Source organism: Halomonas sp. B23F22_20 (assembly GCF_043496985.1).
Taxonomy (GTDB): domain Bacteria; phylum Pseudomonadota; class Gammaproteobacteria; order Pseudomonadales; family Halomonadaceae; genus Halomonas.
This window is the reverse complement of record NZ_JBIEKH010000001.1, coordinates 113,595-170,271: the sequence shown is the minus strand read 5'-3', so window position 1 is coordinate 170,271 and position 56,677 is coordinate 113,595. Positions and strand designations below refer to the sequence as shown.

The following is a 56,677-nucleotide window of genomic DNA, read 5'->3' as shown; positions in this document are numbered from 1 at the left end:
GAAATCGCGGATCAGCCGATCGGTATAGGGTCGCGCCACGGTGGCGCTGGTGGCCAGCAGGCCGATATGACGACTCGCGCTGGTACCGGCGGCAGGCTTGATCGCCGGCACGGTGCCAACCACCGGCACCGCAAGCCGATCACGCAGGGCATCAAGCGCCAGCGTGCTGGCGGTATTGCAGGCCACCACCAGGCCGCTGCAGCCGCTGGCCGCTACCGCCGCCTGGCAGACGGCGAGGATACGCGTCACCAGCCAGTCATCCTCGCGCACGCCATAGGGCAGCATGGCGTTATCGCAGGCATACGCCAGAGCGACCTCGGGAAGTCGACGGCGTAGCGCCTCGACCACCGAAAGCCCCCCGACGCCAGAATCGAACACCAGCACCGGTCCCGCCATCAGCCGACCACCACACGACCGCCCCCCGGCCGGCAAGGCACGGGGGGCTCAGTGAATGGGGCACTCGCAGTTACCGACATCGCATGCTTCCCGTCGAACGATGCGGCGCATTCTACCTCAGGAGCCCACTGGACTTAACGACCAATCCGCCGTGGGAACCGAGTTCTCTCCCTACAGCCGACCGAATCCGGCTAGGCAACGTCAAAACCGCCGCCGCAGGAAGCAAGGGGCTCAGGTCACGGGCTCCGGAGCATCGCGAAGCTCGGCATAGAGTTCGGGGTACGCTTCCTGGAGGCGCTCCAGCTCGGCGGCGGCGTTATCGGGCAGAGCTTCGGCGAGCCGTTCCAGATCGCCCTCATCGAAGTATTCCCGAATCAGCGGAAACAGCAGCTCACGCTCATCGCGCAGATAAGCCCGGTGCGCGTCGAGGTATGCCCTGAGATCGTCGGCGAAGCGGTCCATGGGCAACACGGCATCCATGAGGATCATGTCGAGATCGCCGGACAACCGCTTGAGCTGGGCCTTCAAGGAACGATAGTCCTTGGCGAGACGCTCGGTCACCTCCTCGGACTCGGGCGCCAGCTCCCTGAGCCGCTCGGAGCAGACCTTCTCCAACGGCTGGGAAAACCCGTCCTGATAATCGAGGATGTAATCCACGACTTCCCGCACCAGCTGGAAATTCGGACGTTCTCCGCCCGCCAGGGTCTTCTGCTTTAGCTGCAGAACGTGCAACATGCGCGCCATGTTGGCATGATCCTGGCGCAATTGGTTCAGCATGGGCATTGCGGCAGCCTCCTCAATATCGGTCATGGGCGGAAGGCACCTGGAGTTAGACACGCCTTCGCCATCCGGGTTCCTGGCCGTCGTCATCGGCCGTAGGGGTTAGCCCACCTCTTTCGGGACCTTTGCCCGATGCCGGGGTCGAATGACCGGCATCGAGTATCCAACATAGCAGCCGTCAGCGAAGGAGTCAGAAATGGACCTGTTCCAGCAGGCCGCCAGCGAGGACCACGCCCCTCTGGCCTGGCGCATGCGCCCCCGTCGACTGGCCGACTACGTGGGCCAGCCGGCCCTGGTCGGCCCTGGCAAGCCCCTGCGGCGCATGGCCGAGGGCGGCACGGTGCGCTCGATGATCCTGTGGGGCCCTCCCGGCACCGGCAAGACCACCCTGGCAGAAATCCTTGCCGAGGAATCCGGCGCCCATCTGGAGCGCCTCTCGGCGGTGATGGCGGGGGTCAAGGACATTCGCGAGGCCGTGGACCGCGCCCGCGCCGCCCAGGGGCAAGATCGCGGCACCCTGCTGTTTCTCGATGAGATCCACCGCCTCAACAAGAGCCAGCAGGATGCCCTACTGCCCCACGTCGAATCCGGGCTGCTGACGCTGATCGGCGCTACCACCGAAAACCCGTCCTTCGAGGTCAACTCGGCTCTGCTGTCCCGGGCACGGGTGCACGTGCTCAAGTCGCTTACCGAAGCGGACCTGATCGAGGTGCTGCAGCGAGCCCTGAGCAATGCCGAGCGCGGCCTCGGCAGCCGTCGTATCGCCGTGGACGATGAGGTTCTGACGCTGCTGGCACGGGCCGCCGCCGGCGACGCCCGACGGGCCCTGGGCCTGCTGGAGACCGCCTGCGACTTCACCGTCCCGGAGGACGACGGAGAGCGCCTGCCCCGCGAGGCCCTGGAGGACGTGATCGGCCACCAGGCCAGCGCCTTCGACAAGCAGGGGGATCACTTCTACGATCTGCTCTCGGCGATTCACAAGTCGGTACGCTCCTCACGGCCGGACGCGGCCCTGCTCTACATCGCCCGCTTCCTCCAGGGCGGCGGCGACCCGCTGGACGTGATTCGCCGGCTGACCGCCATCGCCTCGGAGGATGTCGGCAACGCCGACCCCAAGGCGCTGCCGCTGGCCATGGCGGCCTGGGACGCCTACCTGCGGCTCGGCGACTATGAGGGCCAGCGTGCCATCGCCCACGCCGCCATTCACCTGGCGGTAGCGCCCAAGAGCAACGCCGTCGACCAGGCCTGGAATCGCGCCAAGGCCTTCGCCGCCGCCCAGCCGCGGCTCGAGGTGCCTACCTACCTGCGCAACGCCCCCACTAAACTGATGGAGTCGCTCGGCCACGGCGACGGCTATCGCTACGCCCACAGCGAGCCCAACGGCTACCCGGCGGGCAGCGCCCACGATTGCTGGCCGGAGGAGATGCCACACGAGCGCTTCTACCAGCCCAAGGCCTACGGCCAGGAAAAGCGCTACGGTCAGATCATGGAGTGGCGCGAGGAGCTGGATGCGGCCGCCGACCGGGAGTCGCGCTGAGTCATCGCGGATCACCCAGAAACGCCCTCGCCCTGGCGTCGTCGACGTAGGCCACGTTGAGGCGAATCCAGGGCGACTCGTTCGCCTCGGGCAGGAAGACATCCCCCGGAGACAGCCGTATGCCCCGGCGCCCCGCGCTGGCCACCAGCTCCCGGGACGACGCGACGTCCGGGTGACGCGCCCACAGGAACATGCCGCCTCGGGGTGTCGCGTACAGCTCCCAGCCACCCGCGTCGGCAAGCTCGAGGGCGGTGGTCATGCGACGCGACAGCCGCTGGCTCAGCCTGTCCGTCAGCCGGCGGTAGCTCCCGTTGCGCAACAGGGTCGCCACCACCTGCTCGGCGAGGGGAGAGGTGGCGATGTTACTCAGCATCTTGACGTCGACCAGCGGCTTGAGGAGTGCCGGCGGCGCGGCGATGAAGCCAACGCGCAGCGAACAGGACAGGGTCTTGGAAAAGCTGCCCACGTAGAGGACACGCCGGATGCCATCCAGAGCGGCCAGCCGCGGCGTGGGCGCCACCTGGAAGTCGGCATAGATATCGTCTTCGACGATCCACAGGTCATGCCGTTCGGCCAGCGCCAGCACCCGCTCGGCCACGCCCAGGGAAAGAAGCGTGCCCGTGGGGTTATGGAGGACGCTGTGGCAAAAGAACAGCTTGGGGGAGTGGCGCTCGAGCAGCGTCTCGAGATGCTCCGGATCCGGCCCTTCCTCGGTCCGACGCACGCCAACGACGTTGATGCGATGGAGATGCAGCAGCCCGAACAGGTTGTAGTAGCCCGGGGACTCGACCAGCACGGTGTCTCCCGGACGCAGCAGCCAACGCACGATGATGTCGAGTGCCTGGCTACCGCCGCCGGTCATCAGCAGTTGGTTGGCATCGACCTCGATGGCGAGGCGACGCAGGCGTTCCTGCAACAGGGCGCGCAACACCGGCGATCCCAACGGCGTACCATACTCGAACAGTTCCGCCGATGACCGCCTCGTTACCTGGCGCAGGGCATGCCCGAAGGCGTCGTCGTCGCGCCAGGCAGTGGGCAACCAGCCGCAGCCCAGGCGTAGGGAATCGCCTTCTTCCTGGAAGAGGTTCCACATTTCATCGGAGACGTCAGCCATACCCGAACGAGCATCACGCTCAGCTTCATCGATCGCCCCTTCGGCCACATAGAACCCCGAACCGGGACGCGAAACGATCCAGCCCATTGCCACGAGGCGCTCATAGGCCTCGATGACCATGTTGCGGCTGACGCCGTGCGTCGCGGCGAATCGGCGGATCGATGGCAACCGCTCGCCGGACGCCCCGTGCCGCGAAATCCATTCGCGCATGCCGTCGGTCAGCTGTTCGACCCGTGGACGCTCTGCGAGCGGATCGATCTGCACCTGCATGGACATCCTCCCTCGCCCGCACCGTTCCCGAGAAATTCGTCGCCAGTGTACCTTATGCGGCCACGGGCAGGATGGGAGCCTGGGCCTCCCCCCATCCGCTCGAGGACAACCATGCCAACGCTTTCGGGACTTCGCCTGGCCTTGGCCCTGTGCCTGATCACCACCGCTGTCAACCTCCAGGCTCCCTACTACGACGCCCTGGCCGCCCATGACGGTCTCGGCGTCACCGCCACCAGCATCGCCTTCGCCTGCTATGTACTGGGCATTCTGCCCGTGCTCATCCTGGGCAGCGGACTGCCCGACCGATATGGGCGGCGAGCAATGATCGCGACCGCCCTTGGGCTGTGTCTCGTCGCCACCCTGCTGACGTGGCTCGCCCCGGGCGTCGTCACGCTCGGCATTGCCCGCTTCTTGATGGGCATCGCCGCCGCCCTGACGTCGGCCACGGCGCCTGCCTACATGCTCGCGCTGTTCGACGGTCGTGATACCCGAGGCCCCACGGCCTGGGTGACGGCCAGCACCTCGCTCGGTTTCGGCCTGGGCGCCGCCCTGACCAGCCTGTGCCTGGTGCACGAGCCCAGCCTGGCTCCGCCGAGCCTGTGGTGGTATCTGTGCGCGGCCTCGCTGGCGCTGCTCGGACTGTGGCGCCTGGAAGATGCCACCTCCAGCCCGCCGGCGCCCATGCGTCTGCGCATGCCCACCTATCCGGTCGGCGGCGTGGCGTTCGGCGTCGCGATCCTGCTGGCCTGGGCCACGGTCGGTCTGGTCATCGCCATCCTGCCCGGCGTGCTGGCCCGGCACGGCCTCTCGGCCTGGTCCGGGTTCGCCACCCTCGGCATCTGCAGCGGCGGCGTGCTGTTCCAGCCCCTGGCCAGGCGCCTGGACCCGACGATCTCCGTTCGGCTCGGCCTGCTCATCCTGCCGCTGGCCTATGCGCTGATCGCCTGGGGAGCGCTCGATGGCCGGCTATCCGCCGTGCTGCTGGGCGCCGTGGGTGCCAGCAGCGCCTGCTACGGCTTCATCTACCTGGGTGGACTGAGCGGCGTCCTGGAGGCGGCCGGCGACCAGGCCGCCCGCGCCAGTGCGGGCTTCTTCCTGATGGCCTACCTCGGGTTCAGCGTGCCGGTCGTCGTCACCGGCGCGCTGATGGAGCGCATCAGCCAGCACCATGCCCTCATCGCCTTCGGCCTGGCGCTGTTCACCGCCAGCCTGGCGGTCGGGGGCTGGCTGTGGCAGCAGGACCGCCGCCCTGAACGCCTGGCATAAGCGCCACCGGCCCGACATCCGGCCATCGAACGCCATCGCCCCCGGAGAGTCTCCGGGGGCGATGGCAAGCCTCATGGCGATGTGCGCTCAAGGAGATTCGCGAATCACATCGGTTCCATCGGGCAACGCCACGCGGAAGCGCGAATCCTCGACCGGCGCGTTCTGCTCGACCCCATCGAACTCGATGGCGGTGCGCTGGCCGGTACTGTCGGTCATCTGCAGGAAGCCCAGCCGCTCACTGTAGAAGGTCAGCTTGAGTTCCTCGAACAGGGTGTCGGCACTCTTCGGGTGCAGGGTGAAGGTCTCGGCGGTGCCCTGCTGGCTGCTCGACACTTCGTAGCTGTCGGTCAGCTCCGAGGTGCTACCGGACAGCAGCAGGGCCGGCGTGTGCGTCACGCGATCGTCCAGGGGCTGGACGGTGGCCTGCTGGAGATCCGGGTCGTAGAGGGTCACCTCATCTCCATCGGAGACCACGATCTGTTCGTAGGGGGCGTCCACTTCCCAGCGAAAGCGACCAGGACGCGACAGCCACATCCGCCCGCTGGCCTCTTGCAGCCGCTGACCCGAGCCATCGAGGATCTGCTGGTCGAAATCGGCGACGTAGGTCTCTACCGGTGCCAGCATGCGCGTCAGCCGTTCGGCGCCTTCGTTGGCCAGCGCCGACAGGGGTGTCAGCGCCAGCAGGGCTAGCGCGGCGAGGGATTTCTTCATGGTCATCTCCTGTTTCCCTGGGGTCGATGGGCGTCCTGCCACATTAGGACTGTACTCGCCGCAGCGGGTTGCCGCCCCGCCACGGCTTGCATGGTGGTTGCACGATCGACGGCGTCAATCGCCCGCCGGCGGCGGCGCCAGCACCTCGCGGGCGCCGTTGGTGCCCATGGTCGAGACCACACCGGCCATCTCCATCGCCTCGACCAGGCGCGCCGCCCGGTTATAGCCGATCTTGAAGCGGCGCTGGACCGCCGAGATCGAGGCCCGACGACTCTCGGTGACGAAGACCACTGCCTCGTCGTAGAGAGCGTCCTGTTCGGCGTCATCGTCGCCGCCACCGCCACCCTCAGCCTCGAGCCCCGCCAGGGCATCGGCGGAGACGCCCCCGGAGAGAATCTCGTCGATGTACTCCGGTTCGCCGCGACGCTTCCAGTCCTCGACCACCCGATGCACTTCGTCGTCGTCGACGAAGGCGCCGTGTACGCGGGTCGGCATGCCGGAGCCCGCCGGCAGGTAAAGCATGTCGCCGTGACCCAGCAGGTTCTCGGCCCCGCCCTGGTCAAGGATGGTGCGCGAATCGACCCGAGACGACACCTGGAAGGCCATGCGGGTGGGGATGTTGGCCTTGATCAGGCCCGTTACCACGTCCACCGAGGGTCGCTGGGTCGCCAGAATCAGGTGGATGCCGGCAGCCCGGGCCTTCTGGGCCAGCCGTGCGATCAACTCCTCGACCTTCTTGCCGACGATCATGAACATGTCGGCGAACTCGTCGATCACCACCACGATGTAGGGCAGCTTCTCGAGCACCGGCGGCGCCTCGTGCATCTCCCAGGGCTGCGGCTCCCATAGCGGGTCGGCGACCTGGGCACCGGCGCGCTCGGCCTCGTCGAGCTTGGCGTTGAAACCGGCAATGTTGCGCACGCCCATGGCGGCCATCAGCTTGTAGCGACGTTCCATCTCGGCCACGCACCAGCGCAGCGCGTTAGCGGCTTCCTTCATGTCGGTGACCACCGGCGCCAGCAGGTGCGGAATGCCGTCGTAGACCGATAGCTCCAGCATCTTGGGGTCCACCATGATCATGCGGACCTCGTCGGGCTTGGCCTTGAGCAGCATGGAGATCAGCATGGCGTTGACCCCCACCGACTTGCCCGAGCCGGTAGTACCGGCCACCAGCAGGTGAGGCATCTTGCCGAGGTTAGCGACCACCGCGCCGCCGCCAATGTCCTGGCCCAGCGCCAGGGTCAAGGCCGAAGCCTCGTGCTGATAGCGGTCGGAGTCGATCACCTCACGCAGCCGGATCATCTCGCGATTGGGATTGGGAATCTCGATGCCCACCGTGGGCCGGCCCGGGATCACCTCCACCACTCGTACGCTCTTGACCATCAGCGAGCGCGCCAGATCCTTGGCCAGGTTGCTGATCTTGGACACCTTCACCCCGGCCGCCGGCTTGATCTCGAAGCGCGTGATCACCGGCCCCGGCCAGGTGTCGACCACCTCGGCCTTGACGCCATATTCGCGCAGCCGGACCTCCAGCAGCTCGGCCATTTCGGCGAGCTGCTCGTCGGTGTAGTTGGGCTGATGTGCCTGAGGCGGCGTCAGCAGGCGCAAGCTGGGCAGCTCGCCCTCGGGCTCGGCAAAGGGCTCCATGTCCGGGCGCTGATTCTGCAGATGCTCCACCGTCCACAGCGTCGGGCCATCACCTTCATCGGCGGCGCGGCGTGCCTGATCGGCGGTGGCCAGGCGTCCCGGCATTTCATCCGGGAGTTCGGCGGCGGATTTCCCCGCAGAGACACTCTCGCCGGCCTCGTACCTAGGCGGCATGCTCGCCGGCAAGTCCTCGTCGTCGTCCGGCAGCACGGGATCGGGAATCACTTCGGGCACTCGGCGCGCCACCGGCGCCTCATCCGGGGGTGTTTCTTCCTGCTCGGCTACGCGGCCAGACGAGGCATCGTCTGCCCCTGTGTCGTCTTCCATCTCCGCTGACGACGCCATGTGCCTCGAGGCCGACGCCTCAAGCGACTCGTCTTGGTCCGCTCGCTCCCTCGGCTCGGGCGAGATCGGGGCCGGCGCGCCACGCGACTCGTCCTGGCCCGCTCGCTCCCTCGGTTCGGGCGAGATCGGGGCCGGCGCGCCACGCGACTCGTCTTGGCCCGCTCGCTCCCTCGGTTCGGGCGAGATCGGGGCCGGCGCGCCACGCGACTCGTCTTGGTCCGCTCGCTCCCTCGGTTCGGGCGAGATCTGAGCCGGCGCGCCACGTGACTCGTCTTGGTCCGCTCGCTCCCTCGGTTCGGGCGAGATCTGAGCCGGCGCGCCACGTGACTCGTCTTGGCCCGCTCGCTCCCTCGGCTCGGGTGAGGTGGCGGCAGGCACAGCAGCTTCGGCCATGGACGGCACCGGCTCGGCGGGCTCGGTGGCACGCAGTGGCATGGCCGGCGCGTAGGACTCGGAGCTCGACGCCACCTCGGGCGTCAGCGACAGCCGCGGCTCCCGGGCGGTATAGGCAGCCTCCGGTCGCTTCGCCGAGGGCGTGCGTTCAGGCACCTCCCAAGGGATCTCGGTGTCACCGTCGTTGCCGAAACCGGGTTCGCGCCGTGCTTCTTCTCCGGCCAGTTGCGGCGCCGGTTCGCGACGCCCCGGCAGCCAGCGACGCCACCATGGTGCGTGTGAGGTCGCCGTTCCGGGCTCGGGCTCAGGTTCGGGCTCACGAACGGACGCGGGGCTCCTTTCCTCCGCGGTTTCCTCCTGCGAAGAGGAACGTCCCAGGGCGAAGCGTTCTCCGATCCAGCGCCCTGCCCCCGTGGCCCGATGGCCCAACTCGTCGGTGATGGTCAGCCACGACCAGCCGGTGAACAGCGGCACGCCGCAGAGCATGGCGGCCAACGCCAGCAGCGACGTGCCGCCGGCGCCGACCAGGGGCAACAAGGCACCGACCAGGCCCTCACCGAGGATACCGCCCGCCGCATAGGGCAGCACGCTGTCGGGATCGTAGAAATGCAGGGCCCCAAGAGTCGTGGTGCCGAGCAGCAACAGCATCAGGCCGCCGCACCGTACCGCGAGCGCGGTGGCATCCCACTCCAGGTGCACCTGTCGAGCGCGGATCAAGCACCAGGCCGCAAAGCCCAGCATGCCAGGCCACCAGAGCGCACTGACGCCGAACAGCGAATACAGCACGTCGGCCAGCCAGGCCCCGATACGCCCCATCCAGTTAGCCACCTCGGTCTCGGGGCCGCTACGCGACCAGCCGGGATCGCCGGGACGAAAACTGTACAGGGCCAACAGCAGAAACACGCAGGCCGCCAGCAGCAGGATCACCGCGCCCTCGCGCACCGATCCCTGCAAGCGCAGGCCGAAGCGCCTGGCCGTCTCCTTGGCAGTCGCCGCGCGTCCGCGCGTCGACGTGGTCGTCTTCTTGGCACTCAAGCGGCCAACCCCCTTGCGCCACATGGCGTCTTCCAGAATCCACGGGCGTCAATCATACCGAGCCAGGCCCGCCCGTCACAGGGGCAAACGCTGACTTGAGCCCCACCAGCGGGACCGTCAAACTGGGGCCTCCCCGTCGCGAGGACATCCACACCATGCTGCCCTGGCTCCCCGAGCACCCCGTTCACTTCCCTCCGGTGGGCACCGCCCTTGACGACCCAGGCGGCCTGCTCGCCGCCGGCGGCAACCTCAGCCCAGCCTGGCTGCTCACCGCCTATCGCCACGGCATCTTCCCCTGGTACAGCGAGGGCCAGCCCATTCTGTGGTGGAGCCCCGACCCGCGAATGGTACTGTTTCCCAGCGAGATCCGGGTACGCCGCAGCCTGGCCAAACGACTGCGCAACGGCGGGTTCACGATCACCGGCGACCACGCCTTCGACGCCGTCATCGCGGCCTGCGCCTCGCCACGCCGCGGCCAGCCAGGCACCTGGATCACCGACGAGATGGCGACCTCTTACGGCCGGCTGCACGACTTGGGAGCGGCCCACTCAGTGGAAGTCTGGCAGGCAGGCGAGCTGGTCGGCGGCCTCTACGGCGTCGCCCTGGGGCCGGTGTTCTTCGGCGAGTCGATGTTCTCGCGGGTCCCCGATGCTTCCAAGGTAGCGCTGGTGGCACTCGCTCGCGCCATGGCCGCCGAGGGCGGGAAGCTGATCGACTGCCAGATGCATACCGCCCACCTGTCGAGCCTCGGCGCCCGCGACATCGCTCGGGTCGAATTCATCGGCTATCTTGAACAGTGGCTGGACGAAATGCCGGACGCTCAGGGTGATGTACCCGGCGCCATTCCGCCGCCGGCATGGTCGTTCGAACGCCTCGACACCGCGAGACAGATGCCCCCCGGAGCCAGAGGAGGCGGTCGCCTTGAGCAGTAACACCCCTCGCCAGCCGATTCGCGATCTACGGTTCTTCCTGACCGTGCCACACGCCTGCAGCTACCTCGAGGATCGCGAGGCCACCACCCTGTTCCTGGATCCTCAGGAATCGCCCGGCGTCGGCGTCTACGATGCCTTGGCGCTGCTCGGCTTCCGTCGTAGCGGGCGCCATCTCTATCGCCCGCACTGCGAGGGCTGCAGTGCCTGCATCTCGGTACGCATCCCGGTCGACGCCTTTACGCCCAACCGCACCCAGCGCAAGCTCTACCGCCGCAACACCGATCTCGAGATGCATGTGCGCCCGGCGCTGTTCGACCCTGAGCATTACGCGCTGTATGCCCACTATATCCGTACTCGGCATGCCGACGGCGACATGTACCCGCCGAGCCATGAGCAATACCGAACCTTCCTGACTCTGGACCAGAACTACGCCCACCTGCTCGAACTGCGCCTCGACGGGCGGCTGTTAGCCGTCTCGGCCTTCGACCAGCTCGAGCATGGTCTGTCGGCCATCTATACCTTCTTCGACCCGGGCGATGAGTTCACCCGTCGCTCGCTCGGCACCTACGCGGTACTGGCGCTGGTGGAACGCGCCCGCTCATTGGGGTTACCCCATGTCTATCTCGGTTACTGGATCCGGGAATGCCGCAAGATGGCCTACAAGCAGGCGTTCGAGCCCCTCGAACTGCTCGAGGGAAGGCACTGGCGACGCCTGATCCCTTGCTGAAAAGGCATCGCTTTTTTGCCTTGACGCCCGGCATGCGGCACAATATCGCGCTATCCTGATCGGCACGAGCGGCTCAGCCGCATCTCGTGCCGCTGTTTGTTATCACCAGCGAGGAACCGCCTATATGGCACGCGAAGACCATATCGAAATGGAAGGCGTCGTCGTCGACACGCTGCCCAACACCATGTTCCGTGTCGAACTCGAGAACGGCCATGTGGTGACTGCCCATATCTCGGGCAAGATGCGCAAGAACTACATCCGCATCCTGACCGGCGACAAGGTCAAGGTCGAGCTGACGCCCTACGACCTGTCCAAAGGCCGCATCGTCTACCGTTCCCGCTAAGGGAACGCTGCTTTACTGCTGCGCTCGACACCTTGACCGCCGGCGGTGCTCGCCACAGGCGCTGAGCATCACTTCGACTCAGGCCTCTGCGCCCCGGCGGCGCCCCGCCCTGCTTCGTGCTTCGCCCGCGAATGAGTCCGCCGCTCTCACAGGAAGGCGTCGGGCCAGGCCCGATGCGCCCCCGCCGCTGGACAGCCCTGCCCTCTCTTCTCGACGGCCCCGAACGAGCAACGCCCCATCCGAAGACAGGGCGTTGCAGGGGCTGACGGAAGCTGACGACGCACCGCGTCAGGGCGCGTCGGCCAGCTCAGACTCCGAAGCCAGGTGCAGTTCGTCCCCTTCGACGCTGACATGCACTATCCCACCATGCTCGGCGAGCTCGCCGAACAGGATCAGCTCGGCCAGCGGCTTCTTGAGCTTCTCCTGGATCAGCCTGGCCATGGGCCTCGCCCCCATATCGGGATCGTAGCCCTTCTCGGCCAGCCAGTCCCGGGCCGCCTCGTCCACATCGAGCTGGACGCGCTTCTCGTCGAGCTGCGCCTGGAGCTCGACCAGGAACTTGTCGACCACATTGCGAACCACCTCGGTGGGCAACGAGTGAAACTGGATGATGCCATCGAGCCGGTTGCGAAACTCCGGGGTGAAGGTCTTGCGGATGGCCTCCATGGCATCGGTGGAGTGATCCTGAGTCTGGAAGCCGATGGAACGCCGCGTGGCCAGCTCGACCCCGGCGTTGGAGGTCATGATCAAGATCACGTGACGGAAGTCCGCCTCCCGACCGTTGTTGTCGGTCAGCCGGCCGTGGTCCATCACCTGCAGCAGCAGGTTGAAGACCTCGGGGTGAGCCTTCTCGATCTCGTCGAGCAGCAGCACGCAGTGCGGCTGCTTGGTGATGGCCTCGGTCAGCAGCCCGCCCTGGTCATAGCCGACATAGCCCGGAGGTGCACCGATCAGCCGAGATACGGTGTGTCGCTCCATGTATTCGGACATGTCGAAGCGCACCAGGTCGATGCCCATGATATGGGCAAGCTGGCGGGCCACTTCGGTCTTGCCGACCCCGGTGGGGCCGGCGAACAGGAAGCTGCCCACCGGCTTGTCCGGCGACTTGAGCCCGGCCCGTGACAGCTTGATGGCCGCCGCCAGGCTGTCGATCGCCTCGTCTTGGCCAAACACCAGCATCTTGAGGTCGCGATCAATGTTGGCCAGCAGCTTGCGATCGGAGCTGGAGACGCTCTTCGGCGGAATCCGTGCGATGGACGCCACCACCGCCTCGACCTGGTCAACGTCGATGGTGTCGACACGCACCTCGGGCGGCAGCAGCCGCTGGTGGGCACCGGCCTCGTCGATCACGTCGATGGCCTTGTCCGGCAGGTGGCGGTCATTGATATAGCGATCCGCCAGCCGCGAGGCGCTCTCCAGCGCGGCATCGGTGTACTTCAGGTGGTGATGCTCCTCGAAGCGCGAACGCAGCCCCTTGAGGATACGGATGGTGTCCTCCACCGAGGGCGCCATGACGTCAACCTTCTGGAAACGGCGGGCCAGGGCACGATCCTTCTCGAAGATGCCGCGGAACTCCTGAAAGGTGGTGGAGCCGATGCAGCGCAGCTCACCGGAGGACAGCAGCGGCTTGAGCAGGTTGGAGGCATCCATCACACCGCCGGACGCCGCCCCGGCACCAATCACGGTGTGAATCTCATCGATGAACAGGATGGAATTGGGCTGCTTGCGCAGCTCGGCCAGCAGACTCTTGAGGCGCTTCTCGAAGTCGCCGCGGTACTTGGTGCCCGCCAGTAGCGCGCCCATGTCGAGCGAATAGACCACGGCGTCGCCGATCACCTCGGGGACGTCTTCCTCAACGATACGCTTGGCCAAACCCTCGGCGATGGCGGTCTTGCCGACCCCGGCTTCGCCGACCAGCAGCGGATTGTTCTTGCGCCGCCTGGCCAGGATCTGCACCACCCGCTCGAGCTCGTGATCGCGCCCGATCAACGGGTCGATCTTGCCCATCCGGGCCTGTTCGTTGAGGTTGGTGGCATAGCCGGTCAAGGGATTGCCGCTCGGCTCGCTTCCCGCCTCTTCGGCTTCCTCGGCGTCGGGCGACGGCGAACTCTGGCTCTGGCCGTGGCCGGAGACCTTGGAGATGCCGTGAGCGATGTAGTTGACGGCGTCCACCCGCGCCACATTCTGCTGCTTGAGGAAGTAAACGGCCTGGCTCTCCTGCTCGGAGAAGATAGCCACCAGCACGTTGGCACCGGTCACCTCACTCTTGCCAGAGGACTGCACGTGAAACACGGCCCGCTGCAGGACACGCTGAAAGCCCAGCGTCGGCTGGGTCTCACGGTCGGCCTGATCCTCGGGAATCAGCGGCGTAGTGGAATTGATGAAATCCTGCAGGTCGGACCGCAACTTGTCGAGGTTGGCCCCGCAGGCACGCAGCACGTCCGCCGCCGAGGCATTGTCGAGCAGCGCCAGCAGCAGGTGCTCCACGGTCATGAACTCGTGGCGCTTCGAGCGCGCCACGGTAAATGCCGTGTTCAGGGTCAGTTCAAGTTCTTTGCTCAGCATGGCAGTCCCCTTCTCGCCGCTTAGGGCTTGCGTCGGATCTTTCTGGGTCCGGCATCATCAACATCGGGTACAAACATCGGCGTTGCAAGTCGGCACACCAACGATGATGGTTCCTCCCTTCGACCATCAAGAGAGTCAATCCGTTGCCTCGATGTCGCACAGCAATGGATGCTGGCACTCTCGAGCGTACTCGTTGACCTGGTGGCTCTTGGTTTCCGCGATATCGCGGGTGAACACACCACAGGTTGCCTTGCCTTGGGTGTGCACCGCCAGCATGACCTGCACCGCGGTTTCATTGTCCATGTTGAAGTACGTCTGAAGAATCTCCACGACAAACTCCATGGGGGTGAAGTCGTCGTTATGCAATACCACCTTGTACATCGGCGGCTGCGCCAGCTCCGGTTCCGACGATTGTACCGCCAGATCACCGTCGTCGCCCTCCTCGTGCTGTGGAGGGCGCGTCATCCCCGCTTGAGGCAGGGCGAAATGAACCGCCATGCTCTCTTCCTCTGTCTTGAACATAAGCTTCACTATCGCTATCGACAAGCCGAGCGCGCGGGGCGTCTCAACCGTATTTGGACGCCCTGCGCGCTCGCGGGTTCATCGTAGGCTTCCACCCTGCTATAGCCCGGAGTGTCCTTCAATGCAACGGCCCCCGCCCTTGAGCAGGCGGGGGCCGGGACACCGCGGTGCCTGTGACGCAGGTTGCGCAGCTTAGCGCTTGGCCACAAGTTCCAGGGCAGCATTGAGGGTCCGGCTGGGCCGCATGACCGCATCAGCCAGCTCACCGTTGGCATGATAGTAGCCGCCGATGTCCACCGACTGCCCCTGCACACCATTGAGTTCCTCGACGATCGCCGCTTCCTTGGCGTTCAGCTCCTCGGCAAGCTTGCCGAACAGCACCTTGAGCTCGGCATCCTCGTCCTGGGCGGCCAGCGCCTCTGCCCAGTACATGGCCAGATAGAAGTGGCTGCCACGGTTGTCCAGCTCGCCCACCTTACGCGACGGCGACTTGTTGCTGTCGAGGAATTTGCCGTTGGCATCGTCCAGCGCCTTGGCCAGCACTTGGGCACGGGCATTACCGAAGGTCTTGCCCAGGTGCTCCAGGGACGCGGCCAGGGCCAGGAACTCGCCCAGGGAGTCCCAGCGCAGGTGATTCTCCTCGAGCAGCTGCTGGACGTGCTTGGGCGCGCTGCCGCCGGCGCCGGTCTCGAACAGGCCACCGCCGTTCATCAGCGGCACGATGGACAGCATCTTGGCACTGGTGCCCAGCTCCATGATCGGGAACAGGTCGGTCAGGTAGTCGCGCAGCACGTTGCCGGTCACCGAGATGGTGTCTTCGCCCTGGCGGATACGCGCCAGCGAGAACTCCATCGCCTCGACCGGGGCCATGATGCGAATATCCAGACCGTCGGTGTCGTGATCCTTGAGGTAGGCCTCGACCTTATTGATCAGTTGAGCATCGTGGGCACGCTCGGCATCGAGCCAGAACACCGCCGGGGCGCCGCTCTCGCGGGCGCGGGACACGGCCAGCTTGACCCAGTCGCGGATCGGCGCATCCTTGGTCTGGCACATGCGCCAGATGTCGCCCTCTTCCACCGCGTGTTCGAACAGCACCTCGCCGGCCTCGTCGGTCACACGCACGGTGCCGTCGGCGGGGATCTGGAAGGTCTTGTCGTGGGAGCCATACTCCTCAGCCTTTTGAGCCATCAGGCCGACGTTGGGTACGCTGCCCATGGTGGTCGGATCGAAGGCGCCGTTCTTCTTGCAGTCCTCGATGGTGGCCTGATAGATGCCGGCGTAGCAGCGATCCGGGATTACCGCCTTGGTGTCGTGCAGGGCGTCGTCGGCACCCCACATCTTGCCGGAGTCGCGGATCATCGCCGGCATGGAGGCGTCGATGATCACGTCGCTCGGCACGTGCAGGTTGGTGATGCCCTTATAGGAATCGACCATGGCCAGGCTCGGGCGCTCGGCGTAGAGCGCCTCGATGTCGGCCTCGATCTCGGCCTGCTTGTCGGCCGGCAGTTTGGCGATGGTGGCGTACAGATCGCCGATGCCATTGGTGGCGTCGAAGCCGACCCCTTCCAGCGCCTCGGCGTGCTTCTCGAGCACGTCGCGGTAGAACTCGTCGACCACCATGCCGAACATGATCGGGTCAGAGACCTTCATCATGGTCGCCTTGAGGTGCAGGGAAAACAGCACGCCCTGGGCCTTGGCGTCGGCGATCTGCTCGGCGACGAAAGCGGACAGCGCCTTGCGGCTCATCATGGAACCGTCGATCACCTCGCCGGCCAGCACCGGGGTGCGCTCCTTGAGCACGCGGACGCTGCCGTCCTGGCCGACCAGCTCGATCTTGACCGCACCATCGACGCCGATCACGGCGGACTTCTCGCTGCCGTAGAAGTCTCCCTCGCTCATGTGGGCGACGTGGGAGCGAGAATCGGCCTGCCATGTGCCCATGCGGTGCGGATACTTGCGGGCATAGTTCTTGACCGAGCGCGGCGCGCGGCGGTCGCTGTTGCCCTCGCGCAGTACCGGATTCACGGCGCTGCCCTTGACGCGGTCGTAGCGCGCCTTGATGTCGCGCTCGGCGTCGTCGCTCGGCTCGTCCGGGTAATCGGGCAGCGAATAACCCTGACCCTGCAGTTCCTTGATGGCGGCCTTGAGCTGCGGCACGGAAGCGCTGATGTTGGGCAGCTTGATGATGTTGGCTTCCGGGGTCTTGGCCAGCTCACCCAGTTCGGCCAGGTGATCGCCCAGCTGCTGCGCCTCGGAAAGGACATCGGGAAATTGCGAGATGATACGCCCGGCCAGGGAGATATCACGGGTCTCGACGGTGATGCCGGCAGAATCGGTGTAGGCGTCGATGATCGGCAGCAGGGAATGGGTCGCCAGGGCCGGCGCTTCGTCGGTCAGCGTATAGATAATCTTCGGCGTTTTTGACATGTTGGCGTAGATCTCTCTGGTCACTGCGGTGCATGAAACGGGATCGGTAGCGCTCGCTCACGATGTCTGACAGACAGGGACCATGGTGAGAACAGCCCAGCACAGCAGTCGCAACGAGGCATCGGCCATCCCTCGGGGCTGGTCACGCCAGATCCAAAAATGACGAGGGCGCTCCGGCGAGCGAGGCGCATTATACCAGCCCGCCGCCGTCAACGCATGAATCCGGATCCGGGACGAACCCTGCCATCCCGCCGCGCCTGGCGGTAAGATACCCCCCATGAGCCGCCTATACCTCTTCCACAAGCCCTACCGCGTCCTCTCGCAGTTCACCGACAAGGAAAACGCCGAGGGCACGCCCCGCGCTACCCTAGCCGACTATCTCGACGTGCCCGGTATCTATCCGGCAGGCCGACTCGATCATGACTCCGAGGGCCTGCTGCTGCTTTCCGACGACGGCGAGCTGATCCACCGCATCAGCCACCCGCGTCACAAGCAGCCCAAGACCTACCGCGTGCAGGTTGAAGGCGAGCCCGACGATGCCGCCCTCAGGGCCCTGCGCGCGGGCATCACGCTCAAGGATGGCCCGACCCGGCCGGCCAAGGTGCGCCGCCTCGAGGCGAGCGGCCTGCCCGAGCGCGCCCCACCGCTGAATCCGAAGCGTCATCCCGACACCTGCTGGCTGGAGCTCACCATCTCCGAGGGCCGCAACCGCCAGGTGCGTCGCATGACGGCCCATGTCGGCCATCCCACCCTGCGCCTGGTGCGGGTCGCCATCGGCCCCTGGACGCTCGATGGCCTCGCGCCCGGCGAGTGGCGTCACGAGACCCTGCACGCACCCACACCGCCCACGGATCGCCGGAGCCCCGGCCACCGGGACGCCGGCCGCAGAAACAGCAAGAGCCGCAACGGGAGGACGCGCCGATGAGCCGCTGGCAACCCTTCGTCACCGTGGCCACGGTGGTCGAACGCGCCGGCCGCTTCCTGATGGTCGAGGAAGACCGCGGCGGGCCGCACAGCGTATTCAACCAGCCGGCCGGCCACCTGGAGCCCGGCGAGCGAATTCGCGACGCGGCCCTGCGCGAGCTCCGCGAGGAGACCGCCTGGCAGGTCGGCATCAGCGACTACCTGGGGCTCTATGTCTTCGAGGCGCCGGACGGCAAGACCTTCCACAGCCACGGTTTCTACGGCATGGCGCTGGCTCATCTGGGCCACGACCTGGACCCGGCGATACTGGCCACCCACTGGCTGACCCTGGAAGAACTGGAGGCACTGGAGCGCGAGGGCCGACTGCACAGTCCGCTGGTGATGCGACGCGTGCGAGACGCCCTGGCCGGGCGCTTCTACCCGATGGACGCGATTCACGAGCGATAGCCGCGCTTCGCGCGAAGCTGGAAGACAGCATGCCCCTGCCATCATTGGGGCAAGGGATTTTCTTCCCGCTTCAAGCTTATGACTTCAAGCTCCGGACGGAGCGCCGCTCTTCGAGCTTCCCGCTCGAGTGATGTATAATCCCGCCCCATTTGCGACCCACCCAATCCGAGAGCGTCATGACAGCCACCCAAGGCAAGGTGATCGTCGGCATGTCCGGCGGCGTCGATTCCTCCGTCTCCGCCCTGCTGCTGCTCGAGCAGGGCTTCGATGTCGAGGGCCTGTTCATGAAGAACTGGGACGAGGACGACGGCACCGAATACTGCACTGCCAAGGAGGACCTGGCGGATGCCGAGGCCGTGTGCGCCAAGCTGGGCATCAAGCTGCACACCGCCAACTTTGCCGCCGAGTACTGGGACAACGTCTTCGAGCATTTCCTGGCCGAATACCAGGCCGGCCGCACGCCGAACCCGGACATCCTCTGCAACCGCGAAATCAAGTTCAAGGTGTTCCTGGAGTATGCCGAGATGCTCGGCGCCGAGCGCATCGCCACCGGCCACTACGTCCGAGAGGGACTCCGCGACGGACGCCCGCGGCTGCTCAAGGGACTCGACGCCAACAAGGACCAGAGCTACTTCCTTCACGCCGTGCCCGAGGCCGCCATCGCCCGCACCCTGTTCCCGGTCGGCGAGCTGGAGAAGCCCGAGGTGCGCGCCCTGGCCGAGCGCCATGACCTGGTGACCGCGCGCAAGAAGGACTCCACCGGCATCTGCTTCATCGGCGAGCGCCGCTTCCGTGACTTCCTGCAGCAATACCTGCCCGCCCAGCCCGGCACCATCGAAACGCCCGACGGCGACGTCATCGGCGAGCACATGGGGCTGATGTACTACACCCTCGGCCAGCGCCAGGGGCTCGGCATCGGCGGGCTCGCCGACTATTCGGACGCCCCCTGGTTCGTGGCCGCCAAGGATCTCGAGCGCAACGTGCTGGTCGCCGTGCAGGGCAAGCATCATCCGCTGCTCTATACCGACAGCCTGATCACCGAGCCGATGGACTGGGTCGCCGGCGAACCGCCGGCCGCCGAGGGGCGCCTCACCGCCAAGACCCGCTATCGCCAGACCGACGTGCCCTGCCGCTTCGAGACGGCCGAGGACGGCGGCGTGAGGGTACGCTTCGACGATCCGCAACGCGCCGTGACGCCGGGCCAGTCGCTGGTGCTCTACGACGGCGAAATCTGTCTGGGCGGTGGCGTCATCAAGGCCACCTGGAATGCCGAGGAGAGCGCGCGATGAACGACACCACGCCCATCCACCGTGCGCCGGAGTCGCCCATCGCCCGCCAGGCCCTGGCGCTGGCCGGCGTCTTCCAGGCCGCCAGCCTGGTCGACGACCTGGCCAAGACCGGCCATGTCGACCAGCGCGCCTGGGACACCCTGATCCACGCCACCCTGGACACCGCCCCGGCCAGCTTCGAGGCGATCTACGGCGGCCACCCCAACAACCTGCGCCGCGGCATCGAAGCCCTCGAGGGCATGCTGGGGCGCCGCCAGGCCAACCCGGTGGTGATGCGCTACGGCTTCTCGATGCTGATGCTGATGAGCAAGCTGAGAAGCGACGACGGCATGATGGACACCCTGGGTACTCGCCTGGCCCGCGTCCAGGGCCAGGCCGAGCACTTCGGCGAAACCCACGAGAACGTCATCGCTAGCCTCGGCGAGGCCTACCAAGACACCATTTCCACCTTCAAGAGCCGCATCGTCGTCCAGGGCGATCCCTCGCTGCTGCAGAGCCGCATGATGCCCGAGCGCGTGCGCGCCTGCCTGCTGACCGGCATTCGCTTCGCGCTGCTGTGGCACCAGCAGGGCGGCCGCCGCTGGAAGCTGATGTTCCAGCGCGGCGCCCTCAAGAAGGCCCTAGACGAGCTGAACTGATTTTCCCCACTGATTTCTCCACCACGCCTACCCGGAACGCGACCATGCAGCCCAAGTCACTCCCCCTGACCGCCCTCACCGCTCTCTCTCCCGTCGACGGCCGCTACGGCAGCAAGGCCGAGGCCCTGCGCGAGCACTTCAGCGAGTTCGGCCTGATCCGCGCCCGGGTCGTGGTCGAGGCCCGTTGGCTGCAGCGCCTGGCCGAGCAGCCGCAGATCACCGAGGTACCGCCGCTCTCCGCCGAGGCCACCGCGGCGCTGGACGCCCTGGTCCGCGACTTCTCCGTCGAAGACGCCGAGCGCATCAAGGAGATCGAGCGCACCACCAACCACGACGTCAAGGCGGTCGAGTACTTCATCAAGGAGCGCATCGCCGAAACGCCCGAGCTGCATGCCATCACCGAGTTCGTGCACTTCGCCTGCACCAGCGAGGACATCAACAACCTGTCCCACGCGCTGATGCTGCGCGGCGGCCTGGACGCTCTGCTGCCGGTGATGCACCAAGTGGCCGACGAGGTAGCCCGCCTGGCCGAAGAGCACGCTGCCCAGCCGATGCTGTCGCGCACCCACGGCCAGACCGCCAGCCCCACTACCCTGGGCAAGGAGATGGCCAACGTCGCCTACCGGCTGCGTCGCCAGCTCAAGCAGATCGAGGGCATGGAGCTGCTCGGCAAGATCAACGGCGCCGTAGGCAACTACAACGCCCACCTGGCGACCTATCCGGAAGTCGACTGGGAGGCCAACGCCCGCACCTTCGTCGAGGGCCTGGGCCTGACCTTCAACCCGTACACCACCCAGATCGAGCCGCACGACTACATCGCCGAGCTGTTCGACGCCATCTGCCGTTTCAACACCGTGCTGATCGACTTCGACCGCGACGTCTGGGGCTACATCTCGCTGGGCTACTTCAAGCAGAAGACGGTCGCCGGCGAGATCGGCTCCTCGACCATGCCGCACAAGGTCAACCCGATCGACTTCGAGAACTCCGAGGGCAACCTGGGCCTGGCCAACGCCGTGCTGGGCCACCTGGCCGAGAAGCTGCCGATCTCTCGCTGGCAGCGCGACCTGACCGACTCCACCGTGCTGCGCAACCTGGGTGTCGGCATGGCCTACGCGCTGGTGGCCTACCAGGCCTCGCTGAAGGGCATCGGCAAGCTCGAGGCCAACCCGGCTCGCCTGGCCGAGGATCTGGACAACAGCTGGGAAGTGCTGGCCGAGCCGATCCAGACCGTGATGCGCCGCTACGGCATCGAGAAGCCGTACGAGAAGCTCAAGGAACTGACCCGCGGCAAGCGCATCGATCAGGCCGGCTTCGCCGCCTTCATCGACACGCTGGAATTGCCCGAGACCGTCAAGGCCGAACTCAAGCAGCTGACCCCGGCCAACTACATCGGCAACGCCGAGGCCCAGGCGCGCAAGCTGTAAGTGCCGAGTGCCGAGTGCCGAGTCAGGAGACAACCCCCGCTAGCGCGGGGGTTTATCTTATGGCTTACAGCTTATAGCTTACGGCTCTCTCCCCATGGTTCTTGAAACCACAACGCCCAGGTAGCCCCATGTCATCCGATTCCCCGCTGCAACTGCTCGGCGGCCGCACCGCCGCCGACTTCCTGCACGACCACTGGCAGCGCCGCCCGCTGCTGATCCGCGGCGCCATCCCCGACTTCCAGAGCCCCCTCGAGCCCGACGAGCTCGCCGGGCTGGCCTGCGAGGACAACATCGAGGCCCGCCTGGTCGAGGAGAACGGCCCCGACGGCCCCTGGCAGGTCAGCCACGGCCCCTTCGACGAGGCCACCTTCGCGCGCCTGCCCGAACGCGACTGGACCCTGCTCGTCCAGGCCGTGGACCACTACGTGCCCGAGGTCGCCGAACTGCTCGAGGCCTTCGACTTCCTGCCCAGCTGGCGCCTCGACGACATCATGGTCAGCTACGCGCCGCCCGGCGGCAGCGTCGGCCCCCACGTCGACCAGTACGACGTCTTCCTGCTCCAGGCCAGCGGCCAGCGCCGCTGGCAGCTCGGCGGCAAGGCCTCCGACGACGCCCCGATCGTCCCGGGCATCGACCTGCGCATCCTCGAGACCTTCGAGGTCGAGGCCGACGCCGACTGGGTGCTGGAACCGGGCGACATGCTCTACCTGCCGCCGGGCTGGGCCCACCACGGCGTCAGCCAATCCAGCGACTGCATGACTTTCTCGGTGGGCTTCCGCGCCCCCTCCGCCGACGAGGCCGTGACCTCCTACGCCGACTACATCGGCGAGCAGCTGCCGCCCTCGCTGCGCTACGCCGACGCCGGCATGGCGCCGCCCGCCGATCCAGCCGAGCTCGACGACGCCTCGCTTGCGCGCATGCGCGCACTGATCCTCGAGACCCTCGACGATCCAGCCCAGCTGGCCCAGTGGTTCGGCCGCGTGATGACCCAACCCAAATACGTCGACCAGCTGGTGGCCAGCGAGACGCCTACCGACCCCGACGAGCTTGTCGCCGCACTACAGGGCGGCGAGACGCTGGAGCGCAGCCCCGGCTCGCGCTTCGCCTGGCGGGCGCGGGACGACGAGCACGCCACGCTGTTCGTCGACGGCGATGGCCTCGCGTGCTCGATCGCCCTGGCCCGCGCCCTGGCGGGCAGCGAGCCAGTGGACGCCGAGCTACTGACCTTCGACGACGCCCCGCGCGTACTGACCCACCTGCTCGACGCCGGCAGCCTTTGCTGGTGGCAAGATGAAGAGGAGTGACCCCATGAGCCGCGACATCGAGATTCGCGAAGGCGACTGGGCCAGCCTTGGAGAGGCGGCCGGCGAGATCCGCCGCGTGGTCTTCATCGAGGAACAGGCCGTACCCCGAGACGAGGAATGGGACGGCCGCGACCCGGAGTGCGTGCACTTCCTCGCCCGCGTCGATGGCCGCACCGTGGGCACCGCCCGGCTGCTGCCCGACGGTCATATCGGTCGCGTCGCCGTGCTGGCGGAAGCCCGCGGCCTGGGTATCGGGCTGGCGTTGATGCAGGCCGCGATCGTTGCCGCCCGTCACCGCGGCTTTTCGAGCGTGGAACTCGCCGCCCAGACTCACGCCCTGGCCTTCTACGAACGCCTGGGCTTCGCGGCCCATGGCGAGACCTTCCAGGACGCCGGAATTCCGCACCGCAACATGGTTCTTGACCTCAACGCCTGACCCTCCTTCCGCCCCCCTGCCAGGAAATTCGACTACAGGAAAAGCGCTTTCCGGCCTACTCCTGTAGTCGGGCTACAACCCTCTCTGCCCCCAAGGATCAATTGTTGAGCCGCGCCATGACGGCCCATAGTGAATGCCAAGGCGAACAGGGAAGGCCTGAAAACGAACACTTGTTCATGTAGTCAACCCAGGCTTTCCGACCCGCTGAGGTTCGACCAAGGCCCTAGAGACAGGCTCGGGGAAGCGGACGAACCTGAACGAGACTTCGCAGTTGCAGCATCACACTTCGTCGAGGTGTGCCACGGCGGCAACGCCGCCCTGGCCCCCGGCTCGACTCCCCTGCAGAAGAGGACGGCTCCATGGCAACATACAACGACCAACTCAAGACCCTGGCCCAGCTCCGCGAGGCCCAGCGCGGCAAATGGGACAACATCGACCCGGCACATACCGCTCGGATGCGTCTCCAGAACCGCTTCCAGACCGGCCTGGACATCGCCCGTTACACCGCCCGAATCATGCGCGAGGACATGGCGGCCTACGACGCCGACACCTCGCAGTACACCCAGTCGCTGGGCTGCTGGCACGGCTTCATCGGTCAGCAGAAGATGATCTCCATCAAGAAGCACTTTGGCCATACCAAGGGCCGCTACCTCTACCTCTCGGGCTGGATGGTCGCCGCGCTGCGCTCCGAGTTCGGTCCGCTGCCCGACCAGTCGATGCACGAGAAGACCAGCGTACCGGCACTGATCGAGGAGCTTTACACCTTCCTGCGCCAGGCCGACAGCTGGGAGCTCAACCACCTGTTCCGCGACCTCGAGGCGGCCAAGCAAGCCGGTGACCAGGCCCGGGCCGACGAGCTGATCGCCAGGATCGACGCCCACGAGACCCACGTGGTGCCGATCATCGCCGATATCGACGCCGGCTTCGGCAACGCCGAGGCCACCTACCTGCTGGCCAGGAAGATGATCGAAGCCGGCGCCTGCTGCATCCAGCTCGAGAACCAGGTCTCCGACGAGAAGCAGTGCGGGCACCAGGATGGTAAGGTCACCGTGCCCCACGAGGACTTCATCGCCAAGATCAACGCCGTGCGCTATGCCTTCCTGGAGCTCGGCGTGGAAGATGGCGTCATCGTCGCCCGCACCGACTCCCTGGGAGCCGGGCTGACCCAGAAGATTGCCGTGACCAAGGAGCCTGGCGACCTGGGCGACCAGTACAACAGCTACCTGGACGGCGACGAGATCGCCTCGGCGGACGATATCGCCAACGGCGACGTGGTGATCAAGCAGAACGGCAAGCTGGTCAAGGTCAAGCGCCTGGCCTCCGGCCTCTACCAGTTCAAGCCGGGCACCGGCGAGGACCGGGTGGTGCTGGACTGCATCACCAGCCTGCAGAACGGTGCCGACCTGCTGTGGATCGAGACCGAGAAGCCCCACGTCGGCCAGATCAAGGGCATGGTGGATCGCATCCGCGAGGTCTGCCCGGACGCCAAGCTGGTCTACAACAACTCGCCGTCCTTCAACTGGACCCTGAACTTCCGCCAGCAGGTATTCGACGCCTGGGAGGCCGAGGGCCGTGATGTCTCCGCCTATGATCGCGCCCGGCTGATGAGCGCCGAGTACGACGACACCGAGCTGGGTCGACTGGCCGACGAATGGACCCAGAACTTCCAGCGCGACGGGGCGCGTGAGGCAGGCATCTTCCATCACCTGATCACCCTGCCCACCTACCACACCGCGGCCCTGTCCACCGACAGCCTGGCCAAGGGTTACTTCGGCGACGAGGGCATGCTGGCCTACGTGGCGGGCGTCCAGCGCCGCGAGATCCGCGAGGGCATCGCCACCGTCAAGCACCAGGACATGGCCGGCTCCAATATCGGCGACGACCACAAGGAGTTCTTCCACGGCGAGGCGGCCCTGAAAGCCGGTGGCAAGGACAACACCATGAACCAGTTCGGCTGAGCGACACTGTCGAGATCCCTGGGGAGGCCGTGCCTCCCCTTTTTTGTGCCGTCTTCGAGCTCCCACCAGGCGAATCCACGCCACTGCATCCTTTCAGCCGACTTACCCTCTCAGCCACCCTCCCTTTTCAACTACCCACACCGCCAGGGTGAGCGACACGCCGACTCTCGCTGCCGCCATGGGCCTACCGGGTCCCCTGCCATCCCCCTGCCGGCGTGCTATCGGCACCAGGATCAGTCGCCAGAATTCTGGCTGCGGCTCCATGAATGCAACGTACGCCCGAGCGACGTCCCACCCGGCGTCGGCCGCTTTGCGCCGCCCACGTGAAATCCCATGACAGCAATCCGTGTATTTCGGACGCGATGTAGTCGGGCTACAACCCGGCGTGCACCCAATGAGGCATGGTGATGCTTGCTGTCCTGCACCATAGTCAACTTACAGAGCAGGCAAGAGTGTCGTTACCCCGATTCGCGATCCTGCACTGGGCTACACACCAAGGCGCTTTTATAGAGGATCCTGGCGCCAGAGGCGATGGTCTGACCAAGCTTGTGACCACTTCGCAATTGCAGCATCGGGCACTTACCCGGCCCGGCATGAGTAGCAAGCACACAACAATGCCATCGCGGATGGCGGGCTCTGGCGAGCCGACATCCAAAACGGCGAATGGCCTTAATCAAGAGGTGTTACACATGAACTGCATCGAACTGAGCCAACAAGCCGACCTCATTGCCAGCACGTTCACCAAGCAGGATCTGGCCAAGCTCGTGCTGGCCCTGAAGGGAAATCGGGAGTCTCTGCAGCACGCCGTCAAGGTGATCGATACCATCGACGATCGTGTGGGCTACTCGCTCGACGACGCCTGGAACGAAGTGCTGGCCGGCGAGGCCCAGCCGCTGGACGAGGAAGAATAAACGCCCGTTCACTCATTCACCGACCAATCTCCTGCCCACCCCGCCGTCAGGCGCGGGTGGGCTTTTTGATGGGAATAGCGCGAAAACGGATGCGGCATCTCGACACCGCAGAGTGAGTGCACTACTACGCCGATTGCTGGTCATAGTCATATCCGCGGGATAGACTCGGAGGCGAATCCTTCCTCCGCTTTACCTTTTCCGACAGCACGTTATCGACCAACGTCGCCGTCACCAACACCCCTGGCAAGGAGGTCACACATGAAGCGTCTTCTCCCCGTACTGGTGCTGAGCACCCTGACCCTGGCCGGCTGCGCCAATACCTCGCCCTACTCGGGCAACGTATATTCCGGCAATCAGGCCAAGGCCGCCCAGAACGTCACCGTCGGCACCATCACTGCCATGCGCCGCGTGCAGATTCAGGCCGACAGCCGTGCCGGCGGCCTGCTGGGCAGCGGCGGTGGGGCGGTCATCGGCGGCCTGCTCGGCAACCAGGTCGGCGGCGGCTCAGGGCGCCAGTTGGCCACCGTGGCCGGTGCCATCGGCGGTGCCGTGGCCGGTAGCAAGATCGAGGAATCCACCAACCGCGTCGATGCCTGGGAACTCGAGATCCGCAAGGACACCGGCCAGACCGTGGTGGTAGTGCAGAAAGCCGACCAGGCTTTCCAGGTGGGTCAGCGGGTCCGCCTGATCGGCAGCGGCAGCCGCGTCAGCGTTGCTCCCTACTGAGCCGTGAACCGGCAGGCGCTGGAAACGCAAGAGGCCCGCGGCGATAACCGCGGGCCTCTTGCGTGAAGGGAGGCAGCCGCTATCAGTGGAAACGGGCCTTGTTCATCGCCCAGCACACCAGCTTGCCGCCGATCAGCGCAATCAGGCCGATGATGATCAGCGTCAGCAGCAGGTCGACGGGGCGCACGATGGCGGTGGCGATCAGCACGGCGATGGCCGGGCACCACACCCAGCGATCATCCTCGCTGCGCAGGACCGCCGGCAACATCTTGTCGAGCGCCCCACTGACGGAGGCCTCCCAGCGATTGAGGCAAAGATAGAGGATCACGGCGAAGGCGATCAGCCAGATGACGGTCACTGTCATGGTGGTCTCCAGCAGGGGACGGATGGAAGAGGAGAAAGGTGTCGCAGCAAGGGTATCCCTGCCTTCGGGGGCACGCAACCGTCATCGAGGGCGTGAATCGCACTCAGGATTGCCCTGGACAAGCTGAAAAATCTCTTCACGCCACTGACAGCTCCCGGGATGCCACGTTACCATGCGCTTTTACATGCACTCACCTATAGGTTCATCAATGCAGATCGCGCAGAATTCCGTTGTCGCCTTCCACTACACCCTGACCAACGATGCAGGTGAAGTGCTGGACAGCTCGGAAGGCCGTGAGCCGCTGACATATCTCCACGGCGCCGGCAACATCATTCCGGGCCTCGAGAAGGAAATGGAAGGTCGCACGACAGGCGACAAGCTCCAGGCCAAGGTCGCTCCGGAAGAGGGCTACGGCGAGGTGCAGCCGCAGCTGGTGCAGGAAGTGCCGCGCGATGCCTTCCAGGGCGTCGAGAACGTGGAAGCCGGCATGCAGTTCCAGGCCCAGACCCAGGGCGGCCCGCTGATGGTCACCGTGACCAAGGTCGAAGGCGACACCGTGACCGTCGACGGCAACCATCCGCTGGCCGGCCAGACCCTGAACTTCGACGTCGAAATCGCCGAAGTTCGCGAGGCCAGCGAAGAAGAGGTCGAGCACGGCCACGTCCATGGCGAAGGTGGCCACGAGCACTGAGTCTCGCACCGCCTCCCGTGACATCAAGGGCAGCCCAGGGCTGCCCTTTTTCATGTCTGGCGGCCGCTCAGTATGAGGCCGTGGGCAGTGACCTGAGAGTCAGGTAACCTCCCGCCAGACGGGTCGCGGTGGTCATCAGGCAGGCCGCCGCGAACACGCCGGCGAGCCAGGGGAAATGGCCCGGCCACAGGCAGAAGGCCACCAGCGCCAGCACAGTCTCGGTGCCCTCGGTCAGGCCGCTCAGGTAGTAGAAGGCCTTGCGCGGGAAACGCGGCCGGTCGAGGGCGTGCCGGGCGGCCATGATCGCAAAGGCCAAGAACGAGGTCCCGGTGCCGATGAAGGCGAACAGCAGCAGGCTCGCAGCCAGGGCATTGGCGGCCGGATCCGCCAGGGCAAACCCCAGCACCACGGCAGCATAGAAGACGAAGTCCAGACCAATGTCGAGGAAGCCGCCGGCATCGCTGGCTCGATCGGTCAATCGCGCTAGAGCTCCATCCAGGCCGTCGCCCAGACGGTTGAGCAGGATCGCCACCAAGGCCGCGCCATAGGCCTCCACAGCCAGCAGCGGCAGCGCCAACAGTCCAAGCGCGAAGGCCATGATCGTCACCTGATCGGGTTGCACGCCGACCTGCTCCAGGCAGCGTGCCAAGCCCCTCAGCGGCCGCTGGGTCAGCGGCATGGTCCAGCGATCAAGCATCAGGCCTCCTCTTCCCTGTCCGTTATTTCCTTATCCGTTATTGTCTTGTCCAGCATGCGGCGATCGCTCACCGATCCGTCCTCACCGCGGCGCCAGGCGAAGTAGCGAGTCAGCCAGCCCAGCACTCGCGCCGGCTTGTGAGCGTTCTTCCACACGCCGGCGGTGGCCTTCACCGCCTCGCTGCGGGTCGGATAGGGATGCACGGTACCGAGTAGCTTGTTCAGGCCGATGCCGTGGGTCATGGCCAAAGTGAACTCGGCGAGCATCTCGCCCGCCCCGGCTCCCACCAGGGTCGCACCCAGCAAGCGATCCTTGCCGGGCACGGTCAGCACCTTGACGAAACCATCCCGCTGGCCGTCGGCGATGGCCCGGTCCAGCTCGGAAAGTGCGTATCGGGTGACCTCGAAGGCGATACCCCGCGCCCGCGCCTCGCGCTCGTTGAGGCCGACCCTTGCCACTTCCGGATCGGTGAAGGTCACCGCGGGCAGGGCCCGATAGCCGACCCGGAAGCGCCTGACCTCGCCGAACAAGGCATTGACCGTGGCGTGCCAGGCCTGATGGGCACCGGCGTGGGTCAGTTGGAATGGCCCCGCCACGTCGCCGCAGGCCCAGACATTGGGCAAGACCGAACGCAGCGTCTCGTCTACCTCCAGGGTCCCGTCAGGGCGGGTCTCGACACCCAGCGCTTCCAGCCCCATGCCCTCGACGTTGGCGCGCCGGCCGACCGCCACCAGCAGCCGATCGAAGGGCAGTACCTCGGTGCCTTCCTCAGCCTCGATCTCCAGGCCGTGTCTGCCCTCCTCCAGCGCCACCGCTCGCAGCGCCTTCGCGTTCAGGCGCACCGTGACGCACTCCTCCACCAGTCGCGCCTCGACCTCGGCGGCCGCATCGTCGTCCTCGCGGGGCAGCAGCTGGGCGCCCATCTCCACCAGGGTCACGCGGCTACCCAGCCGCGCGAAGCTCTGCCCCAGCTCACAGCCGATGGGGCCGCCGCCCAGCACCAGCAGCCGGTCGGGCAATGCCTCGAGCTGCCACAGGTTGTCGGAAGTCAGCACCTCGACCGATTCGAGCCCCGGCAGCGGCGGCACCCAGGGCGAGGCGCCGCTGGCGATGATCACGTGCCGGGTCGTCAGCAACCGCTCGCCGTCATCCTCGCGCACGCACACGCGCCAGGGGTCCTCCAGGCGCGCTTCGCCTTCGATGACCTCGACGCCCAGCCCCTCGTAGCGCTCCCGACTGTCGTGGGGCTCGATCTCGCGGATCGCCCGATGCACGTGTGCCATGACGGCGGTGAAATCGACCCTCGGCGTGCCGGCCTCGACGCCGTAGCGCGGCGCACGGCGTATCTCGGCGACACTGCGCGCCGCACGGATCAGTGCCTTGGAGGGCACGCAGCCGGTATTCAGGCAGTCGCCGCCCAGCCGGTCGCGCTCCACCAACGCCACCCGCGCATTGACCGCGGCGGCGATATAGCTCGCCACCAGCCCCGCCGAACCGCCGCCGATCACCACGACATCGTGATCGAAGCGGTCCGGCCGCGCGAAGCGCCGGGCCAGCCGGCGGCGCTTGGCGACAGCCACCAGCGCTCGAGCCAGCCAGGGAAAGAGCCCGACCAGTACGAAGGAGCCGATCAGCCCCGGCGACAGGATGCCGGCCAGCGAATCGAGATCGCCGAGTTCGCGGCCGGCATTCACGTACACCGCCGTACCGGGCAGCATCCCCAGTTGGCTGACCCAGTAGAAGGTGCGCAGCGGCATGCGGGTCAGGCCCATCACCAGGTTGATCACAAAGAAGGGAAACAGCGGGATCAGCCGCAGGGTAAAGAGATAGAAGGCCCCCTCGCGCCGAATCCCGGCGTTGATGCGCTCGAGATGGCCGGCAAAGCGCCGCTCCAAAGACGCTTGCAACAGGGTACGGGCGATCAGCGCAGCCAGGGTGGCTCCAAGGCTGCTGGCGAACGAGATCAGTACCAGCCCCCAGCCGAAGCCAAACAGGGCGCCGCCGAGCAGCGTCAACAAGGCCGCACCTGGCAGCGACAGCGCCGCCATGGCCACATAGATCAGGAAGAAGCCGCCGGCCACCGTCAGTGGGTCATCGGCTAGCCAGGCCTGGAAGCGTGCCTGCTCGGCCTTGAGGTTATCGAGGGTCAGCACCTGATCGGCGCCGGAGAGAAAGAAGCCGGCGAAGACGAGGGCTATGAGGCACAGTAGCAGCAGGCGTCGCTTGGTCAAATCGGTCTCCCTGTTCCATGGTGAGGTATCGTCCCTGGGTCGATGTCCCACGAATATCCTTACAGCCGGCTCGCAAGACGCTGTAAGGACAAACATTCCGGTGCGACTACCCTACACCTTGCCCCTGAAGAGGTCTTCCATGATGACAGTCGAGACAACCGTTCGCCCCTACCCTGCCCTGCTCCTGCTGATCGCGGCCAGCTTCGCCACTCCCGCCTGGGGGGTAGATGGCGACGACGCCGACACCCGCAGCGCCGTCTTCGGCGGCGGCTGCTTCTGGTGCGTTGAGCAGGCCTACGACAAGGTCGAGGGCGTCGTGACGACGACCTCCGGCTATTCCGGCGGGCGGGTCGAGGCCCCCAGCTATGAGCAGGTCTCCGCCGGCGACACCGGCCATATCGAGGTAGTGAGGGTCGAGTACGATCCCGACGTGGTCGACTACCGCACCCTGCTGCACGTGTTCTGGCGCAATATCGACCCTTTCGCCGTGGAGCGCCAGTTCTGCGACCAAGGCCGCCCCTACCAGAGCGCGCTCTTCCCGATGGACGCCGAGCAGCGCGCCATGGCCGAGGCCAGCCGCGACGCCGTGGCCGAGCGATTCGACCGCGAGATCGGCACCGAGATCCTCGACTTCGAGGCCTTCTATCCCGCCGAAGACTACCACCAGGACTACTACGAGAAGAACCCGGTGCGCTACAACTTCTACAAGTCGGCCTGCGGTCGTGCCGATCGGCTGGAGGAGATCTGGGGCGATGAAGCCGAGGCACATGGCATGCCCTGAACCTCGGCATCGACGCCGGCCTGGCGGCGCTCGCCGAGGCGCAGCCGCCAAGCCAGCGTCAGGGTGACGATCAGCAACAGGCCACCCCCCAGCAGGGCGCCTGACCAGCCCGCCGCGCGCCAGAACGGCTCGAGCCACAGACCGCCGAGGCTGGCACCAAGATAGTAGAACACCAGATACAGCGCCGAGGCGCTGCCCCTCGCGCGGCGCGCCTGGCGCCCCACCCACCCCGAGGCCATGGAGTGGGCCAGAAAGAAGCCGAAGGCGGCCAGGGTGAGGCCCGCCAGGATGACCGGCAGCGTAGTCACGAGCGTCAGCGACATGCCGACCGCCAGCAGCAGCGTCCCCAGCGCCATGCAGGTCGGCGGCGAGACGCGCCGCGCCAGGCGCCCGGACAGCGAGGAACCCAGCGTGCCGCCCAGGTAGGTCAAGAACAGCAGTCCCAGCCAGCGTGCATCCAGCGAGAAGGGCTCCGCCGCCAGCCGAAAGGTCAAATAGCTGTACAGGTTGATGAACACCAGGAAGTTGAGCCCACCCAGCAGGTAAGCGCTACGCAGCGCCGGCTGACGAAGGTGACCGAAGAGATCCGAGAGCGCCTCGCCGAGCCGAAAGCGGCGTGGCGTGAAGCCCCTTGCCGACGGCAGCAGCCACCAGAAAAGCCCCACGCCGACCAGCGTAAAGCCTCCGACCAACAGGAAGCTCGCCGAGATCCCACCTGCCTCGGCGGCCCAGCCGCCGATCACCCGGCCGGCAATCCCTCCCAGCGTGTTGGCGGCGATGTAGACCCCGACGGCCGACAGCATCGCCGAGCGCTCGAACTCGTCACCCATCCAGGCAATGGCCACCGCCGGCAGGCCACCCAACACGAAGCCCTGCAGCACACGCACCGCCAGCAACACCTCGAAATTGGGCGCCCAGGCCAGGGCCAGCGACAGTCCGCCGGCCGCGAGCAGGGTCACACGCATGATCCCGCCACGGCCAATGGCATCCGACAGCGGGCCGAAGACAAGAAGCGCCGCCGCCAGCGACAGCGTGGCAAGCGACATGACCAGGTTCGCCGCTAGCGTCGAAATGCCATGGGCCTGATGCAACTCAGGCAGCAGCGGCTGCACCACGTAGAGGTTGAGGAACACGAGGAAGGACCCCAGGCACAGCGCCAGGGTGGCGCGCCACCAGGCGCGGCTGTAGGCATCGATCATGGTCATCTCCGGTTTGGCGGACCATGATCAGGGGTTCATAATCATCAGCCAAACAGAAGATAATGATAGTAACCATCGGATGATCTTATGGCCCTTCCTTTCGACCTGCGTAGCCTCAGCGTCTTCCTGGCCGTGGTAGATCACGGCGGCTTCAGCGCCGCCGCTCGCTCACTGCATCTGGCCCAGTCGGCGGTCAGCCAGACCATTGCCAACCTGGAGCATCGCCTGGATCTCGCGCTTTTCCACCGCCACGAACGGCGCATCACCCTGACCACCGAGGGCGAGGCGCTGGTCGGCCACGCGCGCGATCTACTGGCCCGCGCCGACGCCGCTCACCTGGCAATGCGCGAACTCAACGAGCTGGTCAAGGGCGAGCTGCGCATCGGCATTCCCTCGATGCTCGGCTCCTACTATTTCCCGCCGCTGCTGATGGGCTTCAAAGCGCGCCATCCGGGGATCCGACTGACCGTGGTGGAAGCCGGCGCCCGGCGCCTGCAACGCCTGATCGCCGACGGCGAGCTCGATCTGGGGGTAGTGATCGACGACGGCGCCAGCCGCCACTTGACGCGCCAACCGCTGGCCCGCGAGGAAATGGTGGTTTGCGTGCCCCGCGACCACCCCCTCGCCGACCGTTCGGGCATCACGCCCGAGGCCTTCTTCGCCGAACCTCTGGTGGTCTTCCAGGACGGTTACTTCCATCGCGAGTTTATCGACGCCCTGGCTCGCGAGACCAGCGCCGATGCCCAGGTGGCCTTCGAGTCGAACCTGATTCCACTGACCAAGGCCATCGTCCGCCAGGGTTTCGGAATCACCACCTTCCTGCGCCGAGTCGTCGAGGAACCCGAGCTTGCGGCAGTATCCTTCGACCCGCCGGCCTGGCTGTCACTGTCGCTGGCGTGGAAGGAAGGTGCCTACCTGTCACGGGCCGAACGCGCCTTCGTCGACTTCGCCCTGGCCCACCGCTGACACACGGCCGGCCGAGACACCTCAGCCTTCACCGCGATCGAACGGACGATCCTCGATGCGCTGCACCATATGCACGGCATCCAGAGGACGACGGGCCTGCCAGTAGTGGCGGCGCCAGTAGAGGTTGTCCAGGGAGGATAGCTTGACGCCGCGAGACGTCGAGGCATGCAGGAAGCGCCCCTGACCCACATAGATGCCCACGTGACGGTAATAGCCCGGCGGTCGGAAAAACACCAGGTCACCGGGACGCAGGCCATCGCGGCTCACCGCCTCGCCTTCGCGGACCTGCTGGGAAGTCGTGCGCGGCAAGGAAAGCCCGAAGGCCTCGGAGAAGACCCGCTGGACCAGGGCCGAGCAATCGATGCCGCGGCGCGTGGTACCGCCCAGCCGGTAGGGGGTGCCTAGCCAGCGTTGATGCTCGGCGAGCAGGGCCTGCCTCACCTGGGCCGGTGGCGGCTGGCGCAGGCCGCGCATCGCCAGGACGGGGTTGTCGACCGGTGACATCCGCGGCCCGCCGGGCAGCCCTGGCAGATCACGGGCAAAGTAGTCGTCCACGGGGGCCTGATGCCCACCCGAGGCGGCACAGCCGCCCAACAGCAGCAGCGCCAGCCCACCGAACGCAAGACGACTCCACTTCGACATCCCTGTCTCCTCTCTTCTCTTTCTCGTGGCGATGACCCGCGCCGACCGCCATCATAACCAGCGACGCGGCTCAGTGCAGCTGTCGGCCGTCTCCGGGAAGGGTATCCACATGCATCGGTGCCCAGTGCCGCGCCCGCGCCCCGGGAAAATCCAGGCTTGCCCATGGGCCAGCCAGAGGCGGCGCCGCGGACAGCCAGCTCACCAGGGCCTGGCGGAATCCGCTCAGGAAAGCCTCGCGCTCCGGCGTCTCGCCCATGAAGAAGGAGAAGCCGGCATAGAGCCCACGAGCGTACTCTTCCCAGCCGCCATAATGGCGAGCGGCCAGGGCATGCGCGCGCTCGAGGCTCTTGAGGAAGTCACCCTCGCCCAACCACCCTAACTGGCGTCCGGCGATCGCCAGGTCCACCGCCTGAGCCAGATCCCAAGCCGTCAGGTCGAGGTCGTTGCAGCCATCCTCGTCGTCGCGCACGCGCTGCAGGCGCAGCAAGTGGTTGCGCTCTTCCTCGCCACAGTCGTCGGATTCCAGGGTGGCGATCTCCGAGGTCAGGCGCGCAGGATTGAGGGTGTAGGGCGCGTAGTTGATCTGGTACTCCTGACGATCCCCGGCCTCCAGTAGATAGTCCACGAAATCGGCAAGCTCACCGGCACCGTGCAGCCCATAATGGCCATCGACCCACTCGCGGATCGAGCCGCACTCCCGCTCGCTCTCGGGCTGGGGCAAACTCCAGGCCGCGCTGTTGAGCGGCCCCACCAGCGCCATGGCGGTGAAGTGGGACAGGCTCGGCCGTGGTCCGGGTTCCTGCCACTCGCCGCCGCGCCAGTCCAGCCAGTGGAAGAGGCTTCCCGGATCGTCCAGGTGCCAGCGGATCTCGGCGACCAGCGACGGCTGGTCGGGCTCGGGCAGCAGCGTTTCCCACTGCGCCCAAGCCAACAGCAGACGGCGCGGACTGGCGTAGAAACGGCACAGCGAGTCGTGCAGGGCCGTCGCCAGCTCGGCCAGTCGATGCGCATCGAAGAGCTCGCTGTCCATGGCCATCTGCAGATGGAAGGCATACTTCTCGGCCATGTGGATGGTCGCAGCATGGCGGCTGGCCTGGCCCAGGGCATCGCGGCCGGCCACATCGGCACGTGTTGGATGGCCGAACGGGGTCTGGGCCGGTGGCAAGGCCCCGTGGGCGGCATCCGCCGCCAGCTGATTGAGGTGATGCGCCTGCGCCGGCAGCCAGTAGCGAGCCAAGGCCTCGGCCCCTTCGTCGGCGTGCAGATCGAGGGTCTCGGCCAGGTAAGTCCGGGCGTCCTGGCGACGCGCCTCCGGCAGCGCCGGCGCCAGGCCCTGGCGCAGCGACAGCTCGGGCTCGCGCACCGCGGCCAGGGCCAGTACCCAGTGGCGGGGATCACGCCGCCAGTCGCGCATGGCCTGGCGCGAGGTCTCCAGCAGCTCGTCGTCGAGCAGCCCCTGGAGCGGCGTGCGCCAGGGACTGACCGGCGACAACAGCAGCAACGACCAATCGACATCGAAGGCCGGGCGCAGATCGCGAGCCTCGAACAGACTGCGACCGCGCTGATAAGCGCGGGCCAGCGCCACCCAATCGCTGTAGCGATGCAGTATCAGATCGGCGCCGTGAAACGCAAAGTGCTGCGCCTCCGTTTCGCTCAGCCAGCCCATGCAGGCGCCTGCCCAGGCCAGGTCGATCAGCCGCAGCCAGTCCCAGGCGGCCCACTCCAGGGGTTCGCCGCCTTCCACGAAGTCGCACAGCACCCGGCCGGCAGGCTGATCGCGGGGTGGCAGCGCCTCCCACCAGGCACGGCGCTCCTCGGCCGCCGCCGCCAGCAGCCGGCTGGCATCCAGATCCCAGGCCTGGCGATCTCCCTGGGCGCCCAGCCACAGCAATACCCGGATCAGTTCATCGCGACCCTGGACCTGCCAGGCCTCGGCCAGCCATTCCTCCAGCCCCTGCCAGTCGAGCGGCGCGGGGGCGACTTCCAGAATCGGGCTGAACGCCGCGCGCAGCCGCCAGACCCGCTCGATAGCGCCCTCCGGCCACAGCGCGGTCTGCCGCCGGTGCCCGGCCAGCCACTCGCGAAGCATGTCCCAGGTGACCCCTTCGCCCTGATGTTCGAGAGCGGCCAAAGCCTCGCAGGCCTCACTGAAGCCATCGTCACCCCGCACCCAACCCTCGGCGCTGCGCGCCCGGCACAGCGCGCTCAACCAACGGTCCAGGGTGTCGTGATGCGCCCCGATCTCCTCGGCGAACCGCTGGGCCCATCCTCGGGCCCGGGCCGTATCGAGCCATCCCGCAGCCCCGCCCAAGGCGGCAAGCTCCAGGGCCGCCAGCAGCCGCGCCGGATCGGCCTCTCCGCCGGCCCCGAGGGCTTCCAGCAGGCGCCAGCCCAGCTCTCCGCGGTCGACGACACCTAGACTCTCCAGGCGAGCGGTCGCCACCTCGGGCTCCAGCGTCAGGGGATCGGGAGCGAAGGCCCAATCACACAGCACCAGCTGCTGGGCCCACCAGGCATTAAGGGGATCGACCAAGGCTCACCTCGCCATGCATGCAACGGTTCGTCGCGACGTCGAGCGTCGCAGGGAATTTCGGCGACATAGTGTAACGGAAAGCACCGTCCACGCCGATGCTCCGAATCAACCCGAGACGAAAGTCTCCACCGGGGCTTGGCGGAGTGTTTTAAATAATGCACACTCGTCAATCATGATGATCACTTGAGCGAGAGACCCCATGACCGCCGAGACCGACCTGCTGATCGACAAGGCCTATGTGGCCGGCGAGTGGCGCGACGCCGAGCGTCGCTTCCCCGTGACCGACCCTGCCACCGGCGAGACCCTCGCCGAGGTGCCCGACCTGAGTGCCGATGATGCCCGTGAAGCCGTGGCCGCCGCCGAGGCGGCCTGGCCGGCCTGGCGTCGCCAGACCGCCAAGCAGCGCGCCGCCCTGCTGCGCGGCTGGTACGAGCGCATCATGGCCCATCAGGAGGCCCTGGCCCGGCTGATGACACGTGAGCAGGGCAAGCCGCTGGCCGAGTCTCGCGGTGAAGTGGGCTATGGTGCCAGCTTCGTCGAGTACTACGCCGAGGAAGCCAAGCGCGTGGCCGGCGAGACCCTGCCAAGCCACGGCGCCGACAAGCGCATCCTGGTCTTTCGCGAACCGATCGGCGTGGTCGCCGCCATCACCCCCTGGAACTTCCCGCTGGCCATGATCACCCGCAAGTGCGCCCCGGCGCTGGCCGCCGGCTGCCCGGTGGTGATCAAGCCGGCCGAGACCACGCCGCTGACCGCCCTGGCCCTGGCAAAACTGGCCGAAGACGCCGGCTTCCCGGCAGGCGTGATCAACGTGGTGACCGCGTCCCGCCCGGCCGAGATCGGCGAGGTGCTGACCACCGACCCGCGCGTGCGCAAGGTGTCCTTCACCGGCTCCACGCCGGTGGGCAAGCGGCTGCTGGCCCAGTGCGCCGGCACCGTCAAGAAAGCCTCCATGGAGCTCGGCGGCAACGCGCCCTTCATCGTCTTCGATGATGCCGACCTGGACGCGGCCGTGGAAGGGGCGATTGCCTCGAAATTCCGCAACTCCGGCCAGACCTGCGTATGCACCAACCGCCTGCTGGTCCAGGACGGCGTCTATGAGGCCTTCCTCGACAAGCTCGCCGCTCGAGTGGCCGAGCTCAAGGTCGGCAACGGTCTGGAGGACGGCGTCGTCCAGGGTCCGCTGATCAATCCGGCCGCGGTGGACAAGGTCAGCGCCCATATCGGCGACGCCCTCGAGCGCGGCGGCCGACTGGTATGCGGCGGCGAGCCCCACGCCCTGGGCGGCACCTTCTTCCAGCCGACCGTGATCGCCGACGTCACCGACGAGATGCGCGTCGCCACCGAGGAGACCTTCGGGCCGCTGGCGCCGGTGTTCCGCTTCACCGACGACGAGCAGGCAATCGCCATGGCCAATGCCACCGAATTCGGCCTGGCCGCCTACTTCTATGCCCGCGACTACCAGCGCATCTGGCGCGTCATGGAAGGCCTCGAATACGGCATGGTGGCCGTCAACGAGGGGCTGCTCTCCACCGAGCTGGCACCGTTCGGCGGCGTCAAGGAATCCGGCCTGGGACGCGAGGGCTCGCGTCACGGTCTGGACGAATACACTGAACTAAAATACGTCTGTGTCGGCGGGCTCTAAGCCCGGCATCGCTTTCCCACCAGGAGAGGACCCCATGAACAACGCGCAACTCAATGAACTCAAGCAGCGCTACGTCGCCAACGGCGCCGCGAGCCCGGCCACCCAGTTTGCCGACCGCGCCGAGAACGCCCTGATCTGGGACGCCGACGGCAACCGCATCATCGACTTCGCCGGCGGTATCGGCGTGCTCAACATCGGCCACCGCCATCCCAAGGTGGTGCAAGCGGTGAAGGACCAGCTCGACCGCGTCATGCACACCTGCCAGACCGTGATGCCTTATGAAGGCTACGTGAAGGTCGCCGAGAAGCTCAGCCAAGTCACCCCGGTGCGCGGCCACGGCAAGGTGATGCTGGCGAACTCCGGCGCAGAGGCGCTGGAGAACGCCGTCAAAGTGGCCCGCGCCGCCACCGGCCGCGACAACGTGATCTGCTTCACCGGCGGCTACCACGGCCGCACCTTCATGACCATGGCCATGAACGGCAAGGTCGCCCCCTACGCCACCGACTTCGGCAGCATGCCGGGCAACGTCTTCCGCGCCCCCTACCCGGTGCCCTACCACGGGGTCAGCGAGGAAGAGGCGCTGCGTGGCCTGAAGCTGACGCTGAAGACCGACGCCAACCCGAAGAACACCGCGGCCATCGTACTCGAGCCGGTACTCGGCGAAGGCGGGTTCTATGCCGCCTCGCCCAGCTTCCTCAAGGCGGTCCGCGAGCTGTGCGACGAGCACGGCATGCTGATGATCGTCGATGAGGTGCAGTCGGGCTTCGGGCGCACCGGTAAGCTGTTCGCCATCGAGCACAGCGGCGTGGAGCCGGACATCATCACCATGGCCAAGAGCATGGCCGACGGCATGCCGATCTCCGCCGTGGTCGGCACCGACAAGGTGATGGACGCCTCCGGCGGCAACTCGCTGGGCGGCACCTACACCGGCAGCCCGGTCTCCTGTGCGGCCGTACTGGCGGTGCTGGAGGTGTTCGAGGAAGAGAAGATCCTCGACAAGAGCCAGGCCCTCGGCGACAAGTTGGGCAAGCGCTTCGACCAGTGGGAGCAGGCCTTCGACTGCGTGGCGAATGGCCGTCACCTGGGCGCCATGGCCGCCTTCGACGTGGTCTCCGACAAGGCCAACCACACCCCGGACGCCGACCTGGCCGGCGCGCTGTGCAAGAAGGCCCGCGAGAAGGGGCTGATCCTGCTGTCCTGCGGCCTGTGGGGCAACACTATTCGCTTCCTGATGCCGGTCACCATCGAGGACGAGGTGCTCGAGGAAGGCCTGGGCATCATCGAGGAGTGCCTGAAGGAGCTGGTCGGTAGCCAGGCCGCCGCCACCGCCTGATTCCACTCTCTCCGGCGCCCCGAACGCACGCCGCCCGGCCAATGGCCGGGCGGCGTGTTTTTTTATGCGTCATGGCAAGGGCAAAGGGTGAAGATCAATACTGCTCATGCCGTATCCCTGGCGCTACAAGTTTCAGGTGCTACTACATCACACAATGGATCGTGCTGGTGAATGAAGATGCCGATTCGGCCGATATGGACCATATCCTGAAAGAATTAACGATGACGACGTCGCAAGCATCAGCCACATCCAGCTTGGGCCGATTGCTTCCGACAAGTACAGTTAGGGATTCACAATCTGCACATAAGAAAGTTAATGACATGATGAACCTCCTGCATTGGCGGCTGCTCGTGGCCGTCGCCGACGCCGGCAGCGTCTCCAGAGCCGCGGAACGCTACGGCATTACCCAGTCCGGCGCGAGCCAGGCAATTTCACAGATGGAAGAGACCCTCGGCATCAAGGTCTTCGTTAGAGGTCGACGTCAGACCACCGTCACCGCCGTAGGTCAGCAGGTACTGGACAGAGCTCGTCAGATGCTGGCTGAACTCGAGTCGATCCAGAATCTGGCGGATTCCGCCAAGGACTGGGATAAGGGAAGCATCAAGCTGGCAAGCTTCCCTTCGCTTTTCACCTCGATGCTCCAACCGCTCATCAGTTCATTTTGCCGTATGCACCCGGGTATCGAAGTCATCCACCTGAATGGGACCGATCGGGAGGTCGATGAGTGGCTGGCCAATGGCACCATCGACCTTGGCGTGGTCATGAATCCGGCTCCCCACCGCCAGGCGATCCCCTTGGGACGAGATGCTTGGGTAGCGGTGATGCCTTCGTCACACCCCATGGCACGACGCTCATCCTCGCCAGGCGTCACACTTCAGGAACTTGGGGACGAACCCTTTATCGCCGCAACGGGCGGCTGTCACTTGCATGGTCAGGAGGTCGCTTCTCGCCACGGCGTCACGCTCAATAACGTTCGCATTACCGTACAGGACTGGGAGACGGCTTACTCACTGATCAGGGAAGGTATGGGGCTTTCCGTGGTGCCATTATCGACCGTTCCCGATGATATACGTGGCATTCGCGTCATGGAGCTGGCCGATCCTGTTTACCGGGAATTCGGGTTAGTATTGGCGGCCCCCGACAATACACCATTGCCCGTCTCCTCCTTGGTCAACCAGATCCAAAAGTCATTGACCCAAAACCCAAGAAGTCACAAACCGAATTGAAGAAGGCACCAAGCAGCATAGAAAAACACATCATTAGAACCACTTATGCTAGAAGTAGAAATCGTAACTTTACGCCTTCCAAACCTGCCTTGTAGCATCCTTGCCAGGCTTCAAAGCTTAGCAACCCCACGCCTAACGAAACGCTGAACCAAGGAGGCTGCATGAAGTTATATTTCGCCCCCAAAACATGCTCACTTTCCCCTCATATACTGATGCGCGAACTTGGCATTGATTTTCAACTCGTTAGAATCAACAACAAGACCAAGAAGACAGCAGAGGGCGGAAACTTTCTGGAAATCAATCCAAAGGGATATGTTGCCGCTCTAGAGCTGGACAATGGCGAAGTGCTCACCGAAGGCCCTGCTATCGTACAGTATCTGGCCGACTTGGTACCCGCCTCGGGCCTTGCTCCCAAAAACGGCACCTGGGAACGGGTGCGTCTCCAGGAGTGGCTCAACTTCATCACCTCTGAAATCCATGGTGGTTGCAATCCTCTATTCAGTGAAGAGCTCCCCGAAGAGGTGAAAGATATTTTCAAGAAAAAGCTTTTCAAGCGATTTGACTTTATCGTCAACACTCTTGATCATCAGGACTACTTGATGGGGACTTACAGCATCGCCGACCCTTACCTCTACACCGTGCTGAGCTGGATGCCTAATTTTTCGATAGACATCAAGGATTGGCCGACACTCCGTAGCTTCATGCAACGAATGGAAGCTCGCCAAGCCGTGCAAGAGGCCATCAAGGCAGAAGCCGAATCTGATCCCGTTTAGGATTTCCTATTGATGGTCACCTCAAATCAATAGATCCCGCTATATCTGCATCGTGTCCAATGCGCCACATGCCTGTGGCTTATCGTTGATGCCATCATACAACCATACACCGCCCGGCCATTGGCCGGGCGGTGTGTTTTTTGGGATCGTGTCGGCCCCGGCGAGCGCCGAGGGTCAGGCTTTCTTCACCTTGGCGATCACCCACAGCAATACCACGGCGCCCACCACCGCGGTGACCAGCGAGCCGATGAAGCCGCCGGCCTTGAGGCCCAGCAGGCTGAAGAGAAAGCCGCCGACCACCGCGCCGACGACGCCCACCCCGATATTGCCCAGCACGCCAAAGCCGCCGCCGCGCATGATGTTGCCGGCGATCCAGCCCGCCAGCCCGCCGATGATCAACCAGGCAATGATACCCATGACGCACTCCTATTCCGTTTACGGTCGATGGTGAGAACTGCAAGTGCCCGATGTAGCCCGGGCACGATGTCAGAAGGATGACCCGGGGCCTTCCAGGAAGGCTAGCTCCTCCTCGGTCGAAGCCCTTCTCAGCAGGGCGTTGCGATGGGGATAGCGGCCGAAGCGCACCAGGATATCGCGATGCAAGTGCTCGAAACGCAGGTTTTCCTCCAGGCCCGGCCGCGCGAACAGCCTCAGGGCCTCGTCATGGACGGCCAGCGACTCACTGTGCATGTACGGCATGTAGAGGAAGGCTCGCTCGGCGTCGTCGAGCGCATCGTCCAGCCCCGCCAGCACCGCTTCCTGGGCGAGCACCAGCGCCAGGGAGTCGGCGGCGAAGGCCTCGGCGCTGTCGCGGTGGATGTTGCGCGAGAACTGGTCCAGCACGATTATCTCGGCGAGCCGTCCCTTCGCCGAACGCCGCCAGGCCCATAGCTCGCCTCGCCGAGCGGCCTCAAGCATCGCCCCGAAACGGCGGCGGATCTCGTCATCGAGCCCGGCATCCTTGTGGAACCACTGCGCCGGGGTCAGCTCCCCGAACCAGAAGTCGAGGACCGACTGGGCATCCTGGCCAACCATGGCGTCACTGCCTCCCTGTAGTAATGGAGCCAAACGCTGGCCCCGGCTGATAGTCTCCCATCATAGCAGCCTCACCCCGCTTCCTTAACACCGGCCGGAGCCCTTCCCGTCATGACTGCCTATCAACTTCTCCAGATGCTCGGCTACGCCTTCAATATCGCCGGCCTGCTGGTCTGCATCGCCGGTCTGAGCCTGGCACGCAAGCCCCGCCACCGCTGGACGGGGCGACTGCTCGCTGTCCTGGGCTTCGTGATTGCCGCCGCCCCGCTGCTGGCACAGCTGTTCGGCTGGGTGACACCGGTGCCGGCAGGCTCCATACCGCCCGTCTGATGTTAGACGAAAGGCGTATGGCATGACCTCGAGAGTCCCCTAGACTCCCCGCACGCTCGTAAAGTTAGCAAAAAAATCATCGAATCAAGCGATGATCATGCCAGCAAGCGCCACTCGTTAAGGATCTTTCCGATATGCATGCCCTCACCCTCGCCTCCTTCCTGTTCTTCACGGGACTGGTGGCCTTCCTTACCTGGCGGATTACCCGCCGCGACGACCACGCGAGCACCAGCGGCCTGTTCCTGGCCGGGCGCAGCCTGACCTTCCCGCTGATCGCCGGCTCGCTGCTGATGACCAACCTCTCCACCGAGCAGATGGTCGGCCTCAACGGCGCCGCCTTCGCCGACGGCCTCAGCGTGATGGCCTGGGAGGTAGTCGCGGTCATCGCCTTGGTGCTGCTGGCGCTGTTCTTCTTGCCACGCTTCTTGAGAAGCGGCATCGCCACCGTGCCGCAGCTGCTGGAGATCCGCTTCGACAAGGGCACCCAGCGCATCGCCAACGTGATCTTCCTACTCGCCTATGGGGTGATCCTGCTGCCGATCATCCTCTACTCCGGGGCCATGGGCCTGCAGGGCATGCTCGACCTGCACGGCCTGACCGGCATCCAGTCCGACACCGTCCTGCTGTGGCTGACGGTATGGCTGGTGGGCCTGATCGGCGCGGTCTATGCGCTGTTCGGCGGCCTGCGCACCGTGGCGGTGTCCGACACCCTGAACGGCATCGGCCTGCTGGTCGGCGGCTTCGTGATCGTCTACTTCGGGCTGCAGGCCGTCAGCGACGGCAACGGCGTGCTGGCCGGCTGGGAGATTCTCAAGGACAGCCAGCCCGAGCGGCTCAACTCCATGGGCCGCGAGGACCAGCAGGTGCCCTTCGCCACCCTGTTCACCGGCGTGCTGCTGATCAACGTCTTCTACTGGACCACCAACCAGCAGATCATCCAGCGCACCTTCGCTGCCAAGAACCTCGCCGAGGGCCAGAAGGGCGTGCTGCTGACCGGCCTGTTCAAGCTGCTCGGGCCGCTGTACCTGGTGCTGCCCGGCATCATCGCCTATCAGCTCTACGCCGATCAGGGCGTCGAGGCCGACGAAGCCTACGGCCACCTGGTGTTCAACGTGCTGCCGCCCTACCTCACCGGCTTCTTCGCCGCGGTGATGGTCGGCGCCATCCTGTCGTCGTTCAACTCGGCGCTGAACTCCACCACCACCCTGTTCAGCCTCGGCTTCTACAAGGGCGTGCTCAACAAGGACGCCAGCGAGGCCCAGGTGGTACGGGCCAGCAAGATCTTCGGCTGGATCATGGCGCTGATCGCCATGACCATCGCCCCGCTGCTGGCCGGGCAGGAGAGCCTGTTCGGCTACCTGCAGAAGATGAACGCCATCTACTTCATCCCGCTGCTGGCGGTGGTGCTGGTCGGGCTGCTGACCAAGCGGGTGCCGGCCATGGCCGCCAAGATCGCCTTGGTGGGCGGCTGCCTGCTGATCTTCGCCGGCTACTTCATTCCGCCCTTCGACCGGCTGCCGCAGGTGATGCACGAGTTCCACTTCGTGGCCTCGGTGTTCGCGCTGCTGGTGGTGGCGATGCTGGTGATCGGCAAGCTGCGCCCGCGGGCCGAGGCCTGGGTCCACGAGGACAGCGGCGCCATCGACCTGACGCCGTGGAAGGGCGCGGTACCCGCGGGCATCGTGCTGGTGATCCTGGTGATCGCCATCTACGCGGCCTTCGCCGGCTGACGCCGGCCCGCCCCTCGCCCCCCTGGACGCCCCGCTCACCGCGGGGCGTCGTCGTCTGGGCACCGCATGTCCTTATCGGTGGGACATTGGTCATTGTGGACATCGCGCCTTGAGGCCAGACTCGAGGACATCGTTCACACTGGGAGCCCCCGGATGGCCGCCTCGTCCTCCCTCACCTCGCCCACCGCCACCTCGACGCGCCGCATCGCGCTGATCGCCTATCCTGACTGCCAGGCGCTCGACGTCTGCGGCCCCTGGCAAGTGTTTGCCAGCGCCAACGACTGCGCCGGCCACCGGCTCTACGATCTGGCGCTGGTCGCCCGCGCCCCCGGCCCCCTGACCACCAACGGCGGCCTGGCGATGCTGGCCGACCTCGACTGGGCGGGACTGGCGGCACGTGGCGCGCCGGACACCCTGCTGGTGGCCGGCGGCAGCGGGGTCTTCGCCGAATGCCGGGCCGGCCACCATCTCGACGAGCTGCGCGAGATGGCCCCGCGGGTCAGACGCCTCGGCGCCATCTGCACGGGCGCCTTCCTGCTGGCCCAGGCCGGGCTGCTCGACGGTCGCCGCGCCACCACCCACTGGCGCCATGCCGACGCACTGACACAGGCTCATCCACGGGTGCGCGTCGAGCCCGATGCCCTCTACGTCAACGATCGCGGCCGCTACACCAGCGCCGGGGTGACCGCCGGCATCGACCTGGCGCTGTCACTGGTTGCGGCCGACCACGGCGATACCCTGGCCGGCCAGGTGGCCCGCGAACTGGTGATGTTCCTGCACCGGCCGGGCGGCCAGTCCCAGTTCAGCGAGGCACTACGCCACCAGCAGCGCACCGCCGGCCCACTGCGCGAGCTGCTGGATCAGTTGCACGCCGACCCCGCCGGCGACCACCGCCTGGAGAGCATGGCAACGCGCATGGCGGTCACCCCGCGCCATCTATCGCGGCTGTTTCGACGCCATCTCGATACCACGCCCGGCGCCTACCTGACGCAGCTGCGTCTGGAGGGCGCCCGACGACAGCTGCTCGCGACCTATCCCGCGCCGCCGCTCGCGCGCCTCGCCGACCAGTGGCGGCTGGGCGGCGCCGAGCAGCTGCGGCGCCTGTTCCATCGCCGTTACGGCGTGCCGCCGTCGGTCTATCATGAGCGCTTCGGCGCTCGGCCCTCCCACCACAAGGACATACTCCCATGCCATTGACGGTTTCCCTGCTCTCGCTGTGCCAGGCCCTGCTGGTCAGCGGCAACATCCTGCTGATTGCCGTAGCCCCGCTGATTGGTGCACAGCTCGCGCCGGCGCCCGCCTGGTCCACCACCCCCGTCGCCACCCAGTGGCTGGGGCTGATGTGCGCCACCATCCCGGCCTCGCTGATCATGGCCCGCCTCGGCCGACGCCGCGGCTTCGTGCTCGGCAACCTGCTGGGGCTGGGCGGGACCGCGCTGGCCGTGTTCGCCCTGCATATCCAGAGCTTCGCCACCTTCCTGCTCGCCACCTGGCTGATCGGCATCGGCATCGGCTTCGGGCAGCTGTATCGCTTCGCCGCGGTGGAGGCAGCCCCCGAGGGCGGACGCGACCGGGCTATCGGCCTGGTGATGGGCGGCGGCGTTCTGGCCGCCTTCTTCGGCCCCTGGCTGGCGCGTCACAGCCACGCCCTCGCCGACACCCCTTACCTGGGCAGTTTCCTGGGGCTCGGCGTCCTCTATCTGGCGGCCCTGGCGCTGTTGGCCTTCGTGCGCATGCCCGAGCCGGCTGCCGATACCGTCGACGGCGATCAGCGCCCGCTGGCCGAGATCGTTCGCCAGCCGGTATTCCTGCTGGCAGTGGTCAGCGCCATGGTCGGCTACGGGGTGATGAACCTGGCCATGACCGCCACGCCCCTGGCGATGGCCGAGGTCGGCCATGGCTTCGACCATGTGGCGGCGACCATCCAGTGGCACGTGGTGGCGATGTTCCTGCCCTCCTTCGTGACCGGACGACTGACCGCCCGCTTCGGTGCCTCAAGAATGATCGCCACCGGCTGCCTGTTGCTGGTCGCCAGTGCCCTGACCGCCCAGTTCGACGCCGGGATCGCCGGTTTCCATACCGGGCTGGTGCTGCTCGGGGTGGGCTGGAACTTCGCCTTCCTTCCGGCCACTGGCCTGCTCACCGAGGCCCACCGCCCCGCCGAGAAGGCCCGCACCCAGGCGGCCAACGAATTCATGGTGTTCTCCACCGCGGCGCTGACGGCCCTGCTCGCCGGCCCTGCCATGACCCTGCTCGGCTGGTCGATGCTCAACGCGCTGCTGATTCCCCTGTGCCTGCTGCCGCTGGCGCTGCTGGGCCTGCGACACCTTGCCTTCCGCGCTCGCCGCCCACAGATTAGAGGCTGACACGGATGCCGAGCGACGCTACGAATGCCCCGGGACCTGACACGCGATTTCCATGACCTACTAGAACGCGGACGCGACCGCCAGCTTCGGCTGGCGGTCACCGGCCTGTCGCGGGCCGGCAAGACCGCCTTTCTCACGTCGCTGGTCGACCAGCTGCGCCATGCCGGGCTCGAGGCCCGCCTCGACCTGCTGCCGGCGGCCCGGGAGGGGCGCCTGCTGGGGGCCCGCCGGGTCGAGCAGCAGGACCTCGGCGTACCGCGCTTTCCCTTCGATCGCGCCCTGGCCGCCCTCGACGATACCCCGCCACGCTGGCCAGAACCGACTCGCGGCATCAGCGAACTGCGCCTGTCGATCCGCTACCGGCCACGCCGCCCTGGCTGGGTCGGCGGTGACACCCGCCGGCTGACCCTGGACCTGTTCGATTATCCCGGCGAGTGGCTACTCGACCTGCCACTGCTCGAGCACGACTTCGCCAGCTGGTGCCGCGCCCAGCGCTTCGACGGTGAGCGCGCCACGCTGTTTGCCGACTGGCAACGCGAGGTGGCGGACCTGGACCCGGCCCAGGAAGTCGAGGAAAGCCGCCTGGCCGAGATCGCCGAACGCTACGCCGAGGGGCTAAGGTCGGCCCGCGAGGCCGGCTTCTCGGACCTGCAGCCGGGACGCTTCCTGTTGCCCGGCGAGCTCGAGGGCGCTCCGGTGCTGCAGTTCTTTCCCCTGCCGGAGCTCGATGCAGCAGATCCCGCGGACCTCGAGCGACTGCCCCCGGAGAGCCTCTACGCCACCCTGGCGCGGCGCTTTCGCCACTATCAGCAGCACATCGTCAAACCCTTCTACCGCGAGCACTTCCGCCGCTTCGATCGCCAGATCGTGCTGGTCGACGTGCTGGGAGCATTGAACGCCGGCCCGGAACGCTTCGAGGACTTGTCCCGGGCGCTGTCGCGGCTGATGCAAAGCTTCGACTACGGCCGACGCAGCCTGCTGTCGCGGCTCTTCGCCCCACGCATCGACCGATTGGCCATTGCCGCTACCAAGGCTGACCACGTCACCCCCGAGCAGCACGCCCGGCTCTCCGGCCTGCTGGAGGCACTGCTCGCCGAGCCGCTCAAGGACCTGCGCTTCGCCGACGTACCGGTGCGCGCCCTGAGCCTGGCGTCCATCCGCGCCACCGAACCGCGCGAGGTCGACCACCGCGGCCAGCGCCAGCCGGCCCTGCGCGGCGTCACCCTCGAGGGCGAGGAGGCGCTGCTGTTCCCCGGCGAGGTGCCGGAACGACTCCCCGACGCCGACTTCTGGCACCGCCAGGGATTTGCCTTCACCGCCTTCCGTCCCCTGCCCCGGGACGTCGGCGCCCTGCCGCATATCCGCCTCGACGCCGCCCTGGACTGGCTGATCGGAGACAAGCTGACATGACCGCACCCCGCGAATCCGACCCCCGCCCCGGCCAGCGTTTCTCGCTGGACACGGCCCCTTCTCCCGACCAGGCTCCCGACGCGCCGCCGGCCCCTGGCCGACGCTACGATCCAGCCCAGACTCATCATCCACCGGCGACCACGGAGCCCGATAACGACGCCGGCGAAGCCGCCATCACGGCGGGCCTGGCGCCGCCGCGGCGCCGCCGCTGGGGGCTGTTCGGCCTGCTGGCCGCGGGGCTTGGTCTGGGCGCCGGCGAGCTCGCCCAGTCGCTGCCGGCGTCGCTGGCCGGAGGCGACTGGCTCGGTCTGGGTTGGGCCTTGCTGGGGATAGGCGCCATCGGCCTGGGCGGTGGCGCGCTGGCTCGGGAAGCGTGGCGCCTGCGTCGCCTGCGCGGCCACGAACGGCTGCGCGAGTCGCTTTCGGCACTGCCCGAGGCCACGCCGCGCCAGGCTCGGGCCACCGCCGAGACCCTGCGCCGCCGCCTGGCGCTGGACGATGATCATCCCCACTGGCGAGCTTTCCTCGCGGCGCGCGAGCCCCATCATGACGGTCGCGAGACCCAGGCTCTGCTGGCCCATCACCTGCTCGCCCCGCGGGATCGCGAGGCGAGCCGGCTGATCTCGCGGATGAGCGGCGAGACGGCGGTGATGGTGGCGCTGAGCCCGCTGACGTTGGTCGATATGGCGCTGGTGGCCTGGCGCCACCTGGCATTGATCGACCGACTGTGCCGGCTCTATGGCCTGGAGCTGGGCTATGCGGCAAGGCTCAGCCTGTTTCGCCGCGTGCTGCGCGACATGGCCTTCGCCGGGGCAAGCGAGATGGCCAGCGAAGCCGGCATGGAGTGGCTGTCGCTGAACCTGGCCGGGCGCCTCTCTGCGCGTGCCGGCCAGGGGCTCGGGGTAGGTCTGCTGGGAGCGCGGCTGGGGCTGCGCGCCCAGCGCCTGACCCGACCGCTGGCCTTCGACGAGGCCGAACGCCCGCGCATCGCCGACCTGCGCCGCGAGCTGTGGAGCCGACTGCGGCACCTGGAGCGCCGCCAGGATGACGGCGAGACCTGACGAGGATCAGCCCACAGCGTCGACAGGACGTCTAGGCTGTAAGGGTGTGACCCGGCCAAGCCAAGGAGATCTTCCCATGTTCCAATCCATTCTCGTGCCTATCGACGGTTCCGAGCATTCGCGCGTTGCGCTGTGCGTGGCCTGCAAGCTGGCCCGCCAGGAGGACGGTCGCATCGTCCTGCTGCATATTCCCGAAGCGCTGCCCCACGAACCCCTGCTGGTATGGGGCGCCGGCGCGGTCCCGCTGGGGGCCACTCTCGAGAAGCGCGAGCAGGTCGGCCGCGAGCTGCTGGACCATGCCATCGAGGAAGCCAAAGCTCTGGGCGTCGAGCAGGTCACGCCCGTGCTCACCGAGGGCGATCCCAGCCAGGCGATCCTGGCGGCAGCAGACGAGCATGGCATCGAAACCATCGTCATGGGCAGCCGCGGCCTCGGCGACCTCAAGGGGTTGGTGGTGGGCAGCGTGTCGCACAAGGTCAGCCACAGCGCCGAGTGCCGGGTGATCACCGTCCGCTGACCGACGGAGCCCCCATCTGCGCACGCCCCAGCGGCGTCAGCAGCGCCGGCCCGCCGCGTGAGGCAAAATCCACCTCGAAATCGTCCGCGGCAAAGTCCGGCGGCGTGCGCCCCGACGCGAAGGCCCGCCACTGCCCTTCCAGGTAAGCGGCATTCTTCTCGCACCAGGGCGCCGCGCCGATGTAGATCACGTTGCTGTCCTCGTGGCCCCGGTGCTCGGGGTCCACCGCGTGCACCACGTCGCAGTGCCACCAGATGGTGTCGCCGGGGGCCAGGTCGGGGATCGGCGTCAGCGCCTCCAGCAACGGCGCATGCCAGTGCGGGTCCACCGACAACGCCCGACCCGGCCGGGCCCCGCACAGATCATCGTCGGACACGTCGTCCTGCAGCGCCCGCAGCAGCAAGTAACTCATCACATCGGCGATCGGGATCAGGTTGAGGGTGCCGGCCCCGCCGCGCTGCGCCGTCAGCGCCGTCCAGCCCTGGAAAGTGCGGAACATCGAGCACACCGCCGGCGATTTCACCTCGCGCACCCGGGTGCGACTGCGCGCGTCGAAGGGATCGAAGCGCTCCGGCCGGCCGTCGAAGACGTGCCGGTAGACGTCGCGGAAGTTGGCCTCCAGCCAGCGTTCCACGGAACCGCCGTCGACGTGGGGCGACAGGCCCAGGCTCGCCGAGCCCGGCGGGCGACGCCGCAGCCGGTCGGCATAGCAGACCAGGCGCCCGGGGTCGAACTCTTCCCCGGCGTCCCACAAGCCATTGAGGAAGCGGCAGGCGGCGGCCAGGCGCGGATCCTGACGCGCCAGCACCTGGGGGCGCGACCAGTAGAGGCCGTAGATTTGCGGCGTGCCCTGATCGAGGCCACCGAAGTAAGGGTCCTCGGCGGCCTCGGCGAGCCTTGCCATGAAGCGGTTGCGCGCCAGGTAGTCGCCGATCTCGGCGTTCCAGGACGCGGCGGTGGCCTCCGGAAACACCCCGTGGATGGCGCAGGCGCCGCGTCGGCGGATCTGCGCCAGGACCGCCTCGTCGACCCGGCCGGCCACCACGTCGTCGGCGTCGAGGCTCGGGATCGCCGAGCGGCCTGCCTCGCGCTCCGCCCGGATCTCGGCCGCCTGGGCGAGAATGGCGGCCTCGGCTCGGGCGAAGGCGCCGCGATAGTCGCCGATCCGGTGGCGAAGCTCACGCTTGGCAGTGGCGATGGTCTCGCCGAGCCGCGCGGGATCGAGGGTAAAGGCTTGCTGTGGCATGACGATCTCCTGTGTCAGGCGAGACGCTGTTCGCTGTCGGGATCAAAGAGCACCGCACGACGCATGTCGACGCGCAGGCCCAGGCGCTCCCCCGCCGCCACCCGGCAGTCGGGATTCACGCGGGCCGTGATCTCGCCGTCGCCGAGCGGCAGGCGCAGCAGGATATCGGCCCCGGTGGGCTCGACCACGCTGACGGTCGCCGATAGCGGCGTGCCTTCAGCCTGCTCGCCGAGGCGCGCATCTTCCTCGCTGAAGTGCTCGGGACGCAGGCCCAGCGTCAGCGTCCGACCGCAGCATTCGGCCAGGGCGGCGGTCTCGCGGCTCGCCGGCCAGGGCAGCAGCAGGTCGTCGGCGCCGGGCGTCGCCACGCGCAGGCGGTAATCGCCGGGCGTGCCCTCGAGCACCGCCGCGACGAAGTTCATCGACGGTGAGCCCATGAAGCCGGCCACGAAGATATCCACCGGGTCGTTGTAGATCTCGTCGGGACTGCCCATCTGCAGGATCCGGCCGTCACGCATCACGGCGATGCAGTCGGCCAGCGTCATGGCTTCGATCTGGTCGTGGGTCACGTAGACGATGGTGGTGCCCAGACGCTGGTGGAGCTTCTTGATCTCGGTGCGCATCTCCACCCGCAGCTTGGCGTCGAGGTTGGAGAGCGGCTCGTCGAACAGGTAGACCTTGGGCTCGCGGGCCAGCGCCCGGCCCATGGCCACCCGCTGGCGCTGGCCGCCGGAGAGCTGGGACGGCTTGCGCTCGAGCAGATGCGATATCTGCAGCAGGTCGGCGACCCGCTCCACGGCAGCCTCGCGCTCGGCCTTGGGCACCTTGCGCATCTCCAGGCCGAAGGCGATGTTGCCGCGCACCGTCATGCTCGGGTAGAGCGCATAGGACTGGAAGACCATGGCGATGTCGCGCTCGGCGGGGGTGCGCCAGGTGATGTCCTCGCCGCCGATATGAATCTCCCCGGAGGTCACCGGCTCGAGGCCGGCGATGGCGTTCATCAGGGTCGATTTGCCGCAGCCGGAGGGGCCGACCAGGATCAGGAACTCGCCCGAGTCGATGGCCAGGCTGACGTCCTTGAGCACCTGGGTGCTGCCGAAGTCCTTGCAGACCCGCTGGATTTCCAAAGCTGACATGGTGGTTACCTCTTCATTGTTCTATTGCCCCCCTTGCCGGGGAGGTGCTGACGGGTGCCGCGGGCGACGAGAGGCGGACCGCCGTCGCGGGCGCGGCCCCATCGCTTGCCTAGCCCTTGACCGAACCGGCGGTGAGCCCCCGCACGAAATACTTGCCGGCCAGCACATAGACCAGCAGGGTCGGCAGCGCGGCGATCATGGCGGCGGCCATGTCGACGTTGTACTCCTTGACCCCGGTCGAGGTGTTGACCAGGTTGTTGAGCGCCACCGTCACCGGCTGGGTGTCGTGCCCGGAGAAGGCCACCCCGAACAGGAAGTCGTTCCAGATCTGGGTGAACTGCCAGATCACCGAGACCACGATGATCGGCTTGGAGACCGGCAGCAGGATGCGCCAGAAGATGCGGAAGAAACCCGCGCCGTCCAGCTTGGCCGCCGCCACCAGCTCATCGGGGATCGAGACGTAGAAGTTGCGAAAGAACAGCGTGGTGAAGGCGATGCCGAACACCACGTGCACCAGCACCAGTCCGGCCCGGGAGCTGGACAGCCCAAGCCAGCCCAGGGTCTGGGCCATGGGCAGCAGGATGACCTGAAAGGGGATGAAGCAACCGAACAGCATCAGCGCGAACAAGAGCTCCGCCCCCCGGAAGCGCCACTTGGTCAGGGCATAGCCGTTCAAGGCGCCGATCAGGGTCGCGATGACGACCGCCGGGATGACGATGGCGAAGGAGTTCCAGAAGTAGCCGCTCACGCCCTCGCAGCGCATCCCGGTGCAGGCCGAGCCCCAGGCCTTGAGCCAGGGCGCCAGCGTCGGGTTCTCGGGCAGCGTCAGCAGGCTGCCGGCGCCGATCTCGTCGAGGGGCTTGAGCGAGGTCAGCACCATCACCGCCAGCGGCAGCAGATACCACAGCGCGGCGACGACCAGCACCAGCTGCAGCAGCAGGCGCCCGGCACGCGCCGCCGGCGTCCGGGAGCGAATCACGTTATCCATGTCGACGGCTCCGCAGTTCGGAATACAGGTAGGGCACCAGGATCGCCAGCACTCCGCCGAGCATCAGGATGGCGCTGGCCGAGCCCATGCCGATCTGGGCCCGGGTGAAGGCGTGGGCGTACATGAAGGTCGCCGGCAGGTCGGAGGCATAGCCCGGCCCTCCGCCGGTCAGCGCCACCACCAGGTCGAAGCTCTTGATGGCGATGTGCGAGAGGATCATCACCGCGCTGAACACCACCGGCCTCAGGCAGGGCATCACCACCCGCCAGTAGACCCGCGGCAGGCTGGCCCCATCGAGCTGGGCGGCCTTGAGGATGCTATCGTCGATGCCGCGCAGGCCGGCCAGGAACAGCGCCATGACGAAGCCCGAGGCCTGCCACACCGCGGCGATCACCAAGGTGTAGACCGCCATGTCGGGATCCACCAGCCAGTCGAAGGTGAAGGATTCGAAGCCCCAGCCGCGCACCATCGCCTGGATGCCCAGGCCCGGGTTGAGCAGCCACTTCCACACCACCCCGGTGACGATGAACGACAGCGCCATGGGATACAGATAGATCGTACGCAGCACGCCCTCATGGCGGATCCGCTGGTCGAGCAGGATCGCCAGGCCGGCTCCCAGTACCAGGCAGACGCCGACGAACAGCGCGCCGAACACGCCAAGATTGGTGGCCGCCACCCACCAGCGCTCGTTGGCCATCAGCCGCGCATATTGGGCAAAGCCGACGAAGTCGTAGCTGGGCAGCATGCGCGAATTGGTCAGCGAGAGGACAAAGGTCCACAGCATGAAGCCATAGATGAAGCACAGCGAGATCGCCACGGACGGCGCCAGCACCAGCTTGGGCAGCCAGGCCTGGAGCCGCCCCGTGAGACTGGCGCGCGCCGCGGGACGCCCGCCGCGCCGCCAGGCGTCCGCGTGGGTCGAAACGGATTTCATGGGATCACCTCACACTCGAGGAAGGGGCGGCGCCTGCCGTGCAGGCGCCGGACGGAACGCTCAGAGGGCCAGGCTGGCGGCCTGGGCCAGCCGCTCGGCGGCCTGGTCAGCGCTCATGTCGCTCGAGTTGAAGTAGTTGGTGATGATATCGAAGAAGGCCCCCTGGACATCGCTGCGCATGGCCATGCGGTGAGCCATGCTGGGCACCAGGGTGTCGGCGTCGCTGGCGGCCTGGAAGTCGTCCATGGAACGCTTGGCGCAGTCGTCGAAGCCACTCATGTCGAGGTCGGGACGCGCCGGGATCGAGCCCTTGAGCTGGTTGAAGGTCTTCTGGAACTGAGGCTCCAGGACCAGCCGCGCCATGGCGTACTGGGCCTCCCGCGCCGCCTGGTCGCCGAGCTTGAACATCGCGAAGCTGTCGATATTGAAGGTGAAGGCGTCTTCGGTGCCCGGCACCGGCGCACAGCGATAGTCCTCGCCGGCCTGCATGTCGGCGGCGGTGAACTCGCCCTTGGCCCAGTCGCCCATGATCTGCATGGCGGCCTCGCCGTCGATCACCATGCCGGTGGCCAGGTTCCAGTCACGCCCCGGCATGCCCTCGTCCATCAGCTCACGCAGGCGCTTGAAGGTGGTCAGCGCCTCGATCATGGTGTCGCCGGTGAGGGTCTGCTCATCGAGATCGACGAAGGCACGGCGATAGAAGTCACTGCCACCGAGGCTCAGAACCACGCTCTCGAACAGGGTGGCGTCCTGCCAGGGCTGCCCGCCGTGGGCCAGCGGCACGTAGCCCGCCTCGCGAAGCGCATCGCCGGCGGCGAACATCTCGTCCCAACTGGTCGGCATCTCGACCCCGGCATCGGCCAGCACCTCGGGATTGGCCCACAGCCAGTTGACCCGATGGACGTTGACCGGCACCGCCACGTAATGGCCGTCGTGGCGCATCATGTCGGCCACCACCTCGGGCAACAGCGCGTCCCAGTCGCCCTGCTCCGCCACGCCGTCGAGATTGCCGAGCAGGCCGAGCTCGCCCCACTCCTGAATCTCCGGGCCATTGATCTGCGCCGCCGCCGGCGGATTACCGGACATCGCCCGCGACTTGAGTACCGTCATGGCGCTGTCACCGGCCCCGCCGGCCACCGCGAAGTCCTTCCACTGGTGCCCTTCCCCCTCGAGCAGGTCGCGCAGTTCGCCCACGGCCTTGGCCTCGCCGCCGGAGGTCCACCAGTGCAGGACCTCGACCTCGCCGGCCTGGACCTGGCCGGCGCCGAGGGCACCGGCCGCGGTCAGTCCCAGCAGGGCATGGCGGAGTGGGGTGAATCGCATCAATGCGCGCATGTGACGTGCCTCCTGATTGTTGTTGTCTCGACTGCCGCCCGAAACCTTGGCGACTCGCCTCACGCTAGCGCATTCGTGGCATCGATAGGCGTTACCTAATACTGGATAGTGTTGCCGAGGTATTACGAGGTTGAAACATTTCGCCGGGCCAAGGCATCCATGATGTCGTGACAGGCGCCCATGGTGTGGTAGTCGACCTTGCCGGCCGGGCTCTTGACGTCGGAGTAGCGGCGGTTGTCCGGGGTCAGGATGCGATACCAGCCACCGTGGCGATGGTCGATGAAGTGGCGCCAGCTATAGTCCCAGAGCCGTTCGTACCAGCGCCAATAGGCTGACCGGCCGGTGCGTGCCCCGAGCAGCGCCGCCGCCGCCAGGCTCTCGGCCTGCACCCAGAAGTACTTGTCGCCGTCGCAGACCCGCTCCGCCGGATCGAGGCCGTAG

51 protein-coding genes (2 of these 51 only partly in view) are annotated in these 56,677 nt (G+C 66.6%); 29 read left to right on the top strand and 22 right to left on the bottom strand.

The genetic code is table 11. From position 1 onward, the window contains the following. Both murI and ACGTN6_RS00750 read right to left on the bottom strand, forming a co-directional pair. Positions 1-396, bottom strand: the 5' portion of a protein-coding gene (gene murI / locus ACGTN6_RS00755; RefSeq protein WP_394589329.1) for a glutamate racemase. 381 nt of this gene lie to the left of the window's left edge; 396 of the gene's 777 nt are visible here — the first part of the coding sequence; it begins with the start codon at positions 394-396; its stop codon lies off the left edge, out of view. Between the two features lie 231 nt (positions 397-627). Beyond that, positions 628-1,173, bottom strand: coding sequence for a hemerythrin domain-containing protein (locus ACGTN6_RS00750; protein ID WP_394589425.1), 546 nt, complete (start codon positions 1,171-1,173; stop codon positions 628-630). 199 nt (positions 1,174-1,372) lie between these two features. On the opposite strand from ACGTN6_RS00750, the gene ACGTN6_RS00745 reads away from it, so the two are divergent. Continuing rightward, positions 1,373-2,713: a replication-associated recombination protein A gene (locus tag ACGTN6_RS00745; RefSeq protein WP_394589328.1), complete on the top strand. Its 1,341-nt coding sequence runs from the start codon at positions 1,373-1,375 to the stop codon at positions 2,711-2,713. A gap of 1 nt (position 2,714) precedes the next feature. On the opposite strand, the gene ACGTN6_RS00740 is transcribed toward ACGTN6_RS00745, so the two are convergent. Next, a complete protein-coding gene (locus ACGTN6_RS00740) occupies positions 2,715-4,097 on the bottom strand; it encodes an aminotransferase-like domain-containing protein (RefSeq protein WP_394589327.1) in 1,383 nt (460 codons plus the stop codon). A 111-nt stretch (positions 4,098-4,208) separates the two neighbouring features. Between ACGTN6_RS00740 and ACGTN6_RS00735 the strand changes: the two genes are divergently transcribed. Beyond that, complete coding sequence (locus tag ACGTN6_RS00735; protein ID WP_394589326.1) at positions 4,209-5,363, top strand: MFS transporter; 1,155 nt, start codon at positions 4,209-4,211, stop codon at positions 5,361-5,363. 87 nt (positions 5,364-5,450) lie between these two features. Here the strand turns inward: ACGTN6_RS00735 and lolA are convergent, their stop codons facing one another. Further along, positions 5,451-6,080 (bottom strand): outer membrane lipoprotein chaperone LolA, encoded by a 630-nt coding sequence (gene lolA, locus ACGTN6_RS00730; RefSeq protein WP_394589325.1) that lies wholly within the window; start codon positions 6,078-6,080, stop codon positions 5,451-5,453. A 108-nt stretch (positions 6,081-6,188) separates the two neighbouring features. Next, entirely contained in the window at positions 6,189-9,518 is a 3,330-nt protein-coding gene (locus tag ACGTN6_RS00725) for a DNA translocase FtsK (protein ID WP_394589324.1), read from the bottom strand. A 131-nt stretch (positions 9,519-9,649) separates the two neighbouring features. On the opposite strand from ACGTN6_RS00725, the gene aat reads away from it, so the two are divergent. From aat to infA, 3 genes are all read left to right on the top strand, one after another. Beyond that, entirely contained in the window at positions 9,650-10,426 is a 777-nt protein-coding gene (gene aat, locus ACGTN6_RS00720) for a leucyl/phenylalanyl-tRNA--protein transferase (RefSeq protein ID WP_394589323.1), read from the top strand. After that, positions 10,416-11,153, top strand: a complete 738-nt coding sequence (locus ACGTN6_RS00715) for an arginyltransferase (RefSeq protein ID WP_394589322.1) — start codon at positions 10,416-10,418, stop codon at positions 11,151-11,153. The genes aat and ACGTN6_RS00715 overlap by 11 nt, the downstream gene beginning before the upstream one ends. A gap of 124 nt (positions 11,154-11,277) precedes the next feature. Next, on the top strand, positions 11,278-11,496 hold the full coding sequence (gene infA / locus ACGTN6_RS00710; protein ID WP_013332816.1) for a translation initiation factor IF-1: 219 nt from the start codon (positions 11,278-11,280) through the stop codon (positions 11,494-11,496). Between the two features lie 288 nt (positions 11,497-11,784). Here infA and clpA read toward each other — a convergent pair whose 3' ends face one another. From clpA to ACGTN6_RS00695, 3 genes are all read right to left on the bottom strand, one after another. Further along, on the bottom strand, positions 11,785-14,061 hold the full coding sequence (gene clpA / locus ACGTN6_RS00705) for an ATP-dependent Clp protease ATP-binding subunit ClpA (protein ID WP_394589321.1): 2,277 nt from the start codon (positions 14,059-14,061) through the stop codon (positions 11,785-11,787). 135 nt (positions 14,062-14,196) lie between these two features. Continuing rightward, complete coding sequence (clpS, locus tag ACGTN6_RS00700) at positions 14,197-14,559, bottom strand: ATP-dependent Clp protease adapter ClpS (RefSeq protein ID WP_394589320.1); 363 nt, start codon at positions 14,557-14,559, stop codon at positions 14,197-14,199. A gap of 216 nt (positions 14,560-14,775) precedes the next feature. Then, positions 14,776-17,010 carry an NADP-dependent isocitrate dehydrogenase gene (locus tag ACGTN6_RS00695; RefSeq protein WP_394589319.1) on the bottom strand — a complete coding sequence of 745 codons (2,235 nt, stop codon included), beginning with the start codon at positions 17,008-17,010 and terminating at the stop codon, positions 14,776-14,778. Positions 17,011-17,287: 277 nt separating this feature from the next. On the opposite strand from ACGTN6_RS00695, the gene ACGTN6_RS00690 reads away from it, so the two are divergent. From ACGTN6_RS00690 to ACGTN6_RS00645, 10 genes are all read left to right on the top strand, one after another. Next, complete coding sequence (locus ACGTN6_RS00690) at positions 17,288-17,935, top strand: pseudouridine synthase (RefSeq protein ID WP_394589318.1); 648 nt, start codon at positions 17,288-17,290, stop codon at positions 17,933-17,935. After that, positions 17,932-18,381, top strand: a complete 450-nt coding sequence (locus tag ACGTN6_RS00685) for an NUDIX domain-containing protein (RefSeq protein ID WP_394589317.1) — start codon at positions 17,932-17,934, stop codon at positions 18,379-18,381. Before ACGTN6_RS00690 ends, ACGTN6_RS00685 begins: the two co-directional genes overlap by 4 nt. A 176-nt stretch (positions 18,382-18,557) precedes the next feature. Next, the gene (mnmA, locus tag ACGTN6_RS00680; RefSeq protein WP_394589316.1) at positions 18,558-19,670 is read left to right on the top strand and encodes a tRNA 2-thiouridine(34) synthase MnmA; all 1,113 of its coding nucleotides are present in this window, start codon (positions 18,558-18,560) and stop codon (positions 19,668-19,670) included. Beyond that, positions 19,667-20,308, top strand: a complete 642-nt coding sequence (gene hflD, locus ACGTN6_RS00675) for a high frequency lysogenization protein HflD (protein WP_394589315.1) — start codon at positions 19,667-19,669, stop codon at positions 20,306-20,308. Before mnmA ends, hflD begins: the two co-directional genes overlap by 4 nt. Positions 20,309-20,352: 44 nt before the next feature. Then, positions 20,353-21,732 (top strand): adenylosuccinate lyase, encoded by a 1,380-nt coding sequence (gene purB / locus ACGTN6_RS00670; RefSeq protein WP_394589314.1) that lies wholly within the window; start codon positions 20,353-20,355, stop codon positions 21,730-21,732. Between the two features lie 128 nt (positions 21,733-21,860). After that, positions 21,861-23,036: a JmjC domain-containing protein gene (locus ACGTN6_RS00665; protein WP_394589313.1), complete on the top strand. Its 1,176-nt coding sequence runs from the start codon at positions 21,861-21,863 to the stop codon at positions 23,034-23,036. A 4-nt stretch (positions 23,037-23,040) separates the two neighbouring features. Next, complete coding sequence (locus ACGTN6_RS00660; protein ID WP_394589312.1) at positions 23,041-23,472, top strand: GNAT family N-acetyltransferase; 432 nt, start codon at positions 23,041-23,043, stop codon at positions 23,470-23,472. Positions 23,473-23,831: 359 nt separating this feature from the next. After that, positions 23,832-25,430, top strand: a complete 1,599-nt coding sequence (locus tag ACGTN6_RS00655) for an isocitrate lyase (RefSeq protein WP_394589311.1) — start codon at positions 23,832-23,834, stop codon at positions 25,428-25,430. A 689-nt stretch (positions 25,431-26,119) separates the two neighbouring features. Then, a complete protein-coding gene (locus tag ACGTN6_RS00650; RefSeq protein ID WP_394589310.1) occupies positions 26,120-26,341 on the top strand; it encodes a hypothetical protein in 222 nt (73 codons plus the stop codon). A 258-nt stretch (positions 26,342-26,599) separates the two neighbouring features. Further along, positions 26,600-27,067, top strand: coding sequence for an outer membrane lipoprotein (locus ACGTN6_RS00645; RefSeq protein WP_394589309.1), 468 nt, complete (start codon positions 26,600-26,602; stop codon positions 27,065-27,067). A gap of 82 nt (positions 27,068-27,149) precedes the next feature. Here the strand turns inward: ACGTN6_RS00645 and ACGTN6_RS00640 are convergent, their stop codons facing one another. Beyond that, positions 27,150-27,431 (bottom strand): hypothetical protein, encoded by a 282-nt coding sequence (locus ACGTN6_RS00640; protein ID WP_394589308.1) that lies wholly within the window; start codon positions 27,429-27,431, stop codon positions 27,150-27,152. A 208-nt stretch (positions 27,432-27,639) separates the two neighbouring features. Between ACGTN6_RS00640 and ACGTN6_RS00635 the strand changes: the two genes are divergently transcribed. Next, complete coding sequence (locus ACGTN6_RS00635; protein WP_394589307.1) at positions 27,640-28,122, top strand: FKBP-type peptidyl-prolyl cis-trans isomerase; 483 nt, start codon at positions 27,640-27,642, stop codon at positions 28,120-28,122. Between the two features lie 67 nt (positions 28,123-28,189). On the opposite strand, the gene ACGTN6_RS00630 is transcribed toward ACGTN6_RS00635, so the two are convergent. Beyond that, on the bottom strand, positions 28,190-28,819 hold the full coding sequence (locus ACGTN6_RS00630) for a CDP-alcohol phosphatidyltransferase family protein (RefSeq protein WP_394589306.1): 630 nt from the start codon (positions 28,817-28,819) through the stop codon (positions 28,190-28,192). Then, positions 28,819-31,050, bottom strand: a complete 2,232-nt coding sequence (locus ACGTN6_RS00625) for an FAD-dependent oxidoreductase (protein ID WP_394589305.1) — start codon at positions 31,048-31,050, stop codon at positions 28,819-28,821. The genes ACGTN6_RS00630 and ACGTN6_RS00625 overlap by 1 nt, the downstream gene beginning before the upstream one ends. A 139-nt stretch (positions 31,051-31,189) precedes the next feature. On the opposite strand from ACGTN6_RS00625, the gene msrA reads away from it, so the two are divergent. Then, the gene (gene msrA / locus ACGTN6_RS00620) at positions 31,190-31,831 is read left to right on the top strand and encodes a peptide-methionine (S)-S-oxide reductase MsrA (protein WP_394589304.1); all 642 of its coding nucleotides are present in this window, start codon (positions 31,190-31,192) and stop codon (positions 31,829-31,831) included. On the opposite strand, the gene ACGTN6_RS00615 is transcribed toward msrA, so the two are convergent. Continuing rightward, positions 31,753-33,030 (bottom strand): MFS transporter, encoded by a 1,278-nt coding sequence (locus ACGTN6_RS00615; RefSeq protein ID WP_394589303.1) that lies wholly within the window; start codon positions 33,028-33,030, stop codon positions 31,753-31,755. The two genes, msrA and ACGTN6_RS00615, sit on opposite strands and share 79 nt — an antisense overlap. Before the next feature lie 87 nt (positions 33,031-33,117). Here ACGTN6_RS00615 and ACGTN6_RS00610 point away from each other — a divergent pair, with 87 nt between their 5' ends. Further along, positions 33,118-33,996: a LysR family transcriptional regulator gene (locus ACGTN6_RS00610; protein WP_394589302.1), complete on the top strand. Its 879-nt coding sequence runs from the start codon at positions 33,118-33,120 to the stop codon at positions 33,994-33,996. A 21-nt stretch (positions 33,997-34,017) separates the two neighbouring features. Here the strand turns inward: ACGTN6_RS00610 and ACGTN6_RS00605 are convergent, their stop codons facing one another. Together ACGTN6_RS00605 and ACGTN6_RS00600 are read right to left on the bottom strand one after the other, a co-directional pair. Then, positions 34,018-34,638 carry a C40 family peptidase gene (locus ACGTN6_RS00605; protein WP_394589301.1) on the bottom strand — a complete coding sequence of 207 codons (621 nt, stop codon included), beginning with the start codon at positions 34,636-34,638 and terminating at the stop codon, positions 34,018-34,020. Between the two features lie 70 nt (positions 34,639-34,708). Beyond that, complete coding sequence (locus ACGTN6_RS00600) at positions 34,709-37,171, bottom strand: DUF1266 domain-containing protein (RefSeq protein WP_394589300.1); 2,463 nt, start codon at positions 37,169-37,171, stop codon at positions 34,709-34,711. Positions 37,172-37,370: 199 nt separating this feature from the next. Between ACGTN6_RS00600 and ACGTN6_RS00595 the strand changes: the two genes are divergently transcribed. From ACGTN6_RS00595 to gstA, 4 genes are all read left to right on the top strand, one after another. Continuing rightward, a complete protein-coding gene (locus ACGTN6_RS00595) occupies positions 37,371-38,816 on the top strand; it encodes an NAD-dependent succinate-semialdehyde dehydrogenase (RefSeq protein WP_394589299.1) in 1,446 nt (481 codons plus the stop codon). Positions 38,817-38,850: 34 nt separating this feature from the next. Continuing rightward, positions 38,851-40,149 carry a 4-aminobutyrate--2-oxoglutarate transaminase gene (gene gabT, locus ACGTN6_RS00590; RefSeq protein WP_394589298.1) on the top strand — a complete coding sequence of 433 codons (1,299 nt, stop codon included), beginning with the start codon at positions 38,851-38,853 and terminating at the stop codon, positions 40,147-40,149. 167 nt (positions 40,150-40,316) lie between these two features. Continuing rightward, positions 40,317-41,375, top strand: coding sequence for a LysR family transcriptional regulator (locus ACGTN6_RS00585; RefSeq protein ID WP_394589297.1), 1,059 nt, complete (start codon positions 40,317-40,319; stop codon positions 41,373-41,375). 161 nt (positions 41,376-41,536) lie between these two features. Further along, entirely contained in the window at positions 41,537-42,148 is a 612-nt protein-coding gene (gene gstA, locus ACGTN6_RS00580) for a glutathione transferase GstA (protein WP_394589296.1), read from the top strand. A gap of 174 nt (positions 42,149-42,322) precedes the next feature. Here the strand turns inward: gstA and ACGTN6_RS00575 are convergent, their stop codons facing one another. Together ACGTN6_RS00575 and ACGTN6_RS00570 are read right to left on the bottom strand one after the other, a co-directional pair. Then, entirely contained in the window at positions 42,323-42,565 is a 243-nt protein-coding gene (locus ACGTN6_RS00575) for a GlsB/YeaQ/YmgE family stress response membrane protein (protein ID WP_183386689.1), read from the bottom strand. 69 nt (positions 42,566-42,634) lie between these two features. Further along, the gene (locus tag ACGTN6_RS00570) at positions 42,635-43,183 is read right to left on the bottom strand and encodes a DUF924 family protein (protein WP_394589295.1); all 549 of its coding nucleotides are present in this window, start codon (positions 43,181-43,183) and stop codon (positions 42,635-42,637) included. Between the two features lie 111 nt (positions 43,184-43,294). Between ACGTN6_RS00570 and ACGTN6_RS00565 the strand changes: the two genes are divergently transcribed. From ACGTN6_RS00565 to ACGTN6_RS00535, 7 genes are all read left to right on the top strand, one after another. Continuing rightward, complete coding sequence (locus ACGTN6_RS00565; RefSeq protein ID WP_394589294.1) at positions 43,295-43,513, top strand: hypothetical protein; 219 nt, start codon at positions 43,295-43,297, stop codon at positions 43,511-43,513. Between the two features lie 134 nt (positions 43,514-43,647). Next, on the top strand, positions 43,648-45,243 hold the full coding sequence (locus ACGTN6_RS00560; protein WP_394589293.1) for a solute:sodium symporter family transporter: 1,596 nt from the start codon (positions 43,648-43,650) through the stop codon (positions 45,241-45,243). A gap of 153 nt (positions 45,244-45,396) precedes the next feature. Beyond that, a complete protein-coding gene (locus ACGTN6_RS00555; RefSeq protein ID WP_394589292.1) occupies positions 45,397-46,440 on the top strand; it encodes a GlxA family transcriptional regulator in 1,044 nt (347 codons plus the stop codon). After that, entirely contained in the window at positions 46,431-47,609 is a 1,179-nt protein-coding gene (locus tag ACGTN6_RS00550; RefSeq protein WP_394589291.1) for an MFS transporter, read from the top strand. The genes ACGTN6_RS00555 and ACGTN6_RS00550 overlap by 10 nt, the downstream gene beginning before the upstream one ends. Before the next feature lie 24 nt (positions 47,610-47,633). Then, entirely contained in the window at positions 47,634-49,019 is a 1,386-nt protein-coding gene (locus ACGTN6_RS00545) for a YcjX family GTP-binding protein (protein WP_394589290.1), read from the top strand. Next, a complete protein-coding gene (locus ACGTN6_RS00540) occupies positions 49,016-50,080 on the top strand; it encodes a TIGR01620 family protein (protein ID WP_394589289.1) in 1,065 nt (354 codons plus the stop codon). The genes ACGTN6_RS00545 and ACGTN6_RS00540 overlap by 4 nt, the downstream gene beginning before the upstream one ends. A gap of 76 nt (positions 50,081-50,156) precedes the next feature. Then, positions 50,157-50,597, top strand: coding sequence for a universal stress protein (locus tag ACGTN6_RS00535; protein WP_394589288.1), 441 nt, complete (start codon positions 50,157-50,159; stop codon positions 50,595-50,597). Here ACGTN6_RS00535 and ACGTN6_RS00530 read toward each other — a convergent pair. From ACGTN6_RS00530 to ACGTN6_RS00505, 6 genes are all read right to left on the bottom strand, one after another. After that, positions 50,584-51,843: a YbiU family protein gene (locus ACGTN6_RS00530; protein WP_394589287.1), complete on the bottom strand. Its 1,260-nt coding sequence runs from the start codon at positions 51,841-51,843 to the stop codon at positions 50,584-50,586. The genes ACGTN6_RS00535 and ACGTN6_RS00530 overlap by 14 nt on opposite strands. 14 nt (positions 51,844-51,857) lie before the next feature. Next, a complete protein-coding gene (locus ACGTN6_RS00525; protein ID WP_394589286.1) occupies positions 51,858-52,979 on the bottom strand; it encodes an ABC transporter ATP-binding protein in 1,122 nt (373 codons plus the stop codon). A gap of 109 nt (positions 52,980-53,088) precedes the next feature. Beyond that, on the bottom strand, positions 53,089-53,967 hold the full coding sequence (locus ACGTN6_RS00520; RefSeq protein WP_394589285.1) for a carbohydrate ABC transporter permease: 879 nt from the start codon (positions 53,965-53,967) through the stop codon (positions 53,089-53,091). Further along, positions 53,960-54,901, bottom strand: coding sequence for a carbohydrate ABC transporter permease (locus ACGTN6_RS00515; RefSeq protein ID WP_394589284.1), 942 nt, complete (start codon positions 54,899-54,901; stop codon positions 53,960-53,962). The genes ACGTN6_RS00520 and ACGTN6_RS00515 overlap by 8 nt, the downstream gene beginning before the upstream one ends. A gap of 60 nt (positions 54,902-54,961) precedes the next feature. Continuing rightward, entirely contained in the window at positions 54,962-56,236 is a 1,275-nt protein-coding gene (locus tag ACGTN6_RS00510; RefSeq protein ID WP_394589283.1) for an ABC transporter substrate-binding protein, read from the bottom strand. A gap of 122 nt (positions 56,237-56,358) precedes the next feature. Then, positions 56,359-56,677: the final stretch of an AGE family epimerase/isomerase gene (locus tag ACGTN6_RS00505; protein ID WP_394589282.1), read on the bottom strand. It continues 872 nt past the right edge of the window; only the last 319 of its 1,191 coding nucleotides appear in the window; its start codon lies beyond the right edge, outside the window; its stop codon occupies positions 56,359-56,361.

Bases quoted from the DNA above. Each gene is read 5' to 3' on its own strand.
- ACGTN6_RS00750 (WP_394589425.1), bottom strand. From the start codon at position 1,173: ATGCTGAACCAATTGCGCCAGGATCATGCCAACATGGCGCGCATGTTG.
- ACGTN6_RS00745 (WP_394589328.1), top strand. From the start codon at position 1,373: ATGGACCTGTTCCAGCAGGCCGCCAGCGAGGACCACGCCCCTCTGGCC.
- ACGTN6_RS00740 (WP_394589327.1), bottom strand. From the start codon at position 4,097: ATGCAGGTGCAGATCGATCCGCTCGCAGAGCGTCCACGGGTCGAACAG.
- ACGTN6_RS00735 (WP_394589326.1), top strand. From the start codon at position 4,209: ATGCCAACGCTTTCGGGACTTCGCCTGGCCTTGGCCCTGTGCCTGATC.
- lolA (WP_394589325.1), bottom strand. From the start codon at position 6,080: ATGACCATGAAGAAATCCCTCGCCGCGCTAGCCCTGCTGGCGCTGACA.
- ACGTN6_RS00725 (WP_394589324.1), bottom strand. From the start codon at position 9,518: ATGTGGCGCAAGGGGGTTGGCCGCTTGAGTGCCAAGAAGACGACCACG.
- aat (WP_394589323.1), top strand. From the start codon at position 9,650: ATGCTGCCCTGGCTCCCCGAGCACCCCGTTCACTTCCCTCCGGTGGGC.
- infA (WP_013332816.1), top strand. From the start codon at position 11,278: ATGGCACGCGAAGACCATATCGAAATGGAAGGCGTCGTCGTCGACACG.
- clpA (WP_394589321.1), bottom strand. From the start codon at position 14,061: ATGCTGAGCAAAGAACTTGAACTGACCCTGAACACGGCATTTACCGTG.
- clpS (WP_394589320.1), bottom strand. From the start codon at position 14,559: ATGGCGGTTCATTTCGCCCTGCCTCAAGCGGGGATGACGCGCCCTCCA.
- ACGTN6_RS00695 (WP_394589319.1), bottom strand. From the start codon at position 17,010: ATGTCAAAAACGCCGAAGATTATCTATACGCTGACCGACGAAGCGCCG.
- ACGTN6_RS00690 (WP_394589318.1), top strand. From the start codon at position 17,288: ATGAGCCGCCTATACCTCTTCCACAAGCCCTACCGCGTCCTCTCGCAG.
- ACGTN6_RS00685 (WP_394589317.1), top strand. From the start codon at position 17,932: ATGAGCCGCTGGCAACCCTTCGTCACCGTGGCCACGGTGGTCGAACGC.
- mnmA (WP_394589316.1), top strand. From the start codon at position 18,558: ATGACAGCCACCCAAGGCAAGGTGATCGTCGGCATGTCCGGCGGCGTC.
- hflD (WP_394589315.1), top strand. From the start codon at position 19,667: ATGAACGACACCACGCCCATCCACCGTGCGCCGGAGTCGCCCATCGCC.
- purB (WP_394589314.1), top strand. From the start codon at position 20,353: ATGCAGCCCAAGTCACTCCCCCTGACCGCCCTCACCGCTCTCTCTCCC.
- ACGTN6_RS00665 (WP_394589313.1), top strand. From the start codon at position 21,861: ATGTCATCCGATTCCCCGCTGCAACTGCTCGGCGGCCGCACCGCCGCC.
- ACGTN6_RS00660 (WP_394589312.1), top strand. From the start codon at position 23,041: ATGAGCCGCGACATCGAGATTCGCGAAGGCGACTGGGCCAGCCTTGGA.
- ACGTN6_RS00655 (WP_394589311.1), top strand. From the start codon at position 23,832: ATGGCAACATACAACGACCAACTCAAGACCCTGGCCCAGCTCCGCGAG.
- ACGTN6_RS00650 (WP_394589310.1), top strand. From the start codon at position 26,120: ATGAACTGCATCGAACTGAGCCAACAAGCCGACCTCATTGCCAGCACG.
- ACGTN6_RS00645 (WP_394589309.1), top strand. From the start codon at position 26,600: ATGAAGCGTCTTCTCCCCGTACTGGTGCTGAGCACCCTGACCCTGGCC.
- ACGTN6_RS00640 (WP_394589308.1), bottom strand. From the start codon at position 27,431: ATGACAGTGACCGTCATCTGGCTGATCGCCTTCGCCGTGATCCTCTAT.
- ACGTN6_RS00635 (WP_394589307.1), top strand. From the start codon at position 27,640: ATGCAGATCGCGCAGAATTCCGTTGTCGCCTTCCACTACACCCTGACC.
- ACGTN6_RS00630 (WP_394589306.1), bottom strand. From the start codon at position 28,819: ATGCTTGATCGCTGGACCATGCCGCTGACCCAGCGGCCGCTGAGGGGC.
- msrA (WP_394589304.1), top strand. From the start codon at position 31,190: ATGATGACAGTCGAGACAACCGTTCGCCCCTACCCTGCCCTGCTCCTG.
- ACGTN6_RS00615 (WP_394589303.1), bottom strand. From the start codon at position 33,030: ATGATCGATGCCTACAGCCGCGCCTGGTGGCGCGCCACCCTGGCGCTG.
- ACGTN6_RS00610 (WP_394589302.1), top strand. From the start codon at position 33,118: ATGGCCCTTCCTTTCGACCTGCGTAGCCTCAGCGTCTTCCTGGCCGTG.
- ACGTN6_RS00605 (WP_394589301.1), bottom strand. From the start codon at position 34,638: ATGTCGAAGTGGAGTCGTCTTGCGTTCGGTGGGCTGGCGCTGCTGCTG.
- ACGTN6_RS00595 (WP_394589299.1), top strand. From the start codon at position 37,371: ATGACCGCCGAGACCGACCTGCTGATCGACAAGGCCTATGTGGCCGGC.
- gabT (WP_394589298.1), top strand. From the start codon at position 38,851: ATGAACAACGCGCAACTCAATGAACTCAAGCAGCGCTACGTCGCCAAC.
- gstA (WP_394589296.1), top strand. From the start codon at position 41,537: ATGAAGTTATATTTCGCCCCCAAAACATGCTCACTTTCCCCTCATATA.
- ACGTN6_RS00575 (WP_183386689.1), bottom strand. From the start codon at position 42,565: ATGGGTATCATTGCCTGGTTGATCATCGGCGGGCTGGCGGGCTGGATC.
- ACGTN6_RS00570 (WP_394589295.1), bottom strand. From the start codon at position 43,183: ATGGTTGGCCAGGATGCCCAGTCGGTCCTCGACTTCTGGTTCGGGGAG.
- ACGTN6_RS00565 (WP_394589294.1), top strand. From the start codon at position 43,295: ATGACTGCCTATCAACTTCTCCAGATGCTCGGCTACGCCTTCAATATC.
- ACGTN6_RS00560 (WP_394589293.1), top strand. From the start codon at position 43,648: ATGCATGCCCTCACCCTCGCCTCCTTCCTGTTCTTCACGGGACTGGTG.
- ACGTN6_RS00555 (WP_394589292.1), top strand. From the start codon at position 45,397: ATGGCCGCCTCGTCCTCCCTCACCTCGCCCACCGCCACCTCGACGCGC.
- ACGTN6_RS00550 (WP_394589291.1), top strand. From the start codon at position 46,431: ATGCCATTGACGGTTTCCCTGCTCTCGCTGTGCCAGGCCCTGCTGGTC.
- ACGTN6_RS00545 (WP_394589290.1), top strand. From the start codon at position 47,634: ATGCCCCGGGACCTGACACGCGATTTCCATGACCTACTAGAACGCGGA.
- ACGTN6_RS00540 (WP_394589289.1), top strand. From the start codon at position 49,016: ATGACCGCACCCCGCGAATCCGACCCCCGCCCCGGCCAGCGTTTCTCG.
- ACGTN6_RS00535 (WP_394589288.1), top strand. From the start codon at position 50,157: ATGTTCCAATCCATTCTCGTGCCTATCGACGGTTCCGAGCATTCGCGC.
- ACGTN6_RS00530 (WP_394589287.1), bottom strand. From the start codon at position 51,843: ATGCCACAGCAAGCCTTTACCCTCGATCCCGCGCGGCTCGGCGAGACC.
- ACGTN6_RS00525 (WP_394589286.1), bottom strand. From the start codon at position 52,979: ATGTCAGCTTTGGAAATCCAGCGGGTCTGCAAGGACTTCGGCAGCACC.
- ACGTN6_RS00520 (WP_394589285.1), bottom strand. From the start codon at position 53,967: ATGGATAACGTGATTCGCTCCCGGACGCCGGCGGCGCGTGCCGGGCGC.
- ACGTN6_RS00515 (WP_394589284.1), bottom strand. From the start codon at position 54,901: ATGAAATCCGTTTCGACCCACGCGGACGCCTGGCGGCGCGGCGGGCGT.
- ACGTN6_RS00510 (WP_394589283.1), bottom strand. From the start codon at position 56,236: ATGCGCGCATTGATGCGATTCACCCCACTCCGCCATGCCCTGCTGGGA.